The following is a 57,671-nucleotide window of genomic DNA, read 5'->3' as shown; positions in this document are numbered from 1 at the left end:
TAATAACGAAGATATTACGGAAAAAGTTAGCGATTCAGTAACGCAATCAACTTATGGATTAGAACATTCTAAAAATGTTACAGTAAAAAATGATGCTGAGGTTAGCCAGGAAAAGATAAACAACTTTATTATTCAAGCCAAAAAAGTTGTTAGAGAAGAAAAAGCAAATAGTCAATCATTGAATGCATCTATTGAATCTTCTACATATGAAACTGTTGACTACTGTTATTTGGACGATACTAACCTCTTTTTTTATGAGGATTCTTCAATTAAAGATCCAGAGTTGATTATTTTACCAGTTGAAAATGGTAGAGAGGAAACACACGTTATTAAACCACAAGCAATACAAGGAGGATTTGGAGGAAGGGTATTGGTCAATAGTACGACAGGTAACTACATTGAGACTAGGGCCATTACTACATCAAGTAACTCTACTTTGCTGGCTACAAATGGAACCCCGTATATGTATACAGGGTTTACAGCAAGGGGATTGGAAGTTGATGCAGGATTGGCTTATAGTAAAGGAGATGCTCCGGGAGTTTGGCAGCCTTATCTTAAAATAGGTGGGGACGATCCACTGTCAACTTCATATCTACTTGATGGTTATAATCAGGTACAATATAAAAATGGGTATATTACTGGACAGCCAGTTCAGATGGACTTATGGAGGAACTATACTAGTGGTGTTGAACATAACGCTGTAAGATTAAAACTTGCGGGAACTGCTATATGTGCGGATCTTGGATGTTCAAGACATGGTGATACTAAGCTGACAACTATCTTTTCTAAATCAAATATTGGAGTGAACAGTGTAGTTAATTATAAGTTGTTAGCAACTATTGCTGGTTCCGGAGCAAGCGGGCAGATGAATTCTACTCTAAGTGAAATATCAATTGACGGGATAGCCAAAACACCAGTTAAAGATGAAGTAGCCAATACTCAAGTCACAATTAGTGGAAATAGTACATCTTTTAAGCTTTCAAAATAGTATATTAATATAGTTTATAAAACCGTTCTAAGGAGCGGTTTTATTTTTTTATTAAAAGCCATATTGTTTGCTTACACTCCACTACCGCTTCATTTTGACAATTCATTTCATGAATAGATATAATTTATGGGATAAAACTTGTAGGAATATTGGGAACTCACTCCCCTAACTTTTGCAGAATAACATGAAAGTATATTTATTTTAATGAATCGAGGCTGACGAATGAGTAATCAATCGATGGACATGCTTCTCACGAAGGATATCGTGCGTGAAGGGGAGTCTATTTTGCGTACGAAGGTTGATCCGGTATGCTTGCCACTGTCTGAAGAGGATCTTCAACAGATGCAATGGATGCTGGATTATCTGAAAAATAGCCAAAATGAAGAGCTGGCTACCCGCTATGAACTGCGCCCGGGTGTGGGATTATCTGCGAACCAGGTAGGTTTGAACAAAAGAATGTGCGCTATTTATTATGAAGATGGGGACAAAACGGTAGAGTATGCGTTGTTTAATCCGAAGCTGGTCAGCCACTCCACGTCCATGATTTATTTGGAACAAGGTGAGGGGTGCTTGTCTGTAGATCGGTACGTAGCCGGATATGTACCGCGTTATGAAAAAATTCGTATTAAGGCCAATTTGCCAGACGGAACACAGGAGCTATTGACTTTCAAAGGTTATGCAGCGATTGTAGTACAGCATGAAATGGACCATTTGGACGGCATTATGTTTTATGACCGTATCAACCCGGAAGATCCGCACAAGCTGCCGCAGGGAGTGCATATCGAACCTTTTGTACGTAAATAGCTCATGATCCGTAAAGTGTGGTGACTCCGTTCGCCACATTTTTTTAATTTTGCAAAAAAATATAGATATAGAGGTTACGAAGCTTTAAACTGGAAACATGTAGCTCGTGATAGAGGATGTGAAAATACATAAAAATGTAAGCGCTTATCTTATGGGAGGGATGGCATGAATCGTGGAGTACGGCTTCTGATGAATAACATGCGTATGCGGAATAAGCTGCTGTTCTCCTATGTACTGATTGTCATGATCCCGGTGCTGGTGGTGGGCGGCTGCGTTACTTTTTATTTGCGAGAGCAGGCATTGAATAGTGCAATTGCCCAGACGGTAAACAATGTGGAAAAGATCAAGAGCCAGACGGCAAATTTACTGCGTGTGCCAACGGATATTTCAAATGGGCTCATGTTCGATAAGAGGCTGAGGGAGATGGCGAACCGACGGTATCCGGGTATGGTAGAGCTGATGAATGCGTATCATCAATACAAGGATTTTAATGAGTACACTCAACAATATAGAGAGGTTGCTACCATCCGGTTCTATTCGTACAATCCGACGCTTGTCAATAACCTGGAGTTTATTCCAGTGGACTCTAACATTGAGCGGCAGCAGTGGTTCCAAACGGCTTTGAAGGGGACGGCGATTAACTGGTTTTACATTCAGGATAAGGAAGATAACCCGGTTAATCGCCTGAGCCTGGTACGGCAAATTCCATTTCCTGAATACAATACCAAGGGAGTTCTGATGATATCGCTGAGTCAGACCGAGCTGAATCATATGCTGAGCAAGGAGCCTTTTGAAACATTGATTACGGATCGTAACGGGATTGTGGTCGCAGCTACTCGTCCGCAGTCGGTGGGTCAGACGTTGAGCGATTTACATTTGGGCTTTGATGTCCAGCGTGCGGGTAAGGGGATATATGAAGCGAAAATCAACGGAATGCCCTCCAACATCATCGTGGATGAGTTGCTGCCCGCCTCCAGTGTGAGCGGATTTACGATTATTTCAGTGTTTTCAACGGAGCATATTGTACAGGGAGCCAACCGAATCAGCTTGATTGGTGCTCTATGTATTCTTGCGGTGCTGGTTATAGCACTAATTCTGATCACTATCATTTCCTGGCTGATTACCAAACGCCTACAGCGGTTGAGCTATGAGCTGGGTAAGGTAGCCGCGGGCGATTTTCATGTGGTATCGAGTGTGGAGGGAAGGGACGAGATCGGGGATTTATCCCGTCGTTTCAACTATATGGTGAGCAGTATACGCCAACTCATGGTGCAGGTCTATGAGACGAGTGAGCACAACAACAGACTGGAATTGGCGCAAAAAGATATCAAGCTAAAAATGATGGCCAGCCAAATTAATCCGCATTTTCTGTTTAATGCGTTAGAATCCATTCGAATGAAAGCACATCTGAATGGGGAAGCGGAAATTGCAACGACGGTGCGTTTACTTGGCAGGTTGATGCGCCGGAATCTGGAGATTGGCAGTGGTAAAACGACGATTCAACAGGAGTTGGATATGGTGCGATCCTATTTGCAAATTCAGCAGTTCAGATTTGGAAATCGTTTGATCTATGAAGTGAATTTGGAAGAAAGCGCGACGGACCTGTCGATTCCTCCCTTAATCATACAACCGCTGGTGGAGAATGCAATCATTCATGGCCTGGAAAATAAGGAAGAGCCAGTTACCGTGAAGGTAGATATTACAATAGAACAAAGAGAACTGAAAATTAAAGTAGAAGATGACGGGATCGGCATGGAAGCTGGGCAACTGACCCGTCTGCTAGCTCGGATCAGGGGGACAGATGAGCCGGAAGGGAGTAGTATTGGCCTGCGTAATGTACATCAACGTCTAACATTAATGTACGGCGAACATCATGGACTGCATATTGAAAGCGCATTACAAGAAGGAACAACCGTATATTTTTCCATACCACGGGAGGAAGAGTCGAATGTATAAAGCAATGATTGTAGATGATGAGCCTGCGATTCGTGAAGGATTGTCCTCCATTATTGACTGGGGGAATTGTGGCTTCCGTATTGTCGATACGGCAGGGAACGGACGCGAGGCTCTGGATAAGTTCGGAGAGCATCGGCCGGAGCTGGTCATTGTAGATATTCGTATGCCAGGGATGAGTGGGCTGGAGGTCATACGAAGCATACGTGAAAAGAACGGAGAGCCGTTTCACTTTCTCATATTAAGCGGATATGCAGACTTTGATTATGCACGGCAAGCCATGGGCTTCGGGGTGGATGGATACCTACTGAAGCCAGTTGATGAGGAAGAAATGACGACAGAGTTGAAACGGGTACGGCAAAACATTGAGGACGAGAAAGAAGACGGCAAATGGGGAAGTCCACCTTCCCATGAGCGTAATTGGATCGAAGCACTATTGTTTCCTGTTCATCAAGAGCATGCTCGTAATGCTATGGAAAGCATTGATTTTCTGCACAGAGCATCCAAGCAAGCTGAACATCAAAGCGGTAACGGAAAACATGGACAACAGCCAGCGTTACCAGCATTGGACTGGAGTAGCTATCAGGTTATTCTGCTGGATTTACGTATACCTGACTGGGATCGGCAAGCCCGGCAGTCGGCAGCAAAGCAGCGGCTAACAGAATTGTGCCATGAGCAGGGCAGAGGTATCGTGTTTGAGGCGGGAAAATATATGGGTCTCTTGCTTCCCGCCACGTTAAAAACGGAGAAAGATGCTGTTCAGTTGCTGGCTGCTTGGCGACAGGAGCTAAAGCCGTGGGCTACGGAAATTTATGTGGCTGCCGGTGATCCTGTAGCCATTCTTAGCGACATTCCCAGATCCTTTGAGCAGGCACTACGATTGTTAGAGCGTACGTTTTTGTTCCGGGCAGAAAGAGTCATGCTTTCAGGAGACCTACACGAATTGGAGATCATCGAGACTGAAATAAGTGGAGCGCCTGATAGTGCCACAGATGATCCCATACGTTATGCAGAAAAGCTTTACTATGCGCTAGATATGGCTAATAGTGAAGCTGCAACCCGTGTCATTAAGGAAATGGAAGGCCAATTTCCACGGATTTATCGCACAGAATCTGCAATTAAGGCGGCGTTCGCCCAAACATTCACACTGGCGTTGAACAAGTATGCAGCCGGACAGGATCACAGCCGAACCGTGCTGGAGGAGCACTCCAGCTTTATAACCGATGTATATGCTTATTCCACATTGGGCGAGCTGGTGGATCACTCGCTGGAGCATGTGTTGCAATGGATTGGCCAGACTGATCCTAGTGGCAAGGACATCATCATGAAACAAATGATTGACTTTATACATAGTCATTATGATGAAAATTTGCGACTGGAGTTACTGGCAGATATGTTCAATTACAATAGTGGCTATTTGGGCAAACTGTTCAAAAGTCATACGGGCGAGGCCTTTAATGCCTACCTGGATAAGGTGAGGATTGAGCGAGCAAGAGAATTGCTTGCTCAAGGAATTAAGGTGCACCAGGTGGCGGAACGCGTAGGATATGCGAATGCAGATTATTTTCATAGTAAATTTAAAAAGTATATTGGAATGTCACCTTCCTCCTACCGTAATCGGGCTCAAAAGAACGGAGGAACAGATGGCTGTTGATAGAATCCCTAGGTTTAACGCTATGAAGTCTCTCTTACAGATGTCGGAGGTACGACCTCCGAACGAAGAGAGGCTTTTTTTGTGGTAGAAAAATGGATAGATCAATCGAAAATGTCACATTTATTATAGAGTTTAGGTCGTTTTCATCAAATCGCCATCGTAATGACACAGCTTTGACACGATGTTCACATTTTCGATTCTATTTCATTTAAATTTATTCTATATAATGGGGATAATCTGAAGCCGGATCATGACAACCATGGTGAAGGTAGTTGAGTGAGTTATTTTTCTAAAAAATGACCGCTACATATGTAAGAATGTGAATACTATCACAAATGTAGGAGACTTCAGATTACAAGACACTATAAATCAATGTTAAGAGAAGTGCAGGGGGAGGGGCAACATCATGGACGTATTGGATTTGGCACGGTTGCAGTTTGCAACCACAACGATTCTTCACTTTGTTTATGTGCCGATCTCCATTGGATTGTCGTTATTGGTGGCAATTATGGAGACTATGTATGTTATCAAGAAAAATGACTTGTACAAAAAAATGGCTCAATTCTGGGGAACGTTTCTGCTGATTAACTTTGCACTGGGCGTAGTCACCGGGATTTTGCAAGAATTCCAGTTCGGGATGAACTGGTCGGACTTTTCCCGTTTTGTAGGTGATGTATTCGGTACGCCGCTGGCGATTGAAGCGCTACTTGCATTTTTCCTGGAATCGACCTTTATCGGATTATGGGTATTCGGTTGGGAAAGATTGTCCAAAACGGTCCATTTAATTTGTATGTGGCTGGTATCTATCGGTACGATGTTATCGGCATTGTGGATTCTAGCTGCTAATTCATTCATGCAGCGTCCAGTAGGATATGAGATTCAAAATGGACGTGCAGAAATGAAAGATTTTGCTGCTCTGTTAACGAACGAACAACTGTTATGGGAATTCCCACATACATTGTTTGCTGCTTTTGCAACGGGGGCATTTCTGATCGCGGGTATCAGTGCATGGAAGCTGATGCACAAAAAGAATATGGACTTTTTTAAACCTTCTTTCAAATTGAGCATTATTGTTGCTTTAATCAGTGCCATTGCTATTCCTTTGTTTGGTCATGGTCAGGCTCAATATTTAGTGAAAACACAGCCGATGAAGATGGCTGCCAGTGAGGGCTTATGGGAGAACAGTGGTGACCCCGCTCCTTGGACAGTTATCGCATGGATTGATCCTGGAAAAAAGGAAAATACCTTTGAGATTAAAGTTCCTTTTGCTTTGAGTTTTCTATCCTATAGTAAATTTACCGGCTCTGTGCCTGGTATGAATGAGCTTCAGGCTGAATATGAGAAAACCTATGGTCCGGGAGATTATATCCCGCCAGTACGTACCACGTTCTGGAGCTTCCGCATTATGATTGCGGCGGGATGTGGCATGATTGCACTCGCTTTATATGGAGCTTACCTGACGTTCCGTAAAAAGTTGGAAGGTTCACATCGCTGGTTCTTCCGTCTTATGATATGGGGGATATCCCTTCCATTCATTGGGAATACTTCAGGTTGGATCATGACTGAAATAGGTCGCCAACCGTGGACGGTATTTGGTTTACTTCAAACAAAAGATTCTGTTTCGCCTACTGTTGTGGCTGGAGAAGTGCTGTTCTCGTTCATCTCATTTACCACATTGTATTTAATTTTAACAGGTGTGCTGGCGTTCCTGTTTTACCGTACGGCTCGCAAAGGTCCGGATATTGAGCCGCATCAGCAAACGGTAATTCATGATCCTTTTGCTCAAGGGGGTGACACCATTGTCGCTAAATGATTTATGGTTCTTATTGATTGCTGTGCTGTTTACCGGCTTCTTTTTTCTGGAAGGCTTTGATTTTGGCGTAGGAATGGCCACAGGATTGGTGCCGCGTAATGACCAACAAAAACGTTTGATGATCAATACGATTGGTCCATTCTGGGATGCCAACGAAGTGTGGCTGATTACAGCAGCAGGTGCGATGTTTGCCGCTTTCCCGCATTTTTATGCAACCATGTTCAGCGGATATTATCTGGTATTTGTCTTTATTTTGCTAGGTTTGATCTTGCGTGGAGTTTCGTTTGAGTTCCGCGGCAAGGCTGAAGGGAAATGGTGGACAGGAACGTGGGATGCCTGCATTCTGATGGGTAGCTTTCTACCGCCGATGCTGTTCGGTATGGCTTTTGCGGCTTTGGTGAAAGGTGTACCTATTCAGCAAAACATGGATTTGAAAGCTGGATTTTCCGATGTATTCAATGGATACACCGTATGGATTGGACTGACAGTGGTCGGAATGTGCCTAATGCACGGGCTGACGTTTATTTCCCTGCGGACGATTGGAGAAGTACGGGATCGTGCTCGCGTGATTGCGTCCAAATTTCTCCCGGTATTGGGCATTTTACTCGCTGGCATGGTGGTATGGACTTATTTTGTAACGGATTTATTTGCACGTCGCGGTCCCTTTATGTATGCTGCGGTAGCAGTGGGAATTGTCGCCTATGTGCTGACGTGGTACTTCCTGAAGCAGCGCCGCGAAGGATGGGCCTTCGGGATGACAGGGGCATTGATTTTGCTGACCTTCGTTTCGTTATTCGTTGGTTTGTTCCCAAGATTTATGGTGAGCTCAATTAACAGTGCTTTTGATTTGACGATTTATAATGCAAGCTCCAGTCATTATACACTGAAAGCCATGACGATTGTTGCAGCAACGCTTTTACCCTTTGTGCTGGCTTATCAGGCGTGGAGCTATTTTGTTTTCCATAAGCGCCTCAGTGAGAAGGATCATTTGGAATACTAATGGATAAGGCATGGTTTGAATTAAAGGGCATTCGGCCAGTAATGCTGCTACTGGCTGCCCTTTCCCTGCTCCAGGGGGCTGCTGTGATTGCACAAGCAGTCTTCTTGGCAAAGGCTGTTACGATTTTATTTGATAAAAATCCGCTGGTGATGGCTTGGCCGTCGCTGGCGTTGTTTTTCGCAGCTTTTGCAATGAGGCATACGATGATCTGGCTGCAACGCCGGACAGCCGGCCGTTTTGCCGAAGCTTCAGGCGCTTCCTTACGGGAGCGTCTGCTTGCACGTTTGTTCGAACGGGGGCCGGGTTTTGCAGCGCAGGAAGGCAGCGGCAAGTTGGTGACGCTAGCGCTGGACGGCATGGATCGTTTTCGCACGTATTTGGAACTGTCCATTCCTCGAATGATTGACATGATGGCTGTAACTATACTTGTGCTTGTGTATGTTTTCACATTGGATGTCATTTCAGGTGTGATTTTGACGACTACGATGCCGATTCTGGTGGGCTTCTTTATTTTGCTCGGCTTGGCGGCGCGGAAGCAGGCAGACAAGCAGTGGCGTTCCTATCGTTTGTTATCTCACCATTTCACGGATTCGCTGCGTGGACTTCAGACACTAAGGTTTTTGGGTCGTAGCCAAGAGCATGGGGAAACGGTTGGGAAGGTCAGCGACCAATACCGCACAGCAACGATGCGCACGCTGCGGGTAGCGTTTCTTTCCTCATTTGCCCTCGATTTTTTTAGTATGCTATCGGTCGCTTTTGTCGCGGTAGGCTTGGGGCTGCGCCTGATTAGTGGCTCGGTGGGTCTGGAGGCAGCGCTTGCGGTGCTTATTCTGGCACCAGAATATTTTATGCCCATACGCCAGTTGGGATCAGACTATCATGCTTCACTGGATGGTAAGGAGGCTTGGGGAGCAATACGCTCCATTCTTAGTACAGAAGATGATGCGAACGAGCCGAATAAACAGGCAGCTAACGATAAAGGATTGGACATCACGGGACAGGATATTTTCGAGCTATCTGATGTGTGCCTTCTTAATGAAGACGGTTCGGCTCGGCTTGAACATGTGTCTGCAAATGTTGAACCGCACATGAACATGATTGGCATCGTTGGAGCTAGCGGTGCAGGTAAAACGACGCTGCTTAGTCTGCTTGGCGGCTTTGTTGATCCGACTTCAGGCGAGTTGCTCCTGAATGGATGCGGATTGGCTGGGGATGCCAAAGCTGAATGGCAACGGCATATTGCCTATATTCCACAGCATCCATACCTGTTTAGCGCTTCTCTGGCAGATAATATCCGCTTTTATGAACCGGAGGCATCCAACCAGCAGGTAGAGTGGGCGATTGACGCGGTTGGACTGCGTGAACTGGTAGACGGTCTTCCGGGTGGATTGAATGAGCCCATTGGTGAAGCAGGTCGGACACTGAGCGGAGGGCAGGCACAGCGGATTGCGTTGGCGCGGGCATTGCTCAGTAATCGTCCGGTCGTTTTATTGGATGAGCCTACGGCCCATCTGGATATTGAGACAGAATGGGAGCTAAAACAGACGATTTTATCGGTTTTGAAACATAAAAGAATGTTTCTTGCCACCCATCGGCTTCATTGGATGTCGGATATGGACTGTGTCTGGATGATGGATCAAGGTCGTCTGGAAGAAGTAGGCTCCCATCAGCAATTGATTGCCCGTAAGGGGGCATATTACCGATTGCTGACGGGGATGTCGGAAGGAGGGAACGGACGATATGAGAGTAACGGACAATAGCAGTCAAGGCTGGTTTGTGACGTATCTGAGACAATATTTTTGGGCCTTTCTGATAGCTGCTCTTTTGGGCGCGCTGGCCATTGGATGTGCGGGCGCGTTGCTCTTTACGTCCGGCCATCTGATTACCCGTTCGGCCTTAAAACCGGAAAATATATTAATGGTGTACGTTCCAATTGTGCTTGTGCGAACATTTGGCTTTAGTAAAGCGGTTATTCAGTACCTGGAGCGCTTGGTAGGACATGATGCCGCACTGCGTCTGGTGTCCCGTATGCGGGTACGCTTATATCGGGCAGTAGAACCGCAGGCGCTGATGATTCGCAGCAAATTCCGTACAGGGGATCTATTAGGATTGCTGGCAGAGGATATTGAGCAGCTTCAAAACATCTATCTGAAGCTAGTTCTGCCTGCGCTATCGGCTTTGCTGATTTATGCAGCAGGCATCTTGGCGCTCGGACGGATGGACGGAACCTTTGCCCTGCTCATGGCGCTATATGGCGGGTTTTTGCTTTTTATTGCCCCAGCTATCTCACTATGGACCTCACTCGCCAAACGGCGTATGTTCAAGCAGGAACGGAGTAAAGCCTATCAGGAGCTGACGGATGCTCTGTTCGGCATGAGTGATCTGGTGCTGAGCGGACGGACTGGGCATTTCCTGAGTACCTTTACACAACGGCACAATAGGGCTGCCGTGATGGAAAATTCACTTCGCCGGAGTGAGTGGCGTTCTCATTGGATCGCACAATGCGTTGTAGGCGGCGGGATTGTGATTATGACTGTGTGGGCCGGGGGACTGGTAGCACAGAATCGTATAGAAGCCACATGGCTGGCATCCTTTGCCCTTGTGGCTTTTCCATTGCTGGATGCCTTCGTTCGCGCGGGAGAAGCGGTGGTTCATGCGCCGGAGTATCAGGATTCACTTCGACGGTTAAAGGATTCGGAGAAAGACACACCTACACCTGGAGCAGGCGGAACAGCAGACATTCTAGAGGAACAGGCTACCGCTATGCGATTGGGCCACGGAGGAGACCTGCTGCTGAACAACGTAAGCTACCGCTATGCGGCAACGCAGGAATGGAGCGTGCGTAATATCTCCTTGCACGTTCCGCAGGGGGGCAAGGTTGCATTGCTTGGCCGCAGTGGTGCGGGCAAGTCAACGCTGCTGAACCTGATTCAGGGTGCATTGCAGCCTGATGAAGGGAGCGTCACTGTCGCAGGGATTCCCGTATATACAGGTGGAGCATACTCCAGTCTGTTTGCGGTGCTAAACCAGCAGCCGTATTTGTTCGATACGACGGTAGCGAACAATATTCGGTTAGGACGACCCAATGCTACGCTGGAAGAGGTTCGTGCAGTAACAGAGCAGGTAGGGCTTGGAACCCTAATTGATTCTTTACCGGAGGGCTACGATACCCGAATGCAGGAGACGGGTCTTCGTTTTTCCGGTGGAGAAAAACAGCGAATTGCACTGGCGCGGATTTTGCTGCAAAATCACCCGATTGTTTTACTGGATGAGCCGACAGTGGGGCTTGACCCGCTGACAGAGCATGAGCTCATGCAGACGATGTTTCGTGTGCTGAAGGGCAAAACATTGATCTGGATCACGCATCATCTGACGGGAATGGAGCATATGGACGAGGTGATCTTTATGGAACAGGGCACCATTTCCATGCGGGGCAGTCATGCACAGCTGTGGCAGGAGCAGCCCCGATACCGCAACCTGTATGAGCTGGATCATCCGAGTCTGTGAAATAGGAATAGATTGAGCCGGCGCTGATTAAGCTTTTGTTCCCGCATGTAAAAATAGTGATGATCCTCACCGTGTCGGATGATATGATTCATCTAATAGAAGCTTTGAAACGAGGTATTTAAAATTTCGATTAACTTTTATATACTGGTTAGAGTTGATGTGTCACATGTAGACATTCAACCGGAGGGGCTGATATGAATGAAAACACTTATCTCTAAGCATTGGCATTTGATGCTGATTGGTTTTGTAGCCCTGAGCATGGGCGGGTTTGTCTTATTTTATTTCCAGGGGAGCGTGTCGTCGTTTCCGGCCACTCAACCTAAACAAGCTCAGGAAGAGCCGGACAAGATCAAATATGAGATTGTTACAGTGGGTGTAAAAGGGGACGGTTTCTATCCTAAAAATATTGAAGTGAAAGCCGGCGTTCCAACCAAAATCAATTTCAAGAAAATTACATCCTTTACTTGCATTGATGAAGTGCAGTCGTTGAAGATCGGAATGGACGTTTACCTGGATCACGAAAATAATTATTTTACCGTCAAGGACTTGAAGCCAGGGGTATATGAGTATAATTGTGGCATGTACATGTACTACGGGACGATCACAGTAAAATAAATCAAAATAGCTTTCTAGCACATTGATGCTAGAAAGCTATTTTTTTCCCTTTAATCATTTAGGTTAATTGCGACAGTGTGCATATATACCATCATCCACCTGTGGTGCAATATGCATTATCCTTTATCCTTTACCTCTGATCAGCTTACATTGCTGATCTTTTGTTTTTTACAAGACTTCTATCAGAAAATTTACATGAGAACGGAGTAGGCGGAATGGTGTTGGACAAGCGAAGCGGTCGCCTTTGTCCCCGGATTTCTACCTTTGGTTGCTTATTCAAGAAATCCGGGGACAACAGCGATGGGAAGCACCATCCGCATGCGTAGTGGCACGAATGTAATTTTTTTCATCCCATATATCTAATTTTGAACTGATTTTTCTCCTAATTCGTCGGGTATCCGCTTCCAAGCCAGCAAAGTATGATAATAGTATCTAGAGATGAGGAGGAGCTTGTTATGGGATCTTCAACTGAAACCGCTTCCAACGATAGTGCTGTGATTCCTGAATCCAACCGGGGAAGACCACGCAAGGCTCGCGGCCCGAAGCCTGAACGTGGTGGAAAAGGCTTGTGGGACAGTGTGAAGCAGCAAAAATATCTTTATTTTATGTCCATTCCTTTCGTCATATGGGTGTTTGTTTTCAGCTATCTTCCGCTCTGGGGCTGGACGATGGCGTTTCAAAATTATAAGCCAGCCAAATCCTTTACGGACCAGAAATGGGTAGGGCTGAATAACTTTATCGAGCTATTTCAGGACGAACGATTTTATCTAGTATTACGTAATACGCTGGCGATGAGCCTGATGGGGATTATATTTGGATTTGTCGTACCGATCTTCTTTGCAATTCTGTTAAATGAGCTGCGTGGTATGCTGTTCAAACGGTTTGTGCAGACGATATCCTACCTCCCGCATTTTGTATCCTGGGTAGTTGTGGCTGGTTTGGTCACCAAGATGCTGTCCATTGACGGAGGCATTGTCAACGATATATTGGTAGCGCTCCATATTGTGGATGAACCAATTCAGTTCATGGCAAAGGGGAGCTGGTTTTGGTACATTGTAACCGCTTCCGACATATGGAAAGAGACAGGTTGGAATACGATCATTTATTTAGCTGCAATCACCGGAATTGATCAAGAACAGTATGAAGCATCGCGCGTGGATGGAGCGAGCCGCTGGAGACAGATGTGGCATATTACACTTCCGGGTATCCGCTCGACGATTGCGGTTCTGTTCATTATGGCGATTGGGCATCTGGTGAGCAACGGTTTTGAAAAGCAGTTTTTGCTTGGCAACAGTCTCGTGACGGATTATTCCGAGGTGCTGGATCTGTACGCGCTCAATTACGGGATTAATTTGGGTCGCTTCTCTTATGGGACGGCAATTGGTATTTTTAACTCGCTGGTTAGCATTTTGTTGTTGTTTACGGCGAACGGTATATTCAAAAAATTGACCAAAGAAAGCATCATGTAAGGAGGGAGAAGCGAAATGACGAATAAGGCATTTAATGCTACCCGGTCTGAGAAGCTGTTTGACCTGTTCAATTATATCCTCATGGCTCTGATCGTGGTGTTGACGCTGTACCCGTTTCTGAACGTACTTGCGATTTCCCTGAACAATTCAACGGACACGGTTCGCGGGGGTATTTATATATGGCCCCGCCAATTTACGCTCGAAAATTACAAAACGATTTTCCAGTACGATGGCCTTCTTCAGGGACTGCAAGTATCTATTCTTCGTACTTTGGTTGGGACGGTACTCGGGTTAATCTGTGCGTCTATGCTTGCTTTTACATTAAGCCGGGTCGAGTTTCGTGCTCGTAAGTTTATTTCTACGTTTTTGGCGTTGACGATGTACTTTTCTGGCGGGATGGTGCCCGTGTTTATTTTGATGCGGGATTTGCATCTGCTGGGTTCGTTTTGGGTGTACATTTTTCCAAGCTTAATTAGCGCATTTAACGTGTTTGTCATTCGTTCCTTTATGGACGGTTTGCCGTATGCGTTGCAGGAGTCTGCCAAGCTCGATGGGGCGAATGATTTTACGATTTACTGGAAAATTATTTTGCCGCTATGCAAACCAGTATTGGCAACGATTGCTCTTTTTCTGGCAGTAGGTCAGTGGAATGCTTGGTTTGATACGTATTTGTATAATGGTGGGGCGCCGCAATGGACGACGCTGCAGTATGAGCTGATGAAGATACTGCAAAGTACGCAGCAAGGCGGCTCCAGTATGACGAATAGTAACGATATGGCTAAGCAAATGGCCCAAATTTCACCAGAGTCGATTAAAATGGCAATTACAATTACGGTTACACTTCCCATTCTGATGGTATATCCGTTCCTGCAAAAGTATTTTGTAGGCGGGATGACACTGGGGGCAGTGAAATCATAATAGCCGGGTTTCCGGTCGTAAAATAGCAGTTATTTGCAGGAGAAGTCATCATAGGAATATAGGAGGATTTATATATGAACAAACACTGGTCTAGATTTGCACTGATTCCCTTGCTCGCGGTGTCCCTTACCGCACTCGCAGGTTGTGGAGGAAGCGATAAAACAGCGAAGGAAGGCACATCCAGCGGCACAGACCCAATTACGTTTAGCTTCTTCGGAGCAGATACAAGCCCACAATGGAATGGAATGAAGGATGAAATAGGCAAGGAAATCACCAAGAAAACAGGTGTAACCTTGAATGCGGAATTTGATGTCAGCGGTGGAGGTGGAGATGACCGAATCGCTTTGATGGCAGCAAGTGGAGAATACCCGGACTTGGTTTCTCCTAAAGCGAATATTAACAAGCTTGTGGATGCGGGGGCCATGATTGATCTGACAGATCTGATCAACGATCATGCACCCAATCTCAAAAAGCTATATGGACCCTATATGGATCGGTTGAAATACAGTAATAAAGATCAAGCCATCTATGTCCTTCCTACGTATGCAGGGGTGGGACAGGAGAATTTTGACGCCACGGGGGGATTTGAAATCCAGCATAAGGTGCTCAAGGAATTAGGCTATCCAAAGGTAAGAACGCTACAGGATTATGAAAACGTACTCAAAACCTATGTAGCCAAGCATCCAACAATTAATGGTAAAAAAACAATCCCACTCACGTTGGATGCAGACGACTGGAGAATTATGATTACCGTAACGAATCCTGCCTTCCAGACGACTGGAGCGCCGGATGATGGTGAATATTTTATTGATCCCAAAACATTTGAAGCCAAGCTTCATTACAAACGTTCGGAGGAAAAGGAATACTTCCGTTGGTTGAACCACATGTACAATGAAGGACTGCTCGATAAAGATTCGTTTGTGCAAAAAAGTGATCAATACAAATCCAAAATTGCTAGCGGTCGTGTCCTCGGTCTGATCGACCAGGAGTGGGGGTATCAGGATGCCGAAAATGCGTTAAAGGCCTCAGGCAAGGCCGATTCCAGCTATGCGCATTTTCCAGTTACACTTTCGGAGGAATACAAGGATAGTTCCTTTCAGGATACGGGCTTCGCATCCGGTTATGGTGTAGGTATTACGGAAAATTGCAAGGACCCGGTGCGGGCCATTAAATTCCTTGATTATTTAGCTTCTGATGAAGGACAGGTGCTAGTGAACTGGGGGATCGAGGGCAAGCATTATGAGATCAAAGATGGCAAACGTGTCATTCCGGCTGATGTGCTGGAGCAAAAAACGAACAATGCAACCAACTTCAGCAAATCCACGGGTATAGATTTGTACACGCTCATCAGCGGACACTATGGTGACGGCGTGAAGGACCCTACGGGTAACTACTACACAGCCAAATTCCCAGAACAAATTATCGCGGCTTATTCGGGGCCGGAGAAAGAATCCCTTAAAGCATATGGCGTAAAAACGTGGAAAGAACTGTTCCCAGACAAAAAAGAATTTGATGTAAAGCCTTGGGGCGCAGCCTATAACCTGACAACGGACAATGAATCGAACTATAACGTTACATTCAAAAAAACGACAGACATTATCCGCAAACGTATACCGGAAGCTATTTTAGCACCAGCTTCCAATTTTGATACGGTATACGACAACATGATTAAAGAACTGGATGCCGCCGGAGCTGTCCAAATGGAACAGCAATACACGCAACTGGTGAAGGACAGAGTGGAGTTATGGAGTGGCAAGGCTTCTAAATAGCTGACTGCTTTTAACGAAATTTTGAATGCCGGAATGACAGAGCGCTTGTCCTTGTGGTCCATACGGGGTTAGCGCTCTGTTGATCTTGATAGGGAGGGTTTGATATGACGAAAGGCGAAAGATCACAGTCCCTGCGTTTATGGTATCGCCAGCCTGCTGAGGTATGGGAGGAGGCATTGCCGGTCGGCAATGGACGGCTGGGAGCTATGGTATTTGGAGGAATCAGAGAGGAGCATTTGCAATTAAACGAGGATACGCTCTGGTCCGGATTTCCCAGAGACGGCGTTCAGTATGATGCATTGCGATATTTGCAGCCTGTCAGAAAGCTGATTGCAGATGGAAAATACAAGGAAGCGGAACAACTGATTAATGCGAATATGCTAGGTCGCGATACGGAAGCCTATCAGCCTTTGGGAGATTTGTGGATTACGCAGGAGGGCCTAGGGGAAATTGCGCATTATGAACGGGAACTGGATTTGCTGACCGGAACGGCAGCGGTCACTTTTCAGAGTGATGGGGTCTGCTATACCCGTGAAGTTATCGCCAGTGCGCCAGATGGAGTCATTATGGTGTCACTGACTGCGAATAAGCTTGGGAAGATCCATGCATCCGTGCGCATCACTTCCCTCCATCCTTGTGAAGATGAGGTTGGAGAGGATATACATTTTGGTGATTCATCCAAATGGGATAGCGATAAGGAGGACGATCCTTCCGAGGAGCCGTCCGGAGACTTTATTACGTTGACTGGACGAGCGCCCAGTCATGTGGAATCTAGTTATCACGGCGATCATCCACAGTCTGTCATTTATGAAAATAATTTGGGGATGGCTTTTGCAGTTCAGGCGAGGGTTATTCCCGAGGGAGGAACCTTGACGGAGGGTGCTGATGGAGAACTGATCATCTCGGGAGCGGATAAAATCACGGTGTATTTGGCAGCAGCTACCGGATTTAAGGGATTTCACGCTATGCCGAATAGTGATGCAACGGAATCAGCAGAAGCATGTCAAGTCATTTTAGACGGAGCAATTTCGCTGGGAAGTGAGCAGCTGCGGCAACGCCATGAACAGGATCATCGTAAGCTGTTTGACCGCGTTGCATTAGAACTGGGAGGTGATACTCTAACCGACGACTGCGTTCTACCGACCGATCTGCGATTAGAACGTTATCAGAAAGGTCAGGCCGACCCGGGGCTGGAGGTGCTGTTATTTCAGTATGGCCGCTATTTGCTCATGGGCAGCTCGCGCCCGGGGAGTCAGCCTGCCAATCTTCAGGGCATCTGGAATGACCAGGTGCAGCCGCCGTGGAACAGTAATTATACAACCAATATTAATACTCAGATGAACTATTGGCCCGCAGAGGTATGCAATCTTGCCGAGTGCCATGAACCATTGCTGCACATGATTGGAGAAGTTGCCCGTACAGGCCGGAGGGTAGCCTCCATCAATTATGGTACTCAAGGATGGGCAGCTCATCACAATGTAGATGTGTGGAGATACGCGGGACCTTCAGGGGGCCATGCCAGTTGGGCGTTTTGGCCGCTTGGGGGTGTATGGCTAACTGCTCACCTATGGGAGCGCTATCTGTTTACCCTGGATACAGCCTATCTGGCAGAACAAGCTTATCCCCTCATGAAGGGGGCGGCAGCCTTTTGCATGGACTGGCTCGTGGAAGGCCCGGAGGGTCAGCTTGTGACGTCCCCATCCACATCACCTGAAAATAAATTCAAAACGCCAGACGGCGAAGATTGCAGTATATCTATGGGCTCCACCATGGATATGACGCTGATTCGGGAGCTGTTGAGTAACTGTATTCAAGCTGCGGACCAGCTGGAATTAGACGATGAGTTCCGCACCCGCTGCGAGGAGACACGGGACAGGTTGATGCCCTATCAAATTGGCCGTCACGGTCAGTTACAGGAATGGTTTGTCGATTTTGAGGAAGCGGAGCCTGGGCATCGACATGTTTCGCATCTATATGGGTTATATCCCGGTCGACTAATTCACATCCGTGATACCCCGGAACTGGCTGAGGCGGCCCGCATATCACTGCGTCGACGGCTTGATCACGGTGGTGGGCATACCGGATGGAGCTGTGCCTGGTTGATTAATCTGTACGCTCGGCTGGAAGATGGCGACGCCGCACATCGGTATGTTCGCACGTTGCTGTCGCGATCGACCTATCCTAATTTATTTGACGCTCACCCGCCTTTTCAGATCGACGGTAATTTTGGTGTGACGGCGGGGATCGCAGAAATGCTGCTACAAAGCCGTCCGGGAGAGCTGACGTTACTGCCTGCCCTGCCAACGGCATGGGCAGAGGGACGGGTCAGTGGATTGAAGGGACATGGCGGGATGACGGTCGGCATGGAATGGTCCGGTTCCCGGCTTGTCCGCGCTGAACTGGTCACATCCATCTCAGCAGGAAGCTGCACGATTCGGAGCGCACATCCGTTTAGTGCAGATGCTCGTCAGGCTCTGCCTGATCCTGAGCACGGAGGATTCATTTTGTCATGGATTTTTACCAAAGAGCAGGAAATAACGAACGGACATACGATTATAATTGAAGGAGAGGAAGAGACAATATGACCATTTTTCAATTTCCGCAGGACTTTATGTGGGGGATTGCGACGGCAGCCTATCAAATCGAGGGAGCATATGAGGAGGATGGGAGAGGTTTATCGATCTGGGATACCTTTGCCCATACGCCTGGCAAAGTATTCAACGGTGATAATGGCAATGTAGCTTGTGACAGCTATCATCGCTACGAGGAAGATATCCGCCTAATGAAGGAGCTGGGCATTCGTACATACCGTTTTTCAGTGTCCTGGCCGCGTATATTTCCAAATGGTGACGGTGAAGTCAATCAAGAAGGATTGGACTATTATCATCGCGTAGTCGATTTGTTGAACGAAAATGGGATTGAACCGTTTTGTACACTGTACCATTGGGATCTGCCTCAAGCGCTTCAGGATGCTGGAGGCTGGGAGAATCGTCGCACGATTCAAGCATTTGTCCAGTTTGCAGAAACGATGTTCCGCGAGTTTCACGGTAAAATACACCATTGGCTAACATTCAATGAACCGTGGTGCATCGCCTTTTTATCCAATATGCTGGGTGTTCATGCCCCGGGTCTGACAAATCTTCAGACAGCCATTGATGTAGGACATCATCTACTAGTTGCGCATGGTCTTTCTGTGCGCCGTTTCCGCGAGCTGGGCACCAGTGGTCAGATCGGTATCGCTCCCAATGTCTCCTGGGCTGTTCCTTACAGCACATCTGAGGAAGATAAAGCCGCTTGTGCGCGCACCATTTCCCTGCACAGTGACTGGTTTCTTCAACCTATTTATCAAGGCTCGTATCCTCAGTTTTTGGTAGACTGGTTTGCGGAGCAGGGAGCCACCGTGCCTATTCAGGATGGGGATATGGATATTATCGGCGAGCCTATTGATATGATCGGTATCAATTACTATGCTATGTCAGTTAATCGTTTTAATCCTGAAGCCGGGTTTCTTCAATCTGAAGAAATCAATATGGGGTTACCTGTAACGGATATCGGCTGGCCAGTGGAGTCGCGTGGGCTGTACGAGGTACTGCATTATTTGCAAAAATACGGTAACCTCGATATTTATATCACAGAGAATGGGGCTTGCATCAACGATGATGTCGTGAATGGCAAGGTTCAGGATGACCGTCGCATTTCGTATATGCAGCAGCATTTGGTGCAGGTACACCGGGCTATTCATGATGGCCTTCATGTCAAAGGATATATGGCATGGTCACTTATGGACAATTTTGAGTGGGCAGAGGGATATAATATGAGATTTGGCATGATTCATGTCGATTTCCGCACACAGGTCCGCACCCCGAAGGATAGTTACTATTGGTATCGAAATGTAGTAAGTAATAACTGGTTGGAGACTAGACGTTAAACGATAAACGAAGAGATGTTTTGTAAATAGGCAGATTTAGGCCTGTCTCTGCTCCCTTTTGTTTGAACACTGGGTCTTTCGGGGTAATAATAGTCAAGATATGCAGAGGGTTGTTTCAGGTATGTAGAGACCAAAGGGGAATAAAGAAGCAAGATATGTGCATACTGACAAAAATACCGGACGAGGGCGCTAAAAATTATTTTAGACCGAAGGGAGTGGAGGGTATGGCTGCAAATTTTAGGAAATCAGGATCAACTGACGGGCAAATGAGCCGGACGGTATCTGTTATCGCTTGGATCGCCTGTATTGCAGGTATTATCCTTATTTTGCTTGATATAGGGAATTTAACAGATCGAAATATATATTTAATGACAGGTATTGGCTGCGTTGTTGCCGGGATTTTTATTTTTCTGGTTGGGAAATCATTTGTCATTGCCCGCAAGAAGGAAGACCAGGAAAACGGCCGCAGTTAATAAATTTAAAAATGATTTAAAGCAAATATATACCGAAAACAACAATGTGGGGCTTCGAGCAGTGTAGGATGATAACTGTAAGGAGTCCCGCATTTTTCTTTAATATAACTTCTTTAAGATATACAAATAACGTTTTTATTATGTCATCTTTGTATTAATAAGAAATTTTGAATTTGCAAGAGAAATTTTATTTTTAGAGATGTTTTTCACAAAAAACGGACAAATAATCGACAATTCTGTTAACAATAAAAAAAGTGGCCACTTTTCTGCTATCTTATATAGGGGCAACATTACAGGAGTTCGTAAAGTGTTGAGTAATTTATTATTAAGGAGAGGGGAACAACATGAACAAAAAACCAAAAGCGATTATTGCGTTGGTTTTGACCGTGCTCACGGTAGCATTGCTCATTTGGACGTGTTTTTATGCTGGCGGAAAATACGTTGTTTTCGATCCGAAAGGACCCATTGGGCAAGCACAAAAAGAGCTGATCATTCTTACAACGGCATTGTCTGCGCTAATAATTGTACCGGTCATGATTTTGACTTTCTTCATCATTTGGCGGTATCGTGATACACCGACAAACAAGGTGAAGTATCAACCCCACTGGGATGACAGCAAAAAGCTGGAGACTACATGGTGGGCTATTCCAATTATCGTTATCTGTATTATTGCGGTCATTACTGCAAGATATACCTACTTGCTGGAGCCTTCCAAGCCGTTGGCAAGTACGCAAAAGCCAGTAACCATTCAAGTGACTTCACTGGACTGGAAATGGCTCTTTATGTACCCAGAGGAAGGTATAGCTACAGTTAACCAAGTTCACATTCCTAAAGGTGTTCCAGTCCGTTTTGAACTGACTGCTGACGCACCGATGAACTCGTTCTGGATTCCGCAATTGGGCGGACAAATCTACACCATGTCAGGCATGGCTATGAAACTGCATTTGCAGGCCGATCACGAAGGAACTTACTTTGGTTCGGGTGCAAACTTTAGCGGTGAGCATTTTGGACAAATGCGTTTTGATGTAGAGGTCCAGTCGGATGAAGAGTATAAAAACTGGGTCGCTGATATCAAGAAGCAGTCTAAGCCGCTGACGAAAGACGGCTATTTGGCGCTTGCAAAACCAGGTTTGTCCCAGCCTGATGAGTATTCTTCGATTCCAGATGGCTTGTTCAAAGACATTGTTAACAAGTATGTAGTGGAGGGTGCTTCTAACCCACATGCTGGGCATGGTGAAGCTACATCCACAGAAGGTTCTTCTCAGTCCGGCACAGAAGATCATGCGGCAATGGACATGAGTCATATGAATATGAGCGGACACAATTAAATGATTATAGGGAAGGAGGCCCCCAATGCTTGACAAAATAAAAGAGTTTGCATCCACTTTCTTCGTTACTGGAGACCCGATGATCTATGGAGCGGACGTCTCCATCGCATTAGCGACGATCGGGATCGTGTTTGTGCTCACTTATTTCAAAAAATGGGGCTGGCTTTGGAAAAACTGGTTGACTACTGTTGACCATAAAAAAGTCGGTATTATGTATATTCTTGCGGCCATCTTGATGTTATTCCGCGGAGGCGTGGATGCATTATTGATGCGTGTTCAACTGGCTACACCGGATGTTACACTTCTGCATCCTGAGCATTACAACCAGATTTTCACAACTCACGGCACGATCATGATCCTGTTTATGGCGATGCCGTTGATGTTTGGTTTGTTTAACATTGCCGTACCACTTCAAATTGGTGCGCGCGACGTTGCGTTCCCTTTCCTGAACGCATTGAGCTTCTGGCTTTTCTTTATGGGAGCGATGTTGTTCAACCTGTCCTTCGTTATCGGTGGTTCGCCAGATGCAGGTTGGTTGAGTTATCCACCGCTTTCAGAACTGCAATTTAGTCCCGGCGTTGGTCAGAACTTCTATATCTGGGGTATTCAGATTTCGGGTATAGGTTCATTGGCTACGGGGATCAACTTTATTGTTACTATCATTAAAATGCGTGCACCTGGTATGACTTGGATGAAAATGCCTGTCTTTACGTGGTCCGTATTTTCGTCATGTGTTATTATCATTTTCGCGTTTCCAATTCTGACGGTTACTTTAGCCTTGCTATTCCTTGACCGCTTTGGAGGAGGACACTTCTTTACGCTTGATTTTGGCGGTAACCCGATGATGTATATCAACTTGATCTGGATGTGGGGTCACCCTGAGGTATACATTGTAGTTTTGCCTGCCTTCGGTATTTATTCAGAGGTCATCAGTGTATTCTCCAAAAAGAAATTGTTTGGATACAAGTCGATGGTTTACGCCATGTTCATTATTGCGATCTTGTCCTTCTTCACCTGGGCGCATCACTTCTTCACGATGGGATCAGGCGCAGATGTTAATGCATTCTTTGCGATTTCGACGATGGTTATCGCAATACCAACAGGGGTTAAAGTATTTAACTGGTTGTTCACGATGTATCGGGGTAAGATTACGTTCAAGACCCCTATGATGTGGTCAATTGCTTTTATTCCGAACTTCTTGATTGCTGGTTTGACGGGCGTCATGTTGTCTGTAGCGCCTGCTGACTTCCAGTTCCATAACAGTTACTTCCTGATCGCTCACTTTCACTCCGCTCTGATTGGTGGTGTAGTGTTCGGTTACTTGGCAGGTCTGTACTATTGGTGGCCTAAAATGTTCGGTTTCACATTACCTGAAACGCCTGGTAAATGGGCTTTCTGGTTCTGGAACATCGGTTTCTATGTATGTTTTATTCCGCAATATTCTCTCGGTCTGATGGGGATGACGCGTCGTCTGAGCACTTATGGCTGGGATACCGGCTGGCAGCCGCTTAACCTCGTTTCGACCGTTGGGGCATTCCTGATGGGGATTGGTTTCTTGTTCCAGGTTCTTCAAATTCTTCTGGGCATCAAGAATTACCGCAAGCTGAAGGATACAACAGGCGATCCTTGGGGTGGCCATACGTTGGAATGGTCGATTCCTTCACCTGCACCGGAATACAATTTTGCTACCATTCCACAAGTAGAAGAACGTGATGACTGGTGGGCAGAAAAAGATAAACGTGCAAAAGGTATTTTCAGAAAGCAACCGCCAATTGAAGCGATTCATATGCCGAAGAACTCGGCAATTCCATTCATTATGTCGGTATTCTTTTTCATTGCAGGTTTCGGATTCGTATTCGGATGGTCGTTCTTCTATATTCCAGGGCTGATCGGTGTGGCAATTTGTATGATTTGCCGTTCGTTCTTCTCCTATGATGGCGACTACTATATCCCTGCGGATGAAGTAAAACGCACGGAAGCGGCAATAAGGGGGTCTGTATAATGGCACAAGCTACAGCACACCAAAGCCATGATCATGACCACGGGCATCACGATCCGCAAGAATTGAAGATGCTTGGTTTTTGGATCTTCCTTGTAACGGACGTAATCCTGTTCAGTACCTTGTTCGCAACCTTCGTCGTCCTTCGGAACAACACAGCCGGAGGACCGGGTGGCGCAGAGCTGTTTAACATGACGGGCGTTATTATTGAAACGTTCCTCTTGCTCACGAGCAGCTTCACAAGTGGTCTGGCTGTGTTGGCCATGAACAAAGGAAGCATGAAGGGATTAATCAACTGGTTAATCGTGACGGCGATCCTGGGTCTTGGTTTTATCGGTTTTGAGGTTTACGAGTTTGTTGAGTTGGTACACGAAGGAGCCAATTTTGGAACCAGCGCGTTCTTGTCGGCATTCTTCACTTTGGTCGGAACGCACGGACTTCACGTTTCGTTAGGTCTGGTTTGGATGATTGGACTCATGTTCCAGTTGAAAAAACGCGGACTTACACCAGAGACGAAGGGGAAAGTTTCGGCATTGAGCTTGTACTGGCACTTTTTGGACGCTGTCTGGATCTTCTTGCTGACAGTCGTCTATTTGATGGGGGTGATGTAGATGGCACAGCATCAAACAGGAGCGGGTTCTCATGGTCATGATGATTCTCACGGTTCAGTGAAATCCTATGTTATCGGGTTTATTCTGTCCATCGTACTGACCATCATTCCTCTCGGTGTGGTTATGAATCATATGTTGAGCCGCACTTCGACCATGGTTGTTATTTTAGCCGCGGCAGTGCTGCAATTTCTGGTTCAGCTTTTCTTCTTCATGCACATTCGTGAGAGCAATGGACCACGCTGGAATGTCATGACTTTGATTTTTGGGGTAGTTATCCTGTTGACCGTTGTTGGTGGTTCTGTATGGATTATGGAATACAACATGGTAGCACACTAATAAGTCCGGATTTTTGCAAAATCACTCATGTACAAACGAATTAGGAAAGAGGAAGCGGACTTAGAGCTGCTTCTTCTTTTTTTTGTGTAGCTTATTAAGTTTAAAACTGTGGCTTCTTGAACTCAAGTTTACATATGTGTAAAATGGAATTGTATAACAGTAGAGTGAAAACGATAATACTAGTGGAGAGCGGAGGAAAAATTAATGAACACAGAATTACTGTTTAAACCTTTTAAGGCAGGTAATTTATCTCTTCCCAATCGGATTGTTATGGCGCCTATGACACGGAATTTTTCTCCTCAAGGTATTCCAGGGCCTGAAGTGGCCGCGTATTATCGTCGCCGTGCGGAAAATGCAGTTGGATTGATTATTACGGAGGGCACTGCTATTAATCATCCTGCAGCTGTGGAGCACACAAGCATTCCTAATTTTTATGGAGAGGGATTAGAGGGATGGGCCAAGGTAGTTGAGGAGGTTCATGCGGTAGGTGGCAAGATTATACCGCAGCTCTGGCATGTGGGTACGGCTCGTAAAATAGGTGCAGATAATCAACCGAATCCCGAGGCATTGCCTGTCGGTCCGTCCGGAATTTCTCCCGCCGGCGAAAAGGTGGTTGAGCCATTGACGGAGGCTGAGATTGCGGATATTATCTCCGCTTATGCTCAGGCCGCTGCCGATGCCCAGCGAGTGGGCTTCGACGGCATTGAGCTTCATGGAGCACATGGCTATTTAATTGATCAATTTTTCTGGGACAAAACCAATAAGCGTACCGATCAATACGGAGGCAATTTGGTCCAGCGTACTCGGTTTGCGGTGGAGGTCATTGAGGCTTGTCGTCGTGCAGTAGGGCCGAATTTCCCAATTGTATTGCGATTCTCCCAGTGGAAGATGTACCATTATGAAGAAAAGCTGGCACAGACACCACAGGAACTTGAACAGTTTCTCACTCCATTAGTGAAGGCAGGGGTGGATGTATTCCATTGCTCAAGCCGCCGTTTTTGGGAACCGGAATTTGAAGGGTCTGATCTAAATTTGGCAGCTTGGACCAAAAAGATAACAGGCAAGCCAGTGATTACTGTAGGCTCGATTGGTTTGGAGAAGGCCTTTTTGAGTGATTTGGAAAATAATAATCGTCAAACCGATCAATCCAGTAATGTAGAGGCAAGATTAGAACAACTCGTGGGGCAAGTAGAACGAGAGGAAGCTGATCTGGTTGCGGTTGGGCGTGCTTTGTTGGTTGATCCAGCGTTTGCGGTGAAGTTACGTGATCAACAAATAGATGAAATTATTCCTTACAGTGATGAAGTATTAAAAACGTTGAATTAAGCTTTATTAAGCTCTAAGTAGTGTAAAGCTAAAGCGTTAGGCAAGCATTGAGACTTGGAAGTTTTCTGTTACAGGGCAAGCTGTAATATAAGCTATTCGTAAACTCTACGAATTTGCTATAATAGAAGCATCAAGTCGAAATACACGGGGTGAAAAGGATGAATTCTGAAACGGAAGCTTTGGATTGCGAGCCGGCTTGTCACGGTTCAGATCAGGAAATCGAGCGCATAAAATCTTCCCTTGTTGAGGATTCCATCGCATACAAAATGTCGGAGCTGTTTAAAGCACTGGGTGACCCGACACGAATCAAGTTGATTTATGCCCTGGCACAAAAAGAATTGTGTGTTCATGATCTGACCCAGGTGTTGAACATGGGGCAATCTGCGGTATCCCACCAGCTTCGTTATTTGCGCAACCTGCGTATTGTCAAACGACGCAAGGAAGGCAAGACGGTGTTTTATTCACTGGATGATAATCATGTGGAGCAGATCTTTTTGCAAACCCATCAGCACATATCACATCAATGATTTTTTGGAATAAAACAACAGTAGGGCGCCAAGTGATTGGCGCTCTTTTGACGTTTGTCCGTTAAAGGCGATTTTTTTGTTAAAAAGGGCTAGAGTCATTGACTTTTGACCCTGATCCTGAATATAATGACCTTAACAAATAATATATGAACAGTTGCTCATATATAGTTAATTGGAGGCCAATGATTATGGATGCTCTAAAAAGAACGGAACGGCATGAATGGATTTTGGAAGGTTTGGATTGCGCCAACTGTGCTCTCAAGATTGAAAATGGAGTCAGTAAAATAGAAGGGGTCCTGGATTGCTCGGTCAATTTTGTTACGAAAACGTTGACGATGACCACAAGTTCGGATCAAAAAGAAGAGGTTTTTCGCCAGACGGAACGGAAGGTTCACAGACTTGAGCCACATGTTCGGATGGTGGTAAAAAGTGCCCGTGGTCGTCTGCGTGAAGACAGCCGAAGCGATGCTGGTGCAGTACAGTCAGACAGCACAGAGGATTGTGCATGCAGTCATGAGCATGATGGTAAAGGTGAAGGGCATACACACGAGATCGGGCAACATGCGGCTCACAGCCACGCTGGTCATCATCATGGAGCACATGATAAGCAAGCCCACACGCACGATGGACACGACCACGGCGATCATGCACACGAGCATCACAACCACCATGCAGAGCACGAACATGGTGAAGCCACCCACGCTCATTCACATTCTCATTCTCATGGAGATGATAGCCACGCTGGGCATACGCATGATCACGGTACGGACGGTATGCGCCGCATGATTGCGCGTTTGGCTTTTGGTGCGGTCATTGCGGCTGTTGCCTGGTGGTTACCAGTCGAAGGCGTAGGCAAGCTGGCCCTATTTTTATTGGCATATATCATCGTTGGCGGTGATGTTGTCTTGCAGGCTGCACGCAGTCTGGTGCGTGGGATGGCCTTTGACGAATACTTCCTGATGACGCTGGCTACTGTGGGTGCATTTGCGATTGGGGAATACCCGGAAGGCGTAGCTGTCATGTTCTTTTATCAAATCGGAGAGCTGTTTCAAGGCATTGCAGTTAACCGTTCACGTAAATCCATCAGTGATCTGATGGATATTAGACCAGACTATGCCAACCTGAAGACGGCTGAGTCCGTACGGAGAGTGTCCCCAGAAGACGTTCGCATTGGGGATTTGATTGTAATTAAGCCGGGCGAGAAGATCCCGCTGGACGGTAAGGTTATAGATGGTAAATCGCATGTGGATACCTCTGCGTTGACTGGTGAATCGGTGCCTCGTACTGTAGAGCCGGGAAGCAGTGTGTTGAGTGGATTTATCAATACGAACGGACTTCTAACGGTAGAGGTTAGCAAAGAATTTAGTGAATCTGCGGTCTCTAAAATTTTGGAATTAGTGCAAAATGCGAGTGCGAAAAAAGCGCCGACTGAAAAGTTTATCACGAAATTTTCCAGATACTATACTCCAGTAGTGGTTATTGTAGCGCTGTTGTTGGCGGTTGTTCCACCGCTTGTTGTGCCAGGTGCACAATTTGCAGATTGGATATATCGTGCGCTTGTTTTCCTCGTTATTTCTTGTCCTTGTGCACTAGTGGTATCCATTCCACTGGGCTTCTTTGGGGGAATCGGTGCAGCCTCCCGTTCAGGTATTCTGATCAAGGGCGGGAACTATCTTGAAGCTCTGAATCATGTGAAATACGCTGTTTTTGATAAAACAGGTACACTCACCAAAGGTGTTTTCCGTGTAACAGGGATTTATCCTGCCGGAGATTATACAAACGAAACCCTGCTCGAAACCGCCGCTTTGGCGGAGCTGCATTCCACACACCCTATTGCTGCGTCTTTGCGTGAATCCTATGGTAAAGAGCTCAGAGCAGACCGGGTTCAGCAATATAGTGAAATATCCGGTCACGGGATTCAGGCACAAATAGATGGTCGTCTGGTATCGGCCGGGAACGCCAAGCTGATGGAGCGGGAGCATGTGGCTTTTAACGCGGTGCAGCAAGCAGGGACGCTGGATGAAGGAACGGTCGTACATGTGGCTGTAGACGGAACGTATGCTGGGTGCATTCTGATTTCAGATGAGGTTAAGGAAGACGCAGCCCAAACGATTGCTTCACTGAAAAAGTTGGGTGTGGTGAAAACCATCATGCTGACGGGTGACAATCGGACAGTTGCCGAGGCTGTAGGACGACAGCTGGGTTTGGATGAAGTACGGGCAGAGCTGTTACCTCAGCACAAAGCTGAAGCCATCGAGCAGTTGTCCGCAAGTAAAAAAACGAGCGACAAAATTTTGTTCGTAGGCGATGGGATTAATGATACACCCGTACTGGCGCTGGCAGATGTCGGTGTAGCGATGGGCGGTTTGGGATCGGATGCTGCGATTGAGGCGGCAGATATCGTAATCATGAACGACGAGCCTTCAAGGCTGGTTACGGCGATCCATATCGCCAAGCGCACACGTCGTATCGTATGGCAAAACATTATATTTGCGCTAGGTGTCAAAGCTGTGTTTCTTACGCTGGGAGCATTCGGTATTGCTACTATGTGGGAGGCTGTATTTTCCGATGTAGGTGTAACATTGCTAGCCGTATTGAATGTGATGCGTGTATTGAAGGTTCGTTCTTACGAGTAAATAATAAACACCCTCGGGTAACATCGGATGTAGGCATCCTGTGAAGACCGGGGGTGTTTATTTTATAGGTTCCTTTTTCGAGTGGTCTTGTGCCAGCAGTATAGAGATTTATTTTGGGATGTAGGGTGGTTGTGCCGAAATGTATAAATGTGTGGCGTGCCTAATACGTTAAGGTAGGGGCTTTACAGGTAAGGCCCATGTAAGATTCGGTTGCTCCATAATGAGTAAGCGTTTTCTTTGTTTGGAGGGGTACTCGAATTCGTGTGTGCCAACTTGCTGACGGAAGAAAGGATGGATTAATGGCATGGAGGCTAAACTGATGCATGTATTCGCAGAGCTGTTGGTTGGCAAAAATAGCCGGGATCTCAAAGTTCCAGAGTCGGGTACGGAGGCTGCTGCACAGAGGTTGGCTATGGAGACGCTAAGGGCAGGCATCCATGAAGTATCTGCTACGCAGGAGGAAGATCCGTTGGGCTGGCTGGTTGGTTTAGCTGAGCAGGGCGTAATCAGTCGAGCGGAGGCTTTGATGGCTGCGAATTCGGAATTACTTTGGGAAACGATGCTGAATAACGGCAACGATATTGGGGAAGCAATGGGCACACTCCTAAAATGGAGCGATGAATACAGGCGCACCTCCATACGGATTTATGCCGATGCTCCTGCAAGTTTGAGTCGCATAAGTACAGAGACAGCATCAGAAATAAGCAGTTTTGACGGTTATAGTCTTCTGCATGGTCCCTTGTCACAGGCATCTGGCCGCGTGGGAGAATTATGCTATGCCTATCTGGAGGTAGCAGAGTCTGGACAGACGATTCATGCCCCTGACGGGGAGCCCGATCCCATCCTTATTCCCGGTTCACGTGCATCTGACACGTACAAAACCTTTAACCAGGCATCTGGCCTGCCTGGATTGTGTGAGCATTTGTCTCGCCGAATTATTAGTTTGCTGGAAACAGAATATGAAGGCTTATTCGAGTCTTTGAACGGATCACCACTCACTATAGCCCTAATTGAGCAGAATAATGCAGTGGGTATTGGAAGCCTGCAAGATATGCAGCTGGAGGCATTACTGCGTGCGGCGTTGCGGAGCGTGCGGCAGGGGGGAGAACCCAATCTGGAGATTATAGTGCGCAATCCGGCTGATGTGGACGAATTCCGGGCAACCCGAGACTGGATTGACGGCGTTGCGGAGCAGACCTTATGCGGACGTCTTCGGTGTATTCCATATCGGGTAGGCGTGCTTTTGACAGTTGATCCATCTTTGGTGCCTAACGTAAGCCAAACAGGGAACAGGCCAGCCGCACGGTCGGGGGAGTCAGCCAACCCCAATAACATGTCCGAAGTGGGTGCGCGACAGATCAAGCAGGTGGCTCAAGCTGCAGATCTGGCACGTTTTTCCGATACGATCATTTTAGAAGTCATACCAACTCCATCCGATGACATTAGGGCTGAGAATCAGTTGATTCCATCCGGTGTCGATGGTCATGTGAATACTAGTGATATGATAAAATGCATTATGGAGGCTGTTCGGCGTGTAAAGCCCGAGCTTCCTTTATGGGTAGCAATAGATGAAATTAACCAGTCTCTAGATGGGATTTCGATTTGGGAGAATGAGCTGACGGGGGTCATTTGCTCGGACACAGCAGTTCCCGCTGCACGCCTTGCGGCTGCGCGTTTGGAACTGCAACAGCCCGCAGATCGTCAGCACACTTCAGGAACTGCACACAACCATGCGTGGAAGTTTCCTTTAGCCTGAAGATAACCCGAATTCTTGTAATAGAGGATTTTGCAAAAATCCAATAAGCGACTTTCAATGAACAATATATAGATCTAAATGGTCTAGTTCGTCTATATCTTGCACTTTGGAGCGACGGGAATCGAATTTTGCAAATCCTGAATAGGATGCTTCAAATATGGAGGATACCTGCGGTGTTTGCGCGGGTATCTTTTTTTATTTAGGCCATTACTGGTTTACAAGTGGAAAAGAAAAGGTATATAATAAAACAAAAGTTTCGCTAAACCAAAATAATTGTATAGATGCAAAAATGATTATCATTCTCATTGCCAAACATGCTGCTTCGGGCTTCCCGAAGCAGCATGTGCTATTTTAAGGCACTTAACAATGGATATCATTCTCAATGAGATGCTAGTACAAGGAACAAAATATGGAAAGGAACGTGACATGATGCAAGCTGCTCAACGATTACAAGATACATTGTCTTCCTCTAACCGAACCCTTTCAAAAAACAGTGGCAGCGGACGACCCGGTCCGAATCGCAAGCCGCAATTTCAGCTTAAAAGCATGCTGAAAAACAAGGAGATGCAAGCTGCTCTAGGTAGTGGATTGCTAATGCTAATGGCATGGGGGATTTCACATTGGTGGCAATGGCTATCGGTCATTCTGTATGTGGTGTCTTATGCCCTTGGGGGCTGGTCCAAAGCCAGAGAAGGGGTCGAAACACTGATCCGGGAACATGATCTGGATGTTAATCTGCTCATGATCGCTGCCTCCCTAGGAGCTGCGGCCATTGGCTATTGGAATGAAGGAGCCATGCTGATCTTTATTTTTGCACTCAGCGGTGCGCTGGAGAGTTATACCACCGAGCGTAGTAGTAAGGATATTTCTGAGCTTATGGCGTTGAAGCCGGAAACGGCTTTGCGCTTGTCTCGCGAGGGGACGGAAACGGTCGGCATTGAGCAGCTGTTGCCAGGCGACCTGCTGCTGGTGAAGCCGGGCGAACTGATTCCGGCGGACGGCCGAATCTCCAAGGGCGTTTCGGCAGTGAATCAGGCATCTATTACCGGGGAATCTGTTCCGGTAAATAAGGTGGAAGGTGACGAAGTATATGCCGGCACCATTAATGGAGAAGGTGTGCTATATGTAGAGGTTAGTCAGTCCTCGGAGGACACTTTATTTTCAAAAATCATTCGTATGGTGGAAGAGGCCCAGACCGAAGTTCCCGATTCCCAGCGGTTTATTAAAACGTTCGAATCGGTGTACGCCCGAATTGTTGTTGCTGTCACGCTGATCGTCATTGCTGGTGCACCTATAGCATTAGGCTGGACGTGGGCAGCAGCGTTCTACAAGGCTATGGTGTTCCTCGTCGTGGCCTCACCCTGTGCGCTCGTGTCATCCATTATGCCAGTGATGCTATCGGCCATTTCCAACCGTGCCCGACGGGGCATCCTGTTCAAAGGTGGTGCACATGTGGAGAATATGGCATTGACTTCTGTTGTTGCTTTTGACAAAACAGGCACGTTAACGATGGGATCACCTGTCGTCACGGATTGGATTACCGCCGCAGAATACGATGCCGATGAGCTACTGCACATTGTCGCTACAATTGAAAGTTATTCTTTGCATCCGCTGGCGCGAGCAATTGTAGCCAAAGCCGAAGCTGAATTGGGACAGAGAGAGCTTCTCACAGCCGAGCAAGTGCAGGCACTCACCGGATGGGGGATGGAAGGCATCATAGGCGGGGTGAAGTGGAAAATCGGTCGTACAAATGTACTGGATGGATCTGGTCCTCTGGCAGAGCCACAGTGGATGGAGAGTCGGGCCCGGCTGGAAGCTGAGGGCAAAACCGTGTCCATTATCCTCGCGGATGATCGGATTGCCGGGATGCTGGCACTACGCGACGAGTTGCGTCCGCAGGCCCAAGAGTCCGTGAAACGCCTGCAAGCGCAGGGGATCCGGGTCGTCATGCTGACCGGAGACCGCCCAGAAACGGCTGCTGTGATCGCGGAGCAGGCTGGAGTCGACGCCGTATATGCTGGCTTAATGCCGGAGGACAAAGTCAGCCATATTCGCATGCTGCGGGAGCAGTACGGGCATGTCGTCATGGTCGGCGACGGTGTGAATGACGCTCCAGCGTTGACTGCGGCAACCGTAGGACTAGGCATGGGGATGCATGGCAGCGGAGCAGCGCTAGAGGTCGCTGACGTGGTATTGATGAACGATGGAATCGAGGAGATCGCTCCGACGATAGCACTGGCGCGCAAGGCGCAGCGGGTGGTCAAACAAAATATGATCTTCGCGGTAAGTGTCATTTTGCTGCTTGTGATCAGCAACTTTGTGCAAGATATAGCCCTGCCATTTGGGGTGATTGGGCATGAAGGCAGCACATTACTTGTCATTTTGAATGGCCTGCGCTTATTGCGGTCATAGGACTAATAATCACAAGATGACAAACAGGAAGGAGCATTCATACCTCTTAAAATCCAAGGGGGTGAATGCTCCTTCTTTTACAGTACCAGCCTATCTGTCTGAAAGGCAAGTTCATCTCATACCTCTAGTTCGCCAACGCTGTACGTCTATCTTCGGCGCGGCGTAGACCGTCGCAAGAACAAGGAAAACAATAGCCCCGCTAGTGCAATCCCTGTAGCAATGATGAAGGCATCATTAATGCCATGGATCGTCGATTCCGTAACAGCACTTCGGTACACCTGTTGTAGCGCCAACGCTGAACCACTTTCTGTTGAAACGCCCGCCGTTTGCGCGAGGGTTTGTCCCAACTGTGCTACTCCTTCGGTTAAAGGGACATTGGCGGTGGTAGCGACATTCGCATAATCTGCTACATGAATCGTGGACCGGCTACTCATCACAGTTATGAGCCAAGCGGTACCGATAGACCCAGCAATTTGCCGCACTGTATTGGACATGGCTGTACCATGGCTGCCGAGATGGGGAGGCAGCTGGTTTAACCCTTCCGTCTGGACGGACATCATCAACAATGACATTCCGAAGCTGCGAATCGTATAGATGATCATAATATGTCCGTAGGTGGTGGCATCGGTCAGCAGACTGAATTCCCATGTCGTGACTGCCGTAATGATCAATCCAATGATCGCCAACGGCCTTGCGCCTATACGGTCAAATACTGCCCCTGATATCGGTGACATCACACCCATCAGCAGTGCACCCGGCAACAGCAACAGACCGGATTGCAGCGGTGTAAAACCGCGTATATTTTGCAAATAGATCGGCAGCAGCAGCATCCCGCCGAACATTGTCATGTTGACGGTAGCCCCGACTAAGGTCGATACGGTGAAAATATCATATTTAAATACACGGAACTCCAGCATCGGCTGTATCATGTTCAGCTCACGCACGATAAACATTACAATAAACACAACCCCGGCAGCGAGTGTAAGTATTACCGTATTGCTACTCCAGCCTTTGTCTCCAGCCGAACTAAAGCCATAGAGCAGAAAGCCAAACCCAAGGGTGGAGAAGATGGTTCCCAACAGGTCAAAGTTAGGTTTTGTTAGCTTGGATACATTTTTTAGCCAGCGTATGGCAAACAGAATATCAATGACCGCCAGCGGAATAACAAGTAAAAATAGCAGCCGCCAGCTGTAATGCTCCACAATATAGCCGGATAAAGTCGGTCCAATCGCCGGGGCAAACATCATGGCGATTCCCATGGTACCCATGGCAGCGCCCCGTTTTTCCGGAGGAAACACAGTCAGGAACACGTTCATGACCACAGGCATGATGATGCCCGCTCCGCTGGCCTGGATAACGCGTCCAACCAGCATAGGCGCAAAGCCGGTACTGGCAGCACAGACGACAGACCCGGCAGTAAATAACCCCATCGCGGATATGAACAGCGCACGTGTTCCGAATGACTCAATCAGAAAAGCGGTGATTGGAATCAAAATCCCGTTGGTTAGCATATATCCGGTGGATAGCCATTGAACAGTCGTTGCAGATACATTGAAATCATTCATCAAGTGTGGAATGGCCACGTTAAGCAGCGTTTGATTCAAAATCGAAATGAAGGCGCCTAGCAGTAGCACGGACAGAATACGTCCGACGGACATTTTTTGATCCATGACAGCCTCCTACTTGTGAACTCTGATGGTCGCACTCATTCCCGGGATAATACCCAGCCCCTTGTAACCTTGAATGGAAATATTGACAGGCACGACCTGTGTTACCTTGGTATAGTTGGCAGTGGTATTGGAAGTGGGCAGTAGTGAAAAAGTCGATGCGGTCGCCAGACCGATCTTTTCGAGTTTACCGCTCAGGGACGTATCCGGGTAAGCATCAATATATACATCCACGGTCTGTCCTACTTGAAGATCTTGTACAGCCGTTTCGTCTATATTGGCGGTAATCCATAAATTGTTTAGATCAAAAGCCTTCGCTAAAGGCGTGCCTGCCCCAACAATCGAGTTATTGACCGCAGATTGCTGCACGATGGTACCATCGGTTGGAATCGTAACGCTAATTCGGCTTCCGCCTCCTTCTACATTCCCAAGCGTGCTTCCAGCGGTGTAGGTTTTACCAACTTCAGCATTCCAGCCTGTGAGTTTACCCGCGCTTGGAGAGGCAACGGTAACCGCTTGTCCGCTCACTTGGGCATTATCGGTTTTTATGTAGTTTGCGGATTGATTGTAGTAATAGGCGGCGGCTCCACCTCCTGCCAGAATAATGATAATAACTAGCAGGTTGACTAATATGGCGCGTGAATTCATGTGTAACATGCCTCCCTAGTTCTTGGATTTTCAAAGTATGCGTCAAATGATTCATAATATTCAGATGGATTTTGGGCAAGGTTAAGAGCGCATGCGAAAAGGATGATTTTGCTGACAAAGGATGATGCGCATAATGACGACCAGAATCATGATTGTATATGACAGTGAAAATGGGCATACCGAACGTCTCGCTCGTTCCATCGCAGAAGGCGTGCGCCTTGAGCGCACGGAAGTGTTGCTAAAGCATGTGAACGAGGCCGATGTGAATGAGCTAGTGAATGTGGACGCGATTATATGGGGTTGCCCGGGCCATTTTGGTACCATTAGCAGCGGTCTGAAAAGCTGGATTGATAAGCTGGGGTATCTGTGGGCACAGGGCAAGCTGGTGGATAAAATCGGCGCTGTGTTTTGCACAACCGCTACCGTTCATGGTGGATTGGAATCCACGCTTCTGAATTTGATTACTCCGATGCTTCATCAAGGCATGATTATTGTAGGACTGCCCGCTAATATTACGGAAAATGCGTTATACGGCTCCTATTACGGCGTAGGGATAACATGTCCGGTGGAGACAGACCCCAATGGACCGCCTAATTTTCCAACGGGTGATGATCTTGCACTAGGTCGCTCTTTGGGCAAACGGGTCGCTGAGATAGCGGGACGGTACCGCAGCGCTGAAAGAGAATAGGAGGCCGCCGATGACCATTGCTTTTATCGTAGTAGCTGCGGTTGCCTTTATTTTTTTGCTGGTATTTAATACGAAGATGACGCGCAAGTCCTCTCCCAAGACTCACCCCACCGAAGAGGATACACGGCAAAGAAGCAAACGCCCTTATCCTGTGCAGGTGGAACCCGAGGTGCGTGAATTGACAGATCATACGCGAGAGATGCAGCATAAAAATCTCGACGTCGAAGAACACCATGCCGAGGAGCATCGCAATATGCCTGATATCCAGACGGATAAGAAGGTGGAAAAGGATCGCGAGAACATCAAAGATGCTTACGGAGATCAGGATTATCGTGCGGCTTTACGTGGTTTTGCTGGAAAAGACGAAGAAAAGGATGGACGTTCCCAAATATCCAATGGAGAGAAGGAGACGCACAAAAGTGAGGACGAGCAGTACCGTGAAGCACTGCGCTCCATGAACCAAAAAAAATGAGGTATCTCTATTTGAACATGCCAAAAAGGCTGCTTATCTGTCTGGATTACAGGCAGAAGGCAGCCTTTTTGTGTTGCTCGGCTATAGCCATTCGGTTAGCCCAATCATCGTAATTAAGCCGAGAATAAAAGAGAATGTGGCGATCCGCTGATTGCCATCCCCGTGACTCTCGGGAATCAGTTCCTTGTAGACGATAAACATCATGGCTCCGGCGGCAAAAGCAAGCCCATAAGGTACCAGTCCGTTCACCCAGCTGCTCAAATAAAAGCCGATCAGACTCGTTATGATTTCCACGGCTCCAGTGAGGGTAGCAATGCCCAATGCCTTGAAACGGCCGATGTTTTGATTCACAAGAAATAGTGCTACGATAAAGCCTTCCGGGGCATTTTGCAGGCCGATAGAGAAGGCGATCAGATTGCCGAGATTGTGAGTCTCACTCGCATAGCTGACTCCAACGGAAAGCCCTTCTGGCAAATTGTGCAATGTAATAGCTGCGATAATGAGAAAAGATTTGGACTCCAGATGAAAGGTCTTGGAGTCTGGGTCCTCCAAATCCGCATGGGGAATGTACATTTCCATCACCAGTAATACGAGACAGCCGAGCAGGATTCCCGCAGTCAGCACGAACCAATTGGAATGCTGGATCGCTTCGGGAATCAGGTTATATACGGATGCAGAGGTCATAATTCCTGCGGCATAAGCCAACAGAACATCGCGAAGCCGATGCGTGATATTACGCATAAATAGTATGGGCACGGCGCCGAGTCCAGTGGACAGGGCAGAAATAAAGCTACCTACAAAAACGTCATTCATAATCGGGATAATCCCTCCATACCTGATTTATCTTTATGCTTCGCTTCATGAAAACTTCATTTGACTGTTTACAGCTATTTCCGCATAATGAAATTAGGATTTAGAATCAGTCTAAGTCATAAGAGGCTACAAAACAAGTGATTCGTTTTTGTAATATCCGGGTGTCCACATTTTGGGATAAGCTTCTGGCGGAATTACTTTTAGAGTATATGCATCTGCCCAGCGCCCGGTTCCGAAAACTCGTTATATAATACTTATGATATTTTAGGAGGAACCAAGATATGTACAAGTCCATTATTATAGGTACTGGCCCTGCCGGTTTGACTGCTGCAATTTATCTGGCACGCGCTAACATGAGCCCACTGGTGATCGAAGGACCACAGCCAGGCGGACAATTAACCACGACTACGGAAGTCGAAAATTTCCCAGGTTTTCCTGAAGGAATCATGGGGCCCGATTTGATGGATAATATGCGTAAGCAAGCGGAGCGTTTTGGCGCTGAATTCCGCACAGGTTGGGTAAACAAGGTAGACACAACTGCTCGTCCATTTACATTGGATGTAGAAGGTTTGGGTGAACTGGTTACCGATACACTGATTATTTCCACAGGGGCGACTGCCAAATATCTGGGTATTCCCGGTGAACAGGATAATATCGGACGTGGCGTAAGCACTTGCGCAACATGCGACGGCTTCTTTTTCCGTGGCAAAGAAATTGTTGTCATCGGCGGTGGAGACTCTGCATTGGAAGAAGCCAATTTCCTGACTCGTTTTGCTTCCAAAGTAACGTTGGTGCATCGTCGTGAAGAAATGCGCGCCTCCAAAATTATGCAGGATCGTGCTCGTGCGAACAACAAAATTGAATGGGCGCTTAATCGTACTCCTGTAGAAGTGATCGCTGACGAGAACGGAGTCACTGGCTTGAAAGTGCTGAATAATGCAACAGGCGAAGAGGAGATCATTACAGTTAGCGGCGTATTCGTGGCGATTGGTCATCATCCGAATACAGGCTTCCTAGAGGGGCAAATTACAACGGATGCGAACGGTTATATCGTCGTAAATCCGGGTACTTCCGAAACAAACGTGCCAGGCGTATTCGCTTGTGGCGACGTACAGGATACACGCTACAGACAAGCAATTACCGCAGCAGGTAGTGGCTGCATGGCTGCTATGGACAGCGAGAAATACATCGAAAGCCTGGAGCACAGCGCTTTGGCCCTGTAATATTCCGTTTAAGTATGAATAAATATGATTAACAAAATAAATGATGAGGTGATATTCATGGAAAAAGCAATTGTATACACATCGACAAACTGCCCGCATTGCCGTCAAGTAAAAAGCTACTTGAGTGAAAAAGGCGTGGAGTACGAAGAACGCAACATTGAAACCAATGAAGCTTTTGCTCAAGAGGTTTGGGATATGGGCATTCGTGCCGTTCCATTGACTTTGATCGGGGAAGAACGTATTTCCGGTATGAACAAAACCAAGTTTGAAAAAGTGTTGAACGCTTAATCCAACCTAACAGCAGATGACGGTCCTATGATCGCCATATGGTTTAATAAGACCCTCATTGCAGTTACATGCTGCGATGGGGGTCTTTTTACTTCTTTTTACAAAGTGAGAATTTTGTCGAAAAGTATTGCATCTGTAGATAATAGGTGCTATATTTTAATTGTAAGCGCTTAAAACCCGGGTTGCTTTTATGTAACAATTCATCAATACCATCAATTATGACTTCTAATTAACTAAATAGCACAATATCCAATAAAGGCGTGTTACTGTTCGGCAGGCAAGACCTAGATTGGGTAGGATATTTTTCCCTACCCTTTTTAGGTCTTTTTTTGTTCCTTATTTTAAGAAGGTAGGTGTAACTCATGAATTATAAAGATATCGCACAAGCCATTTTTAACAAAGTGGGCGGGAACGATAATATTAACAGTGTCATTCATTGCTCTACTCGATTGCGGATGACGCTTCGTAAGCCGGAATTGGCACAAACAGATGAAATTAAAGCTTTGGACGGAGTTATGGGAGCCGTGAATAGCGGTGGACAATATCAGGTCATTATAGGAAATGATGTAGGCTATGTCTACAATGAGCTAGTCAAATTGCTGGACCCGAATCAATCGTCTTCCGATGAAACCGAAAAAGTGAAGATGGATCGAAGCTTTAAGGGATTGTTCAATAGTTTTGCGAGTATGATTGCAGGTATTTTCCAGCCCATTATTCCGGCCATTGCTGCATCAGGGATGTTAAAAGCACTGCTCTTGCTATGCACAGTAACCGGAATCATGAGCAAGGAAAGCCAAACATATATGATCCTAAGTGTAATCTCGGATGCGGCATTTTATTTTCTGCCTATGCTGCTGGCTTTCTCCAGCGCGCAGAAATTCAAGACTAATCCATTCGTATCCGTACTCCTAGGGGGTGTGCTACTTCATCCGAACTTAATCAGTTTGCTAGGAGGTGAGAAAGCTGTCACATTTGCGGGCCTGCCCGTAGCATCGGTACAATACGCTACTTCCGTTATTCCTATTATTTTGACCATATGGCTTATGTCATACATTGAGAAATTTGCTGATAAAATCTCTCCCGGACCTGTGAAAATATTTCTAAAACCATTAATCGTCATTCTGATTGTCGCACCTGTTTCTCTCATTGCCTTAGGACCTCTAGGTACGTATTTGGGTTTAGGTATGTCCAACGGTGTATTCTGGATTCAGGAACGAATCGGCTGGCTTACAGTCGTATTGATGTCTATCGTGATGCCGCTAATCGTCATGTTCGGCATGCACAAAGTATTCTATCCTATTATTTTTGCTGCGCTGGCTTCACCAGGATATGAAACATTGGTACTGGTTGCCATGTTGGCTTCCAATATGGCCCAAGGCGCGGGTGCATTTGCCGTCTCGCTGAAAACGAAAGATCCCAAGTTCAAACAAATTGCTTTGTCCGCAGGTATTTCAGGGGTATTCGGCATTACGGAACCCGCTTTGTATGGCGTACATTTACGCCTGAAAAAAACACTGTTCGCCTGTATGATTGGAGCCGGGGTTGCCGGGCTATTTGCAGGTCTTATGAATTTAAAAGCTTATGCAGCTGTGGGTCCAGGTTTTGCATCACTGCCGATGTTTATCAGTGAAGATCACTCTAACCTGGTATATGCGCTTATTACGATGGCCATTTCGATCATTGTGACGTTTATTGCAGTCTATGTGATCGGCTTTCAAGATACGGTTACCGAACCGGCTAAAATAGAAACTCGCCCCGAGCCTGCTAAAGCACAAAACATAAGTAAAAGCTTCAAATCTAAAACCGTTATTTTCGCACCTGTGGAGGGCACCGTAATTCCCTTACAGCAGGTCAAAGATGAAGCATTCTCTCAGGAAGCGATGGGCAAAGGGATGGCTATTCAACCAAGTAGCGGAAAAGTGGTTGCACCTTTTGACGGCATCGTAATAAATGTATTCCGTACCAAGCATTCCATAGCCTTAAAATCAGTTGAAGGCGTAGAGCTGCTCATTCACATCGGTTTGGATACCGTTAAGCTGAAAGGCCAGCATTTTACTGTGCATGTACAGGAAGGGGACGAAATTAAGCATGGACAACTTCTGATTGAATTTGAACTTGAAGCTATACAAAGGGCGGGGTATGATACGATAACTCCGATTATTGTGACCAACACGGCGGACTATCTGGAAATCATGGGTCATGAAAGTTCAGAAAAGACAGGGCCGGAGAAGCCTCTAATTACTGTACTTTAACATTGTGTTTGTTGGGGGAATCAAGCCTGGAAAGTGAGATGTCGCTGGATATGAAAGTAATTAAAGTTCTCAATACGAGTATTGTTCTTGCCAAACGTGAGGATCACAAAGAAATTATCGTGATGGGGAAAGGGATCGGCTTTAAAAGCAAACCTGGTGACTTCGTCGATGAGAACGAGATTGAAAAGATATATGTACTTGAAAATGAAAGCATGTCTTCCGATCTGACAGCGCTAATGAAGGAAACACCCAAAGAGTATTTGATTCTGGCAGACGAAATCATATCTTATGCCAAAAATGCACTATCCAGTCACTTGAGTGAGCATTTATATGTATCCCTGACAGACCATCTGTATATGGCGACCAAACGATTTAAAGAAAATATAAAGATTCAGAATCGGATGCTGTGGGAGGTCAAAAAGTTTTATCCGGAAGAGTTCGGTATTGGCTTGTATGCGCTCACCTTGATTGAAAAGCGTATCGGTCTAGATCTGCCTGAGGAAGAAGCGGCGAATATTGCCTTTCATTTGGTTAATGCTCAACAGACCGATAACAATATGAACCAGGTTTTATTGATGACCAATACGGTCAAAGACATTTTGAACATCATTAAACTGCATTACCAAATCGAACTGGATACCCACAGCATCAACTATTCGCGTTTTCTAACGCACCTTCAATTTTTTGTTCAGAGATTACTCGAACATAAAATGCTGGATTCTCAAGATCCAGAATTAATGAGCCAAATTGTGAACAAGTACCCTGAAGAAGAGAAGTGTGCGTTATCGATTCAACAATATATTGAAGCCAAATTCGAACTTTTGATCCCGGATGAAGAACTTATGTATCTGATCATTCACTTAAAACGAGTCATAAGCAGAAATTAAGAGGAGGAGCTAGAGATGACAGAAATAAAAAGAACATTTCCGAAAGGCTTTTTATGGGGAGGAGCGATAGCCGCAAATCAGGTAGAGGGCGCCTGGAATGTCGATGGTAAAGGGATATCTACAGCAGATATGGCTATTTACAAAAAGAATGTGAGCAAAGCTGACTATAAAAAACACAATTCAATGACTGAGGAACATATCCAAAAGGCGATGCAGGACACGTCAGATCATGATTATCCCAAACGTCAGGGAATTGATTTTTATCACCGCTATCCCGAAGATTTAGCATTGTTTGGTGAAATGGGATTTAAAACGTTGCGAGTTTCTATTGCTTGGACGCGTATTTTCCCCAACGGAGATGAGGACAAGCCCAACGAGGCTGGACTGCAATTTTATGATCGGCTGTTTGATGAAATGCATAAAAACGGGATAGAGCCACTTGTCACCCTGTCCCATTACGAAATGCCGATGTATCTTGTAAACCATTACGGGGGCTGGACCCAACGGAAAGTTGTAGATTTCTTTATCCATTTTTGTAAGACTGTATTTAAAAGATACCAAAACAAAGTAAAGCACTGGATCACTTTTAATGAAATAGATAGTATTGTGCGCCATCCGTTTACGAGCGGTGGTATTTTACCAGAGCGCTTTGAAAATGTAGAGCTAGCGGTTTATCAGGGTCTGCATCATCAATTTATAGCTAGTGCTCTGGCCGTAAAATACTGCCACGAAATCATTCCGGATTCTAAAATCGGCTGTATGTTAACCCGGCTAACGACGTATCCGCACACCTGTAATCCGCAGGATATTTTGGCAGCATTTAAAGATAATCAGTTCAACTATTTTTTTACGGATGTACAGGTTCGTGGAGCGTATCCCCATTATATGAAACGCTTCTTCCGTGAAAAGGAAATCGTGATTGAAAAGCTCGAGGGTGACGATGAAATTTTGAGAACGCATCCGGTGGATTTTATTTCCTTTAGTTACTATATGTCGTTGGTTGCTAGTGCGTATAGTGAAGGCATGGAAAAAGTCAGTGGCAATACGATTGGCGGCGTTAAAAATCCTTATCTGGAAACGAGTGATTGGGGCTGGCAGGTTGACCCGGTCGGCTTGAGACTCTCTCTGAATGAGCTGTACAGCCGCTATGAAGTGCCATTGTTCATTGTAGAAAATGGTTTGGGGGCATACGACAAGTTGGAGGAAGATGGTAGTATTCAGGATGATTACCGTATTGATTACTTCCGTGCACATTTTGAACAAATGCATGAAGCGATTCTAGACGGGGTTGAACTCATGGGCTACACCAGCTGGGGAGCGATCGACTTGGTCAGTTATTCCTCATCTGAAATGGAAAAAAGATACGGATTTATATATGTGGACAAAGACAATGACGGTAATGGGACACTTGAAAGAAAACGAAAAAAGAGTTTCTACTGGTATAAGGATGTTATCTCCAATAACGGGTTGTAAGAAGGGGATTTTCCAAAATCCCGAGAAAAGTGGGCGTACAGGAACCTAAGTGTTCCCGTACGCTTCTTTTCTTATAAGGATACGCGCACACGCCCGAGAAAAGGAGCGGTTGCTGCATAAGCGGCACCTAGCATCGTCGAACGGCTGCCAAGCGTGGAGAAACGAATCTGTAGTTGCCGACGGTGATAGGGCAGAGCACGTTCGTCAATCACTTCACGCATACTTTGCTCCAACCAGGGTCTGGCTTCCGCCAGTGGACCGCCGATGATAAGCATTCCGGGGTTGAGGCTGTTCACAATGTTGGTAACACCCACACCCAGATATCGCCCAATATCACCAAGGACGCTTAATGTACTCGCTTCACCTTGCTGAGCAAACGGCAGTAATTCCGCTGTATTATGTGCAGGCAGTTTCAATGTGGATGCTACATACGCCTTCTCCGAAGCATAGAGCTCCCAGCAGCCGCGACTACCGCAGGAGCAGAGCCGTCCGTTCCAATCAATGGTCATATGACCCGTCTCTCCGGCGTACCCCCAAGCTCCTTGATACGGTTTGCCGTCAATAATAATCCCGGCCCCGATCCCGGACCCTGCACTGATGTAGACCAGATCCCGCACCAGCTGTCGGTGATTACCGTCCATCCCATAGTACAACTCGCCCTGTGCGCCGACGTTGGCTTCGTTATCCACTACGACGGGCAGACCTAGCTCGGCCTCAAGTTGCTGCCGCAGCGGAACCTCTTCCCAGCCCAGATTGGGTGCGAACAAAACGGTTCCGGTTTCATCCACCATACCTGGTACCCCCAGCCCAATACCGACGATACCATGAGGGGAGGGAGGAGTGAGCTGCATGAGCTCCTGAACGAGCTTTCGAATCTGTTTCATGATAAAGGCAGGATCATGCTGGGTTAGGGCAAGGGTAAGCTCAGTTTCAATGGTACCTGCCAGATCGGTCAGGGCGCCTCTAATGTACTGTACGCTCACCTCGATACCGAATACAAAGCCTGCACGGCTGTTGAACAGCAGCATTAAAGGCTTACGCCCGCCGCTGGATTCCCCTAATCCCGTCTCATACACAAGTCCATCGGTGATGAGCTCTGCCACCAGATTGGAAACGGTGGCCTTGTTTAATCCAGTTTGACTGGATAACTGTGCCCGAGATAACGGAGCATGAAGGCGAATACGCTCCAGCACAATGGATTTATTCAGCTTTTTGACAAGCGCCTGATCTCCAGTGACATTCATGGTTAATTCACTTCCTGTTGGTGTGATTCCTGATATTATATCATAAAAACAAACTTAGTTTAAGCAATAGACAAAGTCTTTTGGCTGTGTTAGAATCATTTTTGTAAACGTTTACTACAAAGGAGGAACTTATAATGGCTTATTTCGAACAGGTATCTAAAATTAACTTTGAGGGCAAGCAATCCGACAATCCTTTTGCATTCAAATTTTATAATCCTCAGGAAATTGTAGCGGGAAAAACGATGGAGGAGCATTTGCGTTTTAGCATGGCCTATTGGCATACACTGGTTGCAGGCGGCTCCGATCCTTTTGGTTTGGAGACAGCGGAACGTCCATGGTCCAAGTTTAAAGGACTGGATTTGGCGAAGGCACGTGTGGAAGCTGCCTTTGAATTGCTGGATAAGCTGAATTTACCTTATTTCGCTTTCCACGATGTGGACATTGCACCAGAAGGCGCTTCATTGAAGGAATTTTACAACAATCTGGATACTATCGTGGACCTGATTGAGGAACAAATGAAAGCTACGGGGAAAAAATTGCTGTGGAACACAGCAAACATGTTTAGCAATCCACGCTATATGCATGGAGCTGCGTCAACTTGCAATGCAGATGTGTACGCACACGCAGCTGCTCAGATTAAAAAGGGACTTGAAGTAGGTAAACGTCTGGGCGCAGATAACTATGTTTTCTGGGGAGGCCGTGAAGGTTACGAAACACTGCTGAACACGGACTTGAAGCTGGAGCAGGACAATTTGGGACGGATGTTCCATATGGCTGTAGACTATGCGCATGAAATTGGCTTTGACGCTCAATTCCTGATTGAGCCAAAACCGAAGGAACCAACGAAACATCAGTATGATTTTGATGCGGCGACAACGATTGCCTTCCTGCAAAAATACGATCTGGATAAGCATTTCAAGCTTAATCTGGAAGCTAATCATGCAACTTTGGCGGGTCACACTTTTGATCATGAAGTACGTGTAGCACGGATTAACGGCATGCTGGGATCACTGGATGCAAATCAGGGAGATTTACTTCTGGGATGGGATACGGATGAATTCCCGCTTGATCTGTATGATGCCACACTGACTATGTATGAAGTGCTGCAAAATGAAGGCTTGGGCCGCGGTGGCATCAACTTTGATGCCAAGGTGCGCAGAGCATCATTTGAGCCAGAAGACTTGTTCCTTGCACACATCGCAGGTATGGACACGTATGCGAAGGGACTGAAGGTAGCCGCCAAACTGATCGAGGATCGTGTGTTTGAAGACTTTATTGAGAAGCGCTATAGCAGCTTTAAAGAAGGTATTGGAGCAGACATCGTATCCGGAAAAGCAACGCTTGCTTCTCTGGCTGAATATGCTCTGGCGAACGAAACACCACGCAAAAATGTATCCGGTCGTCAGGAATATCTGAAAGCAACATTAAATCAATACATTTTGGCTGACTAGTGCTAGAACATATATATGTGAGGATTTTGCAAAAATCCTATAAGCGACTTCCAATGAACAAGTTATAGATCGAAATGGTTTAGTTCGTCTATATCTTGCACTTCGGAGCGACTGAATCGAATTTTGCAAAATCCTGATGTAATAAGGGCTGTGCGATAACAGGGAAGGAGGAACTCCAATGCAGGAAAAGCTAAATCAGGAGCAGGAGCGCTATGTCATCGGCGTAGATTTGGGTACCAGCGCGGTCAAGACGGTGCTGGTTAACCGCAAGGGGCAGGTAGCTTATGAAACCTCACAGTCTTATCCGCTCCATCAGCCGAAGGCAGGGTATAGCGAACAGCATCCCGAGGACTGGGTCAGTGGCACGTTAGCATCACTGAAACAGCTTGTGGAGAAGGCCGGAATCGGCGGTACGGATGCCGTAGACGGCATTAGCTTTTCGGGACAGATGCACGGGCTTGTGCTGACTGACAAGGAAGGCAAGGTGCTTCGTCCCGCTATTTTGTGGAATGACACGCGTACAACAGCACAATGCCGTCGTATTGAAGAAAAGCTCGGACCTGAGCTGCTGCGCATCGCACGTAATCGAGCACTGGAAGGTTTCACGCTGCCCAAGCTGCTGTGGGTGCAGGAGCATGAGCCAGATGTGCTGGCCCGTGCGGCCCATTTTATGCTGCCCAAGGATTATGTACGCTATTGTCTGACAGGAGAGCTGGCGATGGAGTATTCGGATGCGGCGGGCACGCTGCTGCTCGATATTGCGAACAAGCAGTGGAGCAAAGAGATCGCTGCTGCGTTTGATCTACCATTATCGCTGTTCCCACCGCTGGTGGAATCCTTTGATCAGACGGGTACGCTACTGCCGGAGATTGCGGAGCAGAGCGGGCTTTCGCCTGAAACGAAGGTCTTTGCAGGTGGTGCGGACAACGCATGTGGTGCGATTGGCGCCGGCATTTTGAGCGAAGGCCGCACCCTGTGCAGCATCGGCACATCAGGGGTTGTACTTTCTTATGAGGAACGCAAGGATATTGATGTGCAGGGGCGGGCGCATTTTTTTAATCATAGTGAGCAGGATGCTTATTATATTATGGGGGTTACGCTCGCGGCAGGATACAGCTTGACTTGGTTTAAGGATACCTTTGCACCAGAGCATTCTTTTGATGCACTGTTGGCAGATGTGAACTCTATTGAACCGGGCAGCCAAGGGTTGCTGTTCACGCCTTATATCGTCGGCGAACGTACACCTCATCCGGATGCAACCATTCGAGGCAGCTTTATCGGGATGGATGCGGGGCATAAGCTTGCGCATTTTACACGGGCGGTACTGGAGGGAATTACGTTTTCGCTCAAGGAATCCATTGATATTCTCAGAGGAACGGGTAAAACGGTGAATGAAGTGATTTCCATCGGCGGCGGTGCGCGTAATGAGGCATGGCTGCAAATGCAGGCAGATATTTTTAACGCGGATATCATTAAGCTGGAGAGTGAGCAGGGACCTGCCTTGGGAGCGGCCATGCTGGCTGCTTATGGTAGTGGCTGGTTTGAATCTCTGCAAGCGTGTGCTGAAGCTTTTCTGCGTGAAGCAGCGAGATATTCACCGAACCCGGAACGTGTGGCACGGTATGAAGGCCTATACGAGCTATACCGTGAAGTTTACTTGCACACGCGAGAGCTAAGTGAGCATTTGGCAGTATATCGGTGAATACGGTGAGCTTTAAGCGTAAAATAAAAAGCGGCTTCGGGTGTAAGAAACCCCCGGAGCCGCTTTTTTCATGTGATGATGAGTTTGAATTAAATACTTTTCTTGATTTTTGCATGATCTTCATTCATAGAACTCCCGGCACAGCCAGGACATGACTTGCTCGACGAACACCCCGCACAGGCGCCTTGACGGCTTTTTCGCAAAAATCGTACCAGCACCCACGCACTATAACCGAGGATCACCAGTAAAATGATGATATTGATCATGGAATCCACTTCCTTCTATTTACTGTGGGCCTGACTTAACCCCAACCTAATAATCTGCCACATTGATAGATTAAGACGGCGATGATATATGCGACGGTCAAAGGATAGATTACAGAAAATGCGGTCCAACGCCACGAAAGGGTTTCTTTACGAATGACCGCTACCGTAGCCAGACACGGAACATACAACAGAATGAACACCATAAAGCTAAAAGAAGCAAGCGGTGTAAAGGCCTGTCTGACTTGTAGTTCAAGTCCCTGCATATCAGGAACGTGGTAAATAATATTCATCGTTGATACGACAACTTCCTTGGCCATAAAGCCCGTGAGCAGGGAAGCACCTGCTTGCCAGGTGCCAAAACCGAGAGGGGCCAGTAATGGAGCGAACCAACCTCCAACGGTGGCAAGCAGGCTGTCATCCATGTCTGCCCCGAAGCCCTGCGGACCAAAATTGGACAAGAGCCAGATGCCAACGGAACCTGCAAGAATAATGGTTCCGGCTTTACGGACGAAGCCTTTGACCTTCTCCCATGTGCTGCGGAATAGTGTAAGAGCCTGCGGCACTCGATAGGGAGGAAGTTCCACGATGAAGAGGGAGGGCTCACCCGACAAAATGGATACTTTGGAAAAAATTTTGGCAAGTATAAGTGAAACGATGATTCCTAACACATACATCAGCATGATGATGCTTGCCGCATGTGTTGGGAAAAACACACCCGCAAACAACGCATATACCGGCAGGCGGGCCGAACACGACATAAAGGGCACCAGCAACGTTGTAATGAGACGTTCTCTGGGCTGTTCAATGGTGCGTGCCGCCATAATCGCAGGGACATTGCAGCCAAATCCGATGATGAAGGGAATGAAGCTTTTCCCGTTCAAGCCTACGGCTTGCATTAGGCGATCCATTAGTATCGTGACCCGTGCCATATATCCGGAGTCTTCGATCACTGAAATTATCAGAAATAAAATAGCAATTTGAGGCAGAAAAACAAGCACACCCCCGACTCCAGCAACGATGCCGTCCACGACTAGACTTTGCGTAAAAGCGGACGCGTTCAAGTGAACGAGTAACTCAGAAATCCAAGTGCTGAGTGTCCCTGAAAAAAATCCATCCAGCATATCTGAAAGGATCGTACCCGCCCAATCGAAGGTGAACTTGAAGGTAGCGTACATCAGCAGCAAAAAGATCGGAATCCCCAGATATCGGTGAGTTAATAGTGAATCCAGCCTATCCGTCAAGCTGTGCGGTCTGAGTTTGGAGGTGTCGAGTGCCTTGGTGCACAGATCAGCAATCCATGCGGTTCGTACAGAACGAATATGCTGAGCAGGGGTGATGGCATGGCCTTCACCGAGAAGTTCTTCCTCGCAACGGTGGATGCGAGCAGTTACTTGTTCACGCTGTACCTCATTCGTCATCCATTCCATGACCACAGGATTGTTTTCCAGACATTGCAGTGCGGCCCACCGCAGTTGCGGCACAGGTGCATTTGGCAGCAAGTTGCAAATATCCGTAATGGCAGCTTCAACGACAGGACCGTAGTCCAATTGAAAAGCATTGGATGTACGTCTTACCTCCCGAAGAGAAGCGAGCATTTGCTTACTTCCACTGCCTGTACGCGCCACCATAGGAATGATGGGGACGTTCAATTGATCGGCTAACAATTCCTTGTTTACGCGAAGACCAGTGGCATCGGCTACGTCAGTCATGTTTAAGCCAAGTACAAGCGGACGGCCATACTCCAGTAGTTGTACGGTCAGATAGAGATTGCGCTGGAGCTGGGAGGCATCCACGATGTTGATCAGGGCCGTAGGAGGTTCTTCCAGCAAATATCGGGTTGCGACACCTTCATCCAGCGAAAGAGGGAGTAAAGAATAGGCGCCCGGCAAATCCACCAATACGGCGGACTTGTCACGCAGGATTCCTGTTTTCTTTTCCACTGTGACGCCGGACCAGTTTCCTACTTCTGCATACGTACGAGTCAGCTTGTTGAATAATGAGGTTTTTCCTGTGTTGGGATTACCGAATAGAGCGATCATGTCCATGTTGGAACAACCTCCAGTTGTTTCACCTGATTTTGGCGGAGGCCGACCAGCTGGCCGTTGCATTCAATGACGATAGGACCGCCCAATAAACTGATTTTCTTTAACCGTATGATGGAACCTTCGTTGATGCCCATATCTGTTAAACGGCGGCGCAATGAGGGATGAAGAGGGGCAAGAGATTGCAAGCGCACAGTCTGACCCAGTGGCGTACGAAGGAGTGAGATACATTCTGGCATGGTACTCAGCCTTTCTGATCTAGAATGAGAATCAATATCATTTACTTCCGATGCCAGTACCATATCATGAGGAAACCTAGATTGCTGTGATAAAACTCTCTGCGAACGACAAGTCTGCTCGTTGTCCCATCTGTTATATAGGCGAGTATGATGTCACAACCTGTCTTGAACTGCACCCTTACTCGTCTGCAACCGACAAAACTAGAGCGTTTGGGGCAACTGTTTTTATGGTAAGATATAGCTGTTTACAACTATGCTAAGAAGGGCAGGAACGCTCTGTATGAACAGAAAAATCGGGGTTAGGCTTGTAAAATGTCTGGTTGCGGGTGCAGCGCTGGCTGTGTTGCTGCCGCAGGCTGTGGAGTGGGGCAGCAATGTGTATGCGGCATCGACCAAGCCGGCTCCATCCGTATCATCGCAGCAGCTTCAGAACAAGCTTTTACAGGCAATGGCTACGCGGAGTGAAACGCTGACCTTTACATATCAAGGGCGAGTGAACGGTCTCAAGCAACAATTACAGATGGCCATCCAACAGGCCATGGAGAGTGATCCGTATGTCAATTATACGATCAAAAGCTACGCATTCAGCTATACAGGCACAACGACCTCCGCTCAGGTTACGATTCGTTTAAGCTACCGGGAGACGAAGGAACAGACAGCATATGTGGATAGCACAGTTAAAGCAGTGCTGGGGGATATTATTACGAAGGGAATGAAGGATCATGAGAAGGTAAAGGCCATTCATGATTGGATCGTCGTTCGCCTGAAGTATGATGAAACACAGCAAAAGTACACAGCCTATGATGGCCTAAAAACGGGAAGCACGGTCTGTCAGGGTTATTCACTGCTGGCCTATAAAATGCTGGAACGTGCAGGCATTACGAACCGGATTGTGGAAGGAAGAGCAGGGGGCCAGCTGCATGCCTGGAATCTTGTTTTATTAGATGGTCGATGGTATCACATGGATACGACATGGGATGATCCAACCCCGGATCGCGCGAACGAGGTAAGCACTTCATATTATCTGTTGACGGATACCGAAATGCGGCGGGATCACTCATGGGTTAAGCCGTATCCTCAGGCGAATACATCGTATCGTGAAACCTTATCAGTTCTGGTGGCTACCGGAGGATCAAAGGCTGCTGTGTATCAAAAACTGTACAATACCCTCGAATATCCGCTGCAAGACGGCAAGGGTCTGGTTAAAACATCCGCCGACATTAAGGAACAGGTGCGTAAGATTGTAAATAAGGGAGGGACAACACTTACCTTTGCCTATCAGGGAACGGAGCGAAGTCTCAAGGAGGATTTACAATCCTTATATCAACTCGGTTTGAAATCCATTTCTTATCAAATTACGGATCTAGGAAGTACCGGCAATCTTCGTGTAACCCTGAAATGGACCTAATCATCTTGCTGTAAAAAGCTACATTAACAAAGGAGTATTCTATTTATATGCACAAGCGTTCCTTTACCTACTTGCTTGGCACGCAGACTATGTCCAATGCGGCCGACATTCTTTACATTATGGCACTTGTGTCTCTGGTTTTTCATGAAACGGACTCGATCTTCTCTTCGGTACTCGTCCCGTTGCTGCGAATGGGGGCACAGATGATCAGCGGCTTTTTAGCACCGCTCATTTTGGTCCGATTCCAGCTTCCTTTTATTTTATTCGTTTCTCAGTTCGGGCAATTGGCTTTCTTTGCTGTTCTGCTGGGCCACTTGTGGTCAGCGGGTACGGAGCCGATATGGGTGATGGTGTTTACGTTGGTGGCAGCCATGTCCTTTCTGGACGGATGGACCACGCCTGCGCGTAATGCGCTGATTCCCCGCCTTGCGTCTGGGGAAGGACTCATGCGGGCAAATAGTCTGGTATCGGTCAGCGATCAGACGGTGCAATTAGCGGGGTGGGGGCTTAGTGGTGTGCTCGTAGCCATGCTAGGCTCAGAAAAAACACTACTGGTGGCTGGCGGGCTGTATATGGTAGCAATGATCTTCACCAGCCTGATTCGAGATCCACTAGAGGGCAAAGCCCATTATTTGCTGCAACCTGGAACAAAGGTGCGAGGTGGAGATGTCTCAGTTTCCGAAGCTGTATCTGAGTCCGGGCAAGGGCATCATGACTTGCCTCCTGCACAGTTGGAAGATACACTGTATGGCCCGGAATCAGAGAGCCCCGCACTACCTCCCAAACGTAAAAAGGAAATACTCCGTGAAGGCTGGAGCCTCATCGGAGCCAGTCGCAGACTGAAAGCTCTTATTTTTATGGATATGATTGACCTTCTAGGGGGTTCGGTTTGGGTAGGCGCGTTCACACTTGCTTTCGCTCAGCAGGTTTTGCACAAGAGCGAGGCATGGTGGGGATACATCAATGCAGCGTATTTTGCAGGAGCGATTGGCGGCGGCATCGTTGTCCTCGCTTGCGTCAAGCATTTGCAGCGCAGACTGCTGCCCGCCATGCTGGCGGGGATGGTAGGCTACGGGCTGCTGACAGCGTGGTATGCACTGAACACATTACCGCCGCTGACGCTGCTTATCGTGTTGTTGATGGGACTACCTGCGGAAATGTCCGTCGTATCCCGCCGCACGATGATGCAAATGAGTGTGTCCGTACATGATTTGCCCAAGGTGCTGTCTGCCCAGGCCACACTGACAAGTTTGACCTTTTGTATATCGCTGCTGTTAATGGGCTGGATTGCAGATCATCTGGGCATCGTTAATTTGTACTTGTTTTCTGCAGTGCTGACGCTGATTGCTGTTATATACGGTATTTTTAGTCGTCGTGCCTTATCCATGTCTTTGTCAGCTTCTTCTTCCAAATAAACAGAAAAAGCCCGTCTCCGGGCATATACAGGTGAAAATGCGGATAAACGGTCTTGGACCAGGTTTACCAGCGTGTTTTCCCTGATATGTGGAGACGGGCTTTTTTACTGTTTTCTATTATTTATCCGAAGAAGCATCCGGACTCAAATCACATTCTTTTAACGGAACGATTTTAGTACGTTTGATCCATTTGTAGCCGAGCCACAGCAGAAGGAACAGCGGCACACTCATATACGTAGCGATCATCGTTTTCCAATCAATTTCCTGTCCGGTGAAGGCATCCGCCCCTTGCCCGATAATGACAATGATACACAGAGCGAAGGCGAACAACGGCCCAAACGGGAACCAGCGGGCTTTGTATGGCAGCTCACTCAGACTGTGACCCTGTGCAGTAAAGGCACGGCGGAAACGATAATGGCTGACCGCAATCCCGACCCACGTAATAAATCCGCACATTCCGGAGGCATTCAGCAGCCAGTTATAGACTACACCGTCTCCATACAGAGAGGCGAGAAAGGCCAGCATACCGACAGCGGTCGTGATCAGCAGCGCGTTCATAGGAATACCGCGTCTATTGATACGTCCGAGGAAACGCGGGGCTTTACCTTCCCGTGCCAAAGCGTACAGTACCCGAGTCGCCGCGTACATACCCGAGTTACCTGCCGACAATACGGAAGTCAAAATAACGGCGTTCATAACAGAAGCAGCAATCGCAAGCCCTGCTTTTTCAAATACGAGCGTGAACGGGCTGACCCCGATGTCACTGATATCTCCCCGCAGCAGATTCGGATTGGTGTACGGAATGATCAATCCAATCACGAGAATCGCCAGAATATAAAAGAACAGGATGCGCCAAAAGATTTGACGGATGGCGCGCGGCACATTTTCACGCGGATTTTCGCTCTCTCCAGCGGCTACCCCAATCAGCTCCGTTCCCTGAAAGGAAAAGCCCGCTGCCATGAATACGCCCAATACAGCAAAGAATCCGCCATGGAACGGGGCGTCTCCTACCGTGAAGTTGGCAAAGCCGATCGCAGGACCACCCATAATGCCAAAGATCATCAGCACACCTACAGTCAAAAAGATGACCACGGTCACAATTTTAATCATGGCGAACCAGTATTCAGACTCACCGTAGCCTTTAACGGTCAACGCGTTGAGCGCGAAGATTACGGCTAGGAATAACAGACTCCACCAGGCAGAGTGGCTTTCCGGGAACCAATATTTGATGAGCACGGTCGCTGCTGCCAATTCGGCAGCAATCGTCACCGCCCAGTTGTACCAGAAGTTCCAGCCCATGGCGAAACCAAAAGCCGGATCGACGAAGCGACCTGCATAGGTGTTAAAAGAGCCAGATTCAGGCATAAATGTAGCCAACTCACCAAGGCTGGTCATGAGGAAGTAGACCATGAGACCAACTGCTGCATAAGCCAGCAGGGCACCACCGGGTCCAGCTTCGGCAACCGCGCCTCCACTGGCGAGGAACAGGCCTGTTCCGATAGAGCCGCCGAGGGCGATCATCGTCATATGGCGGGCTTTGAGACTTTTACGCAAGGTTGCGTCAGGTGTTGCTTTGTGTTGCACGTTCAAACACTCCTTCATGAAATTGTATTTCATGTCAGGGCAAGAGCCAGAAGGAGGGGGAGTATATAAATCAAAAAACCGCAGGGAATACGCCTGCGGTCTTGTCTATGCATTCCGCACCATACCTTCTTCTATAACAAGATAGCTCAACACACGTGTCTGTGTTAGGACAGCGTGTGACAGTTCTGCTCCTTTCGGTTAGCAGCCCCAGCATTCGGAGTATTTACAAAGAGTCAGCTCCGCATACTTCGGCGGGTGTACCTTTCCACTGGAATCTCAGACGGCTCTTATCGTCTCCTCCAGTGTACTGATTACATCCGCGACCTCTACCTCATCATAAAACAGGGTTGATGAGGTGTATGACATGATATTTTATTGTATAGCGAACTACAGTATATCGTACCTGTATATCTTCTGACAATCGACAATTTTTTGAAAATCACTCGTAGAATCTTAAATTAAGAGTTCCGCTTGGCCATCTGCTGCCAAACTGTGCCCGCGGCTTGTTCACCTGATTCGATGCGCTCCAGCGCCATTTTAGCCTGCAGACTGACCTCGAATTCGGGATCATCGACGGCCTTCTCCAGCGCATCACGCGCATCCTCGGTTCCAACCTCGTATAAAAAACGTGCCGCCCGCCAGCGCACCAACTTGCTGCTATCCGACAGGGCTCCGATCATTGCGCTGGTAGCGACCGGGTCGCCGATGTCCGACAACGTGTCGCCTGCGGTGCGGCGTACTGCCGCTGAAGGATCGCGCAGCGCCTCGGCTAGCAGATCCATCGCCTCCGGTGAGCGAATATCGCCCAGATAGACGACGCCCAGCCGCCGCAGCTGCATTTTGTCGTCATGCAGCGCTTGCCGGATTAGCGGCAAATGCTCGGGCGTCGGTTCCAGCCGATCCAGCGCAGCGTAGCGTGTGCGCCAATCCTCGTGCTGCAGGGCCTGCCCCAGCTCGGCATCGCTCCACTCGCGGCGTTCCTCTACGAATTCGCTGTTGTTTGCGCCGTGGGCAATCGCCTGTTGGATAATCTGCTCCAGCCGCTCTTGTGGAAAGGCTGCCTCCAATTCCTGCTCGACCTCGCGTGCAATGTCCGGCAGTTCACCATAGCGGACGCCGTAATCACTCAGCTTGCGTTCCTTAATCAGCGTTGCACTCGCTACACGGGTAACGGCTTGCACAAAGCGATCGGACAAGGAAATTCGTTCCTCCTGCTGCCCCGCCTTGACTCGAATTTGCATAGGAATGCCGCGAAAAAATTGCACAAAGACCTGTGCCTCGCCAAATGCTTCTCCAGAGGTTTCCTCAGGCAAATCCCAATTGGCGTCAGCGCCTTCCTCGCCTAGCCGATCCCGGACTTGACCCAAAATGGTGGACCAGTCTGCATTCCCTTTGCGGTCAAGGGCAACAAAGTCGGTCGTGTGAAACACGCTTTTGACCCCTTCAATGCCCAACATGCGCCGGATAAATGGGGGAGCGGAACGCTCATTGTCCCGTGTATATGTTCTGCGGATACCCGCTTCCAGTCGCTCATCCAGATGCAGCATCATGGTGTTCGGACTGGGAGTTGGCTCGATAGATGTTATTTTCATAGCTCAGTACAGCCTCCTGTTCAAAAGTTCTCCATATATAGCTTATCTGTATTGTAACTCATTCTGCGAATGTCTCCAAAGAGAAGTTCGTGTTTCCGAGGAAAACTCAATGACATATCTCACACTAATTCATGTAAACATGGCTGATGAATATGGAGTTTTTTTAATAAAAACAGGATGCTATATAAGCCAAACTCGAAAAATTAACATGAAAACGGAGTAGGCGGAATGGTGCTGTACAAGCGTAGTGGTCGCTTTTGTCCCCGGATTTCTACCCTAATCATAGGCTTTATTCTAGAAATCCGGGGGCGGTGGCGATGGGAAGCACCATCCGACTGCGCAGTGGCACTATAGGTAGCTTTTAAGTTCGGTTTATAGTTTGATGCTGTCTATGCATTCCGCTTCAGCGGATCGTTCTGGTGGCTGCGAATGAGCAGGGAGGCGATAAAGCCTAGAGACAGAACAGCTGCCAGCAGCATAAATGTAGTTGTCTGA

General features: G+C 47.2%; 46 protein-coding genes and 1 riboswitch (2 of these 47 cut by a window edge). Of the genes, 36 read left to right on the top strand and 10 right to left on the bottom strand.

Annotated elements, in window-relative coordinates; translation table 11 throughout:
• The 25 genes from KAI37_RS22015 to KAI37_RS21895 all read left to right on the top strand — a co-directional run.
• A protein-coding gene (locus tag KAI37_RS22015; protein ID WP_028541814.1) for a YrpD family protein crosses the window boundary here: on the top strand, nucleotides 1-988 show its 3' portion. It extends 68 nt beyond the left edge of the window; 988 of the gene's 1,056 nt are visible here — the last part of the coding sequence; the start codon falls outside the window, past its left edge; the stop codon is at nucleotides 986-988.
• A gap of 222 nt (nucleotides 989-1,210) precedes the next feature.
• Nucleotides 1,211-1,792: a peptide deformylase gene (gene def / locus KAI37_RS22010; protein WP_028541815.1), complete on the top strand. Its 582-nt coding sequence runs from the start codon at nucleotides 1,211-1,213 to the stop codon at nucleotides 1,790-1,792.
• 165 nt (nucleotides 1,793-1,957) lie between these two features.
• Nucleotides 1,958-3,748, top strand: a complete 1,791-nt coding sequence (locus tag KAI37_RS22005; protein WP_076294306.1) for a cache domain-containing sensor histidine kinase — start codon at nucleotides 1,958-1,960, stop codon at nucleotides 3,746-3,748.
• A complete protein-coding gene (locus KAI37_RS22000) occupies nucleotides 3,741-5,399 on the top strand; it encodes a response regulator transcription factor (RefSeq protein WP_220030215.1) in 1,659 nt (552 codons plus the stop codon). Before KAI37_RS22005 ends, KAI37_RS22000 begins: the two co-directional genes overlap by 8 nt.
• Before the next feature lie 406 nt (nucleotides 5,400-5,805).
• Nucleotides 5,806-7,212 (top strand): cytochrome ubiquinol oxidase subunit I, encoded by a 1,407-nt coding sequence (locus KAI37_RS21995; RefSeq protein WP_025721940.1) that lies wholly within the window; start codon nucleotides 5,806-5,808, stop codon nucleotides 7,210-7,212.
• Nucleotides 7,199-8,212, top strand: a complete 1,014-nt coding sequence (gene cydB / locus KAI37_RS21990; protein WP_220030214.1) for a cytochrome d ubiquinol oxidase subunit II — start codon at nucleotides 7,199-7,201, stop codon at nucleotides 8,210-8,212. The genes KAI37_RS21995 and cydB overlap by 14 nt, the downstream gene beginning before the upstream one ends.
• A complete protein-coding gene (gene cydD / locus KAI37_RS21985) occupies nucleotides 8,212-9,972 on the top strand; it encodes a thiol reductant ABC exporter subunit CydD (protein ID WP_071643020.1) in 1,761 nt (586 codons plus the stop codon). Before cydB ends, cydD begins: the two co-directional genes overlap by 1 nt.
• A complete protein-coding gene (cydC, locus tag KAI37_RS21980) occupies nucleotides 9,953-11,719 on the top strand; it encodes a thiol reductant ABC exporter subunit CydC (protein ID WP_104495630.1) in 1,767 nt (588 codons plus the stop codon). Before cydD ends, cydC begins: the two co-directional genes overlap by 20 nt.
• A gap of 198 nt (nucleotides 11,720-11,917) precedes the next feature.
• Nucleotides 11,918-12,334 (top strand): cupredoxin domain-containing protein, encoded by a 417-nt coding sequence (locus tag KAI37_RS21975; protein ID WP_220030213.1) that lies wholly within the window; start codon nucleotides 11,918-11,920, stop codon nucleotides 12,332-12,334.
• A gap of 455 nt (nucleotides 12,335-12,789) precedes the next feature.
• A complete protein-coding gene (locus KAI37_RS21970) occupies nucleotides 12,790-13,803 on the top strand; it encodes an ABC transporter permease (protein ID WP_220030212.1) in 1,014 nt (337 codons plus the stop codon).
• A 15-nt stretch (nucleotides 13,804-13,818) separates the two neighbouring features.
• Complete coding sequence (locus tag KAI37_RS21965) at nucleotides 13,819-14,721, top strand: carbohydrate ABC transporter permease (protein WP_076294299.1); 903 nt, start codon at nucleotides 13,819-13,821, stop codon at nucleotides 14,719-14,721.
• Between the two features lie 74 nt (nucleotides 14,722-14,795).
• Entirely contained in the window at nucleotides 14,796-16,490 is a 1,695-nt protein-coding gene (locus KAI37_RS21960; RefSeq protein ID WP_071643012.1) for an ABC transporter substrate-binding protein, read from the top strand.
• Nucleotides 16,491-16,594: 104 nt separating this feature from the next.
• Nucleotides 16,595-19,075, top strand: coding sequence for a glycoside hydrolase family 95 protein (locus KAI37_RS21955; protein WP_076294297.1), 2,481 nt, complete (start codon nucleotides 16,595-16,597; stop codon nucleotides 19,073-19,075).
• A complete protein-coding gene (locus KAI37_RS21950; RefSeq protein WP_220030211.1) occupies nucleotides 19,072-20,418 on the top strand; it encodes a GH1 family beta-glucosidase in 1,347 nt (448 codons plus the stop codon). The genes KAI37_RS21955 and KAI37_RS21950 overlap by 4 nt, the downstream gene beginning before the upstream one ends.
• Before the next feature lie 224 nt (nucleotides 20,419-20,642).
• Nucleotides 20,643-20,891, top strand: coding sequence for a hypothetical protein (locus tag KAI37_RS21945; protein ID WP_061828909.1), 249 nt, complete (start codon nucleotides 20,643-20,645; stop codon nucleotides 20,889-20,891).
• A gap of 344 nt (nucleotides 20,892-21,235) precedes the next feature.
• Nucleotides 21,236-22,219, top strand: coding sequence for a ubiquinol oxidase subunit II (cyoA, locus tag KAI37_RS21940; RefSeq protein ID WP_071643006.1), 984 nt, complete (start codon nucleotides 21,236-21,238; stop codon nucleotides 22,217-22,219).
• Nucleotides 22,220-22,244: 25 nt separating this feature from the next.
• Nucleotides 22,245-24,221: a cbb3-type cytochrome c oxidase subunit I gene (locus KAI37_RS21935; protein WP_013311982.1), complete on the top strand. Its 1,977-nt coding sequence runs from the start codon at nucleotides 22,245-22,247 to the stop codon at nucleotides 24,219-24,221.
• The gene (cyoC, locus tag KAI37_RS21930) at nucleotides 24,221-24,829 is read left to right on the top strand and encodes a cytochrome o ubiquinol oxidase subunit III (protein WP_071643004.1); all 609 of its coding nucleotides are present in this window, start codon (nucleotides 24,221-24,223) and stop codon (nucleotides 24,827-24,829) included. Before KAI37_RS21935 ends, cyoC begins: the two co-directional genes overlap by 1 nt.
• The gene (gene cyoD / locus KAI37_RS21925; protein WP_013311980.1) at nucleotides 24,830-25,165 is read left to right on the top strand and encodes a cytochrome o ubiquinol oxidase subunit IV; all 336 of its coding nucleotides are present in this window, start codon (nucleotides 24,830-24,832) and stop codon (nucleotides 25,163-25,165) included. It begins immediately after the preceding gene.
• Nucleotides 25,166-25,369: 204 nt separating this feature from the next.
• The gene (locus tag KAI37_RS21920; RefSeq protein ID WP_076294295.1) at nucleotides 25,370-26,491 is read left to right on the top strand and encodes an NADH:flavin oxidoreductase; all 1,122 of its coding nucleotides are present in this window, start codon (nucleotides 25,370-25,372) and stop codon (nucleotides 26,489-26,491) included.
• 158 nt (nucleotides 26,492-26,649) lie between these two features.
• Nucleotides 26,650-27,018: an ArsR/SmtB family transcription factor gene (locus KAI37_RS21915; RefSeq protein ID WP_007432172.1), complete on the top strand. Its 369-nt coding sequence runs from the start codon at nucleotides 26,650-26,652 to the stop codon at nucleotides 27,016-27,018.
• A 188-nt stretch (nucleotides 27,019-27,206) separates the two neighbouring features.
• On the top strand, nucleotides 27,207-29,654 hold the full coding sequence (locus KAI37_RS21910) for a heavy metal translocating P-type ATPase (RefSeq protein WP_220030210.1): 2,448 nt from the start codon (nucleotides 27,207-27,209) through the stop codon (nucleotides 29,652-29,654).
• Nucleotides 29,655-29,958: 304 nt separating this feature from the next.
• Nucleotides 29,959-31,410: an aldolase/citrate lyase/malate synthase family protein gene (locus tag KAI37_RS21905; RefSeq protein ID WP_220030209.1), complete on the top strand. Its 1,452-nt coding sequence runs from the start codon at nucleotides 29,959-29,961 to the stop codon at nucleotides 31,408-31,410.
• Between the two features lie 157 nt (nucleotides 31,411-31,567).
• The gene (locus KAI37_RS21900) at nucleotides 31,568-31,765 is read left to right on the top strand and encodes a hypothetical protein (RefSeq protein ID WP_071558240.1); all 198 of its coding nucleotides are present in this window, start codon (nucleotides 31,568-31,570) and stop codon (nucleotides 31,763-31,765) included.
• Nucleotides 31,766-31,839: 74 nt separating this feature from the next.
• Nucleotides 31,840-33,822 (top strand): heavy metal translocating P-type ATPase, encoded by a 1,983-nt coding sequence (locus KAI37_RS21895; RefSeq protein ID WP_345945633.1) that lies wholly within the window; start codon nucleotides 31,840-31,842, stop codon nucleotides 33,820-33,822.
• A 146-nt stretch (nucleotides 33,823-33,968) separates the two neighbouring features.
• Here KAI37_RS21895 and KAI37_RS21890 read toward each other — a convergent pair whose 3' ends face one another.
• Together KAI37_RS21890 and KAI37_RS21885 are read right to left on the bottom strand one after the other, a co-directional pair.
• On the bottom strand, nucleotides 33,969-35,492 hold the full coding sequence (locus KAI37_RS21890; protein WP_220030207.1) for a DHA2 family efflux MFS transporter permease subunit: 1,524 nt from the start codon (nucleotides 35,490-35,492) through the stop codon (nucleotides 33,969-33,971).
• A gap of 9 nt (nucleotides 35,493-35,501) precedes the next feature.
• Entirely contained in the window at nucleotides 35,502-36,137 is a 636-nt protein-coding gene (locus tag KAI37_RS21885) for an HlyD family efflux transporter periplasmic adaptor subunit (protein WP_028541823.1), read from the bottom strand.
• A gap of 133 nt (nucleotides 36,138-36,270) precedes the next feature.
• Here KAI37_RS21885 and KAI37_RS21880 point away from each other — a divergent pair, with 133 nt between their 5' ends.
• The gene (locus KAI37_RS21880; protein ID WP_220030206.1) at nucleotides 36,271-36,825 is read left to right on the top strand and encodes an NAD(P)H-dependent oxidoreductase; all 555 of its coding nucleotides are present in this window, start codon (nucleotides 36,271-36,273) and stop codon (nucleotides 36,823-36,825) included.
• Between the two features lie 10 nt (nucleotides 36,826-36,835).
• Nucleotides 36,836-37,297: a hypothetical protein gene (locus tag KAI37_RS21875; protein ID WP_220030205.1), complete on the top strand. Its 462-nt coding sequence runs from the start codon at nucleotides 36,836-36,838 to the stop codon at nucleotides 37,295-37,297.
• 81 nt (nucleotides 37,298-37,378) lie between these two features.
• Here KAI37_RS21875 and KAI37_RS21870 read toward each other — a convergent pair whose 3' ends face one another.
• A complete protein-coding gene (locus tag KAI37_RS21870; RefSeq protein ID WP_023990317.1) occupies nucleotides 37,379-38,110 on the bottom strand; it encodes a ZIP family metal transporter in 732 nt (243 codons plus the stop codon).
• 281 nt (nucleotides 38,111-38,391) lie between these two features.
• Here KAI37_RS21870 and trxB point away from each other — a divergent pair, with 281 nt between their 5' ends.
• From trxB to KAI37_RS21845, 5 genes are all read left to right on the top strand, one after another.
• Nucleotides 38,392-39,333, top strand: a complete 942-nt coding sequence (gene trxB, locus KAI37_RS21865; protein WP_023990316.1) for a thioredoxin-disulfide reductase — start codon at nucleotides 38,392-38,394, stop codon at nucleotides 39,331-39,333.
• Nucleotides 39,334-39,390: 57 nt separating this feature from the next.
• Entirely contained in the window at nucleotides 39,391-39,621 is a 231-nt protein-coding gene (locus tag KAI37_RS21860) for a glutaredoxin family protein (protein ID WP_007432162.1), read from the top strand.
• A gap of 362 nt (nucleotides 39,622-39,983) precedes the next feature.
• Nucleotides 39,984-41,873, top strand: a complete 1,890-nt coding sequence (locus KAI37_RS21855) for a beta-glucoside-specific PTS transporter subunit IIABC (RefSeq protein ID WP_071642986.1) — start codon at nucleotides 39,984-39,986, stop codon at nucleotides 41,871-41,873.
• 50 nt (nucleotides 41,874-41,923) lie between these two features.
• Nucleotides 41,924-42,760: a BglG family transcription antiterminator LicT gene (gene licT / locus KAI37_RS21850; RefSeq protein ID WP_071644400.1), complete on the top strand. Its 837-nt coding sequence runs from the start codon at nucleotides 41,924-41,926 to the stop codon at nucleotides 42,758-42,760.
• Nucleotides 42,761-42,775: 15 nt separating this feature from the next.
• Nucleotides 42,776-44,233 (top strand): glycoside hydrolase family 1 protein, encoded by a 1,458-nt coding sequence (locus KAI37_RS21845; protein ID WP_220030204.1) that lies wholly within the window; start codon nucleotides 42,776-42,778, stop codon nucleotides 44,231-44,233.
• 71 nt (nucleotides 44,234-44,304) lie between these two features.
• On the opposite strand, the gene KAI37_RS21840 is transcribed toward KAI37_RS21845, so the two are convergent.
• Nucleotides 44,305-45,477 (bottom strand): ROK family transcriptional regulator, encoded by a 1,173-nt coding sequence (locus tag KAI37_RS21840; RefSeq protein WP_071642981.1) that lies wholly within the window; start codon nucleotides 45,475-45,477, stop codon nucleotides 44,305-44,307.
• 134 nt (nucleotides 45,478-45,611) lie between these two features.
• On the opposite strand from KAI37_RS21840, the gene xylA reads away from it, so the two are divergent.
• Complete coding sequence (gene xylA / locus KAI37_RS21835; protein ID WP_071642979.1) at nucleotides 45,612-46,928, top strand: xylose isomerase; 1,317 nt, start codon at nucleotides 45,612-45,614, stop codon at nucleotides 46,926-46,928.
• Between the two features lie 178 nt (nucleotides 46,929-47,106).
• Nucleotides 47,107-48,630 (top strand): xylulokinase, encoded by a 1,524-nt coding sequence (gene xylB / locus KAI37_RS21830; RefSeq protein ID WP_071642977.1) that lies wholly within the window; start codon nucleotides 47,107-47,109, stop codon nucleotides 48,628-48,630.
• A gap of 89 nt (nucleotides 48,631-48,719) precedes the next feature.
• On the opposite strand, the gene KAI37_RS21825 is transcribed toward xylB, so the two are convergent.
• From KAI37_RS21825 to KAI37_RS21815, 3 genes are read right to left on the bottom strand one after another with little or no spacing between them, the layout of a single operon-like run.
• Entirely contained in the window at nucleotides 48,720-48,896 is a 177-nt protein-coding gene (locus KAI37_RS21825) for a FeoB-associated Cys-rich membrane protein (protein WP_080682954.1), read from the bottom strand.
• A gap of 35 nt (nucleotides 48,897-48,931) precedes the next feature.
• The gene (gene feoB, locus KAI37_RS21820) at nucleotides 48,932-50,941 is read right to left on the bottom strand and encodes a ferrous iron transport protein B (RefSeq protein WP_220030203.1); all 2,010 of its coding nucleotides are present in this window, start codon (nucleotides 50,939-50,941) and stop codon (nucleotides 48,932-48,934) included.
• Nucleotides 50,932-51,177 (bottom strand): FeoA family protein, encoded by a 246-nt coding sequence (locus KAI37_RS21815; RefSeq protein WP_016820309.1) that lies wholly within the window; start codon nucleotides 51,175-51,177, stop codon nucleotides 50,932-50,934. The genes feoB and KAI37_RS21815 overlap by 10 nt, the downstream gene beginning before the upstream one ends.
• 280 nt (nucleotides 51,178-51,457) lie before the next feature.
• Here KAI37_RS21815 and KAI37_RS21810 point away from each other — a divergent pair, with 280 nt between their 5' ends.
• Nucleotides 51,458-52,585, top strand: coding sequence for a transglutaminase domain-containing protein (locus tag KAI37_RS21810; protein ID WP_220030202.1), 1,128 nt, complete (start codon nucleotides 51,458-51,460; stop codon nucleotides 52,583-52,585).
• 47 nt (nucleotides 52,586-52,632) lie between these two features.
• Nucleotides 52,633-54,000 carry an MFS transporter gene (locus KAI37_RS21805; protein WP_071642969.1) on the top strand — a complete coding sequence of 456 codons (1,368 nt, stop codon included), beginning with the start codon at nucleotides 52,633-52,635 and terminating at the stop codon, nucleotides 53,998-54,000.
• Between the two features lie 117 nt (nucleotides 54,001-54,117).
• On the opposite strand, the gene KAI37_RS21800 is transcribed toward KAI37_RS21805, so the two are convergent.
• The 3 genes from KAI37_RS21800 to KAI37_RS21790 form a co-directional block, all read right to left on the bottom strand.
• Nucleotides 54,118-55,584 carry an amino acid permease gene (locus KAI37_RS21800; RefSeq protein ID WP_071642967.1) on the bottom strand — a complete coding sequence of 489 codons (1,467 nt, stop codon included), beginning with the start codon at nucleotides 55,582-55,584 and terminating at the stop codon, nucleotides 54,118-54,120.
• A 134-nt stretch (nucleotides 55,585-55,718) separates the two neighbouring features.
• Nucleotides 55,719-55,921: riboswitch (Lysine riboswitch) on the bottom strand.
• 121 nt (nucleotides 55,922-56,042) lie between these two features.
• Nucleotides 56,043-57,176 carry a virulence factor gene (locus KAI37_RS21795; RefSeq protein ID WP_023990304.1) on the bottom strand — a complete coding sequence of 378 codons (1,134 nt, stop codon included), beginning with the start codon at nucleotides 57,174-57,176 and terminating at the stop codon, nucleotides 56,043-56,045.
• Nucleotides 57,177-57,565: 389 nt separating this feature from the next.
• On the bottom strand, nucleotides 57,566-57,671 hold the final stretch of the coding sequence (locus KAI37_RS21790) for an MFS transporter (protein WP_220030201.1). 1,127 nt of this gene lie beyond the right edge of the window; the window shows 106 of its 1,233 coding nt (coding positions 1,128-1,233); its start codon lies off the right edge, out of view; the stop codon is at nucleotides 57,566-57,568.

The sequence above is a fragment of the Paenibacillus sp. S25 genome, from assembly GCF_019454085.1.
Lineage (GTDB): Bacteria > Bacillota > Bacilli > Paenibacillales > Paenibacillaceae > Paenibacillus > Paenibacillus polymyxa_B.
The sequence above is the reverse complement of the archived record's forward strand: the minus strand, read 5'-3'. Positions and strand labels throughout refer to the sequence as shown.

Coding starts and splice junctions, on each gene's coding strand:
- def (WP_028541815.1), top strand. CDS start 1,211: ATGAGTAATCAATCGATGGACATGCTTCTCACGAAGGATATCGTGCGT.
- KAI37_RS22005 (WP_076294306.1), top strand. CDS start 1,958: ATGAATCGTGGAGTACGGCTTCTGATGAATAACATGCGTATGCGGAAT.
- KAI37_RS22000 (WP_220030215.1), top strand. CDS start 3,741: ATGTATAAAGCAATGATTGTAGATGATGAGCCTGCGATTCGTGAAGGA.
- KAI37_RS21995 (WP_025721940.1), top strand. CDS start 5,806: ATGGACGTATTGGATTTGGCACGGTTGCAGTTTGCAACCACAACGATT.
- cydD (WP_071643020.1), top strand. CDS start 8,212: ATGGATAAGGCATGGTTTGAATTAAAGGGCATTCGGCCAGTAATGCTG.
- cydC (WP_104495630.1), top strand. CDS start 9,953: ATGAGAGTAACGGACAATAGCAGTCAAGGCTGGTTTGTGACGTATCTG.
- KAI37_RS21975 (WP_220030213.1), top strand. CDS start 11,918: ATGAAAACACTTATCTCTAAGCATTGGCATTTGATGCTGATTGGTTTT.
- KAI37_RS21970 (WP_220030212.1), top strand. CDS start 12,790: ATGGGATCTTCAACTGAAACCGCTTCCAACGATAGTGCTGTGATTCCT.
- KAI37_RS21965 (WP_076294299.1), top strand. CDS start 13,819: ATGACGAATAAGGCATTTAATGCTACCCGGTCTGAGAAGCTGTTTGAC.
- KAI37_RS21960 (WP_071643012.1), top strand. CDS start 14,796: ATGAACAAACACTGGTCTAGATTTGCACTGATTCCCTTGCTCGCGGTG.
- KAI37_RS21955 (WP_076294297.1), top strand. CDS start 16,595: ATGACGAAAGGCGAAAGATCACAGTCCCTGCGTTTATGGTATCGCCAG.
- KAI37_RS21950 (WP_220030211.1), top strand. CDS start 19,072: ATGACCATTTTTCAATTTCCGCAGGACTTTATGTGGGGGATTGCGACG.
- KAI37_RS21945 (WP_061828909.1), top strand. CDS start 20,643: ATGGCTGCAAATTTTAGGAAATCAGGATCAACTGACGGGCAAATGAGC.
- cyoA (WP_071643006.1), top strand. CDS start 21,236: ATGAACAAAAAACCAAAAGCGATTATTGCGTTGGTTTTGACCGTGCTC.
- KAI37_RS21935 (WP_013311982.1), top strand. CDS start 22,245: ATGCTTGACAAAATAAAAGAGTTTGCATCCACTTTCTTCGTTACTGGA.
- cyoC (WP_071643004.1), top strand. CDS start 24,221: ATGGCACAAGCTACAGCACACCAAAGCCATGATCATGACCACGGGCAT.
- cyoD (WP_013311980.1), top strand. CDS start 24,830: ATGGCACAGCATCAAACAGGAGCGGGTTCTCATGGTCATGATGATTCT.
- KAI37_RS21920 (WP_076294295.1), top strand. CDS start 25,370: ATGAACACAGAATTACTGTTTAAACCTTTTAAGGCAGGTAATTTATCT.
- KAI37_RS21915 (WP_007432172.1), top strand. CDS start 26,650: ATGAATTCTGAAACGGAAGCTTTGGATTGCGAGCCGGCTTGTCACGGT.
- KAI37_RS21910 (WP_220030210.1), top strand. CDS start 27,207: ATGGATGCTCTAAAAAGAACGGAACGGCATGAATGGATTTTGGAAGGT.
- KAI37_RS21905 (WP_220030209.1), top strand. CDS start 29,959: ATGGAGGCTAAACTGATGCATGTATTCGCAGAGCTGTTGGTTGGCAAA.
- KAI37_RS21900 (WP_071558240.1), top strand. CDS start 31,568: ATGGAGGATACCTGCGGTGTTTGCGCGGGTATCTTTTTTTATTTAGGC.
- KAI37_RS21895 (WP_345945633.1), top strand. CDS start 31,840: ATGCAAGCTGCTCAACGATTACAAGATACATTGTCTTCCTCTAACCGA.
- KAI37_RS21890 (WP_220030207.1), bottom strand. CDS start 35,492: ATGGATCAAAAAATGTCCGTCGGACGTATTCTGTCCGTGCTACTGCTA.
- KAI37_RS21885 (WP_028541823.1), bottom strand. CDS start 36,137: ATGAATTCACGCGCCATATTAGTCAACCTGCTAGTTATTATCATTATT.
- KAI37_RS21880 (WP_220030206.1), top strand. CDS start 36,271: ATGACGACCAGAATCATGATTGTATATGACAGTGAAAATGGGCATACC.
- KAI37_RS21875 (WP_220030205.1), top strand. CDS start 36,836: ATGACCATTGCTTTTATCGTAGTAGCTGCGGTTGCCTTTATTTTTTTG.
- KAI37_RS21870 (WP_023990317.1), bottom strand. CDS start 38,110: ATGAATGACGTTTTTGTAGGTAGCTTTATTTCTGCCCTGTCCACTGGA.
- trxB (WP_023990316.1), top strand. CDS start 38,392: ATGTACAAGTCCATTATTATAGGTACTGGCCCTGCCGGTTTGACTGCT.
- KAI37_RS21860 (WP_007432162.1), top strand. CDS start 39,391: ATGGAAAAAGCAATTGTATACACATCGACAAACTGCCCGCATTGCCGT.
- KAI37_RS21855 (WP_071642986.1), top strand. CDS start 39,984: ATGAATTATAAAGATATCGCACAAGCCATTTTTAACAAAGTGGGCGGG.
- licT (WP_071644400.1), top strand. CDS start 41,924: ATGAAAGTAATTAAAGTTCTCAATACGAGTATTGTTCTTGCCAAACGT.
- KAI37_RS21845 (WP_220030204.1), top strand. CDS start 42,776: ATGACAGAAATAAAAAGAACATTTCCGAAAGGCTTTTTATGGGGAGGA.
- KAI37_RS21840 (WP_071642981.1), bottom strand. CDS start 45,477: ATGAATGTCACTGGAGATCAGGCGCTTGTCAAAAAGCTGAATAAATCC.
- xylA (WP_071642979.1), top strand. CDS start 45,612: ATGGCTTATTTCGAACAGGTATCTAAAATTAACTTTGAGGGCAAGCAA.
- xylB (WP_071642977.1), top strand. CDS start 47,107: ATGCAGGAAAAGCTAAATCAGGAGCAGGAGCGCTATGTCATCGGCGTA.
- KAI37_RS21825 (WP_080682954.1), bottom strand. CDS start 48,896: ATGATCAATATCATCATTTTACTGGTGATCCTCGGTTATAGTGCGTGG.
- feoB (WP_220030203.1), bottom strand. CDS start 50,941: ATGGACATGATCGCTCTATTCGGTAATCCCAACACAGGAAAAACCTCA.
- KAI37_RS21815 (WP_016820309.1), bottom strand. CDS start 51,177: ATGCCAGAATGTATCTCACTCCTTCGTACGCCACTGGGTCAGACTGTG.
- KAI37_RS21810 (WP_220030202.1), top strand. CDS start 51,458: ATGAACAGAAAAATCGGGGTTAGGCTTGTAAAATGTCTGGTTGCGGGT.
- KAI37_RS21805 (WP_071642969.1), top strand. CDS start 52,633: ATGCACAAGCGTTCCTTTACCTACTTGCTTGGCACGCAGACTATGTCC.
- KAI37_RS21795 (WP_023990304.1), bottom strand. CDS start 57,176: ATGAAAATAACATCTATCGAGCCAACTCCCAGTCCGAACACCATGATG.